The organism is Pseudoxanthomonas sp. JC1303 (genome assembly GCF_058448525.1).
The window spans coordinates 3,914,889-3,972,559 of sequence record NZ_CP185958.1 but is presented as its reverse complement, the minus strand read 5'-3'; the positions used below and the strand labels follow the sequence as shown (position 1 = coordinate 3,972,559).

General features: G+C 65.1%; 41 protein-coding genes, 4 tRNA genes and 1 pseudogene (1 of these 46 only partly in view). 32 read left to right on the top strand and 14 right to left on the bottom strand.

Going from position 1 to position 57,671, the window contains the following annotated elements:
• Nucleotides 1-208: the 5' end (the start) of a histidine phosphatase family protein gene (locus ACORQU_RS17705; RefSeq protein WP_491642364.1), read on the bottom strand. It extends 422 nt beyond the left edge of the window; only the first 208 of its 630 coding nucleotides appear in the window; it begins with the start codon at nt 206-208; the stop codon falls past the left edge of the window.
• 147 nt (nt 209-355) lie between these two features.
• On the opposite strand from ACORQU_RS17705, the gene pyrC reads away from it, so the two are divergent.
• The 3 genes from pyrC to ACORQU_RS17690 all read left to right on the top strand — a co-directional run bounded on the left by pyrC (nt 356) and on the right by ACORQU_RS17690 (nt 3,285).
• The gene (pyrC, locus tag ACORQU_RS17700) at nt 356-1,396 is read left to right on the top strand and encodes a dihydroorotase (RefSeq protein ID WP_491642362.1); all 1,041 of its coding nucleotides are present in this window, start codon (nt 356-358) and stop codon (nt 1,394-1,396) included.
• Between the two features lie 624 nt (nt 1,397-2,020).
• Nucleotides 2,021-2,473 (top strand): MarR family winged helix-turn-helix transcriptional regulator, encoded by a 453-nt coding sequence (locus ACORQU_RS17695; protein WP_491642360.1) that lies wholly within the window; start codon nt 2,021-2,023, stop codon nt 2,471-2,473.
• Complete coding sequence (locus ACORQU_RS17690; RefSeq protein ID WP_491642359.1) at nt 2,470-3,285, top strand: NAD-dependent epimerase/dehydratase family protein; 816 nt, start codon at nt 2,470-2,472, stop codon at nt 3,283-3,285. The genes ACORQU_RS17695 and ACORQU_RS17690 overlap by 4 nt, the downstream gene beginning before the upstream one ends.
• A gap of 156 nt (nt 3,286-3,441) precedes the next feature.
• Here ACORQU_RS17690 and ACORQU_RS17685 read toward each other — a convergent pair whose 3' ends face one another.
• Nucleotides 3,442-4,053: a TetR/AcrR family transcriptional regulator gene (locus ACORQU_RS17685; RefSeq protein WP_271645833.1), complete on the bottom strand. Its 612-nt coding sequence runs from the start codon at nt 4,051-4,053 to the stop codon at nt 3,442-3,444.
• Between the two features lie 104 nt (nt 4,054-4,157).
• Here ACORQU_RS17685 and ACORQU_RS17680 point away from each other — a divergent pair, with 104 nt between their 5' ends.
• From ACORQU_RS17680 to ACORQU_RS17665, 4 genes are all read left to right on the top strand, one after another.
• Nucleotides 4,158-5,087, top strand: a complete 930-nt coding sequence (locus ACORQU_RS17680; RefSeq protein WP_491642358.1) for an SDR family oxidoreductase — start codon at nt 4,158-4,160, stop codon at nt 5,085-5,087.
• 334 nt (nt 5,088-5,421) lie between these two features.
• A complete protein-coding gene (locus tag ACORQU_RS17675) occupies nt 5,422-13,830 on the top strand; it encodes a glycoside hydrolase family 94 protein (RefSeq protein ID WP_491642357.1) in 8,409 nt (2,802 codons plus the stop codon).
• A complete protein-coding gene (locus tag ACORQU_RS17670; RefSeq protein WP_491642356.1) occupies nt 13,831-14,088 on the top strand; it encodes a hypothetical protein in 258 nt (85 codons plus the stop codon).
• An 825-nt stretch (nt 14,089-14,913) separates the two neighbouring features.
• Nucleotides 14,914-15,168 (top strand): hypothetical protein, encoded by a 255-nt coding sequence (locus tag ACORQU_RS17665; protein WP_491642355.1) that lies wholly within the window; start codon nt 14,914-14,916, stop codon nt 15,166-15,168.
• A gap of 280 nt (nt 15,169-15,448) precedes the next feature.
• On the opposite strand, the gene ACORQU_RS17660 is transcribed toward ACORQU_RS17665, so the two are convergent.
• The 5 genes from ACORQU_RS17660 to ACORQU_RS17640 all read right to left on the bottom strand — a co-directional run bounded on the left by ACORQU_RS17660 (nt 15,449) and on the right by ACORQU_RS17640 (nt 19,851).
• Nucleotides 15,449-15,568 carry a DUF2474 family protein gene (locus ACORQU_RS17660; protein ID WP_491642354.1) on the bottom strand — a complete coding sequence of 40 codons (120 nt, stop codon included), beginning with the start codon at nt 15,566-15,568 and terminating at the stop codon, nt 15,449-15,451.
• Entirely contained in the window at nt 15,568-16,572 is a 1,005-nt protein-coding gene (gene cydB / locus ACORQU_RS17655; RefSeq protein ID WP_271648688.1) for a cytochrome d ubiquinol oxidase subunit II, read from the bottom strand. The genes ACORQU_RS17660 and cydB overlap by 1 nt, the downstream gene beginning before the upstream one ends.
• Nucleotide 16,573: 1 nt before the next feature.
• A complete protein-coding gene (locus tag ACORQU_RS17650; protein ID WP_491642352.1) occupies nt 16,574-17,971 on the bottom strand; it encodes a cytochrome ubiquinol oxidase subunit I in 1,398 nt (465 codons plus the stop codon).
• A complete protein-coding gene (locus ACORQU_RS17645) occupies nt 17,971-18,555 on the bottom strand; it encodes a GbsR/MarR family transcriptional regulator (protein ID WP_491645165.1) in 585 nt (194 codons plus the stop codon). Before ACORQU_RS17645 ends, ACORQU_RS17650 begins: the two co-directional genes overlap by 1 nt.
• A gap of 471 nt (nt 18,556-19,026) precedes the next feature.
• Nucleotides 19,027-19,851, bottom strand: a complete 825-nt coding sequence (locus ACORQU_RS17640; protein ID WP_491642351.1) for an alpha/beta fold hydrolase — start codon at nt 19,849-19,851, stop codon at nt 19,027-19,029.
• A gap of 219 nt (nt 19,852-20,070) precedes the next feature.
• Between ACORQU_RS17640 and ACORQU_RS17635 the strand changes: the two genes are divergently transcribed.
• The 9 genes from ACORQU_RS17635 (at nt 20,071) to ACORQU_RS17595 (ending at nt 33,049) form a co-directional block, all read left to right on the top strand.
• Nucleotides 20,071-21,792, top strand: a complete 1,722-nt coding sequence (locus ACORQU_RS17635; RefSeq protein WP_491642350.1) for a thiamine pyrophosphate-requiring protein — start codon at nt 20,071-20,073, stop codon at nt 21,790-21,792.
• A gap of 13 nt (nt 21,793-21,805) precedes the next feature.
• The gene (locus ACORQU_RS17630; RefSeq protein WP_491642349.1) at nt 21,806-23,029 is read left to right on the top strand and encodes an alpha-hydroxy acid oxidase; all 1,224 of its coding nucleotides are present in this window, start codon (nt 21,806-21,808) and stop codon (nt 23,027-23,029) included.
• A 139-nt stretch (nt 23,030-23,168) separates the two neighbouring features.
• Nucleotides 23,169-24,581, top strand: coding sequence for a sodium:solute symporter family protein (locus tag ACORQU_RS17625; protein ID WP_491642348.1), 1,413 nt, complete (start codon nt 23,169-23,171; stop codon nt 24,579-24,581).
• Nucleotides 24,578-27,574: a xanthine dehydrogenase family protein molybdopterin-binding subunit gene (locus ACORQU_RS17620; RefSeq protein WP_491642347.1), complete on the top strand. Its 2,997-nt coding sequence runs from the start codon at nt 24,578-24,580 to the stop codon at nt 27,572-27,574. Before ACORQU_RS17625 ends, ACORQU_RS17620 begins: the two co-directional genes overlap by 4 nt.
• On the top strand, nt 27,571-28,398 hold the full coding sequence (locus ACORQU_RS17615; protein WP_491642346.1) for an FAD binding domain-containing protein: 828 nt from the start codon (nt 27,571-27,573) through the stop codon (nt 28,396-28,398). Before ACORQU_RS17620 ends, ACORQU_RS17615 begins: the two co-directional genes overlap by 4 nt.
• On the top strand, nt 28,386-28,898 hold the full coding sequence (locus tag ACORQU_RS17610) for a (2Fe-2S)-binding protein (protein WP_491642345.1): 513 nt from the start codon (nt 28,386-28,388) through the stop codon (nt 28,896-28,898). Before ACORQU_RS17615 ends, ACORQU_RS17610 begins: the two co-directional genes overlap by 13 nt.
• Nucleotides 28,891-30,414, top strand: coding sequence for an AMP-binding protein (locus tag ACORQU_RS17605; protein WP_491642344.1), 1,524 nt, complete (start codon nt 28,891-28,893; stop codon nt 30,412-30,414). Before ACORQU_RS17610 ends, ACORQU_RS17605 begins: the two co-directional genes overlap by 8 nt.
• A gap of 36 nt (nt 30,415-30,450) precedes the next feature.
• Nucleotides 30,451-31,236 carry an enoyl-CoA hydratase/isomerase family protein gene (locus tag ACORQU_RS17600; RefSeq protein WP_271645849.1) on the top strand — a complete coding sequence of 262 codons (786 nt, stop codon included), beginning with the start codon at nt 30,451-30,453 and terminating at the stop codon, nt 31,234-31,236.
• A 121-nt stretch (nt 31,237-31,357) separates the two neighbouring features.
• Nucleotides 31,358-33,049 (top strand): GMC family oxidoreductase, encoded by a 1,692-nt coding sequence (locus tag ACORQU_RS17595; RefSeq protein WP_491642343.1) that lies wholly within the window; start codon nt 31,358-31,360, stop codon nt 33,047-33,049.
• A 1,270-nt stretch (nt 33,050-34,319) separates the two neighbouring features.
• Here ACORQU_RS17595 and ACORQU_RS17590 read toward each other — a convergent pair.
• The 3 genes from ACORQU_RS17590 to ACORQU_RS17580 form a co-directional block, all read right to left on the bottom strand.
• A complete protein-coding gene (locus tag ACORQU_RS17590) occupies nt 34,320-34,928 on the bottom strand; it encodes a UbiX family flavin prenyltransferase (RefSeq protein ID WP_491642342.1) in 609 nt (202 codons plus the stop codon).
• Between the two features lie 23 nt (nt 34,929-34,951).
• On the bottom strand, nt 34,952-36,409 hold the full coding sequence (locus tag ACORQU_RS17585) for an aldehyde dehydrogenase family protein (protein ID WP_491642341.1): 1,458 nt from the start codon (nt 36,407-36,409) through the stop codon (nt 34,952-34,954).
• Between the two features lie 224 nt (nt 36,410-36,633).
• The gene (locus tag ACORQU_RS17580) at nt 36,634-37,572 is read right to left on the bottom strand and encodes a LysR family transcriptional regulator (RefSeq protein ID WP_271645853.1); all 939 of its coding nucleotides are present in this window, start codon (nt 37,570-37,572) and stop codon (nt 36,634-36,636) included.
• A 213-nt stretch (nt 37,573-37,785) separates the two neighbouring features.
• Here ACORQU_RS17580 and ACORQU_RS17575 point away from each other — a divergent pair, with 213 nt between their 5' ends.
• The 13 genes and pseudogenes from ACORQU_RS17575 to ACORQU_RS17515 all read left to right on the top strand — a co-directional run bounded on the left by ACORQU_RS17575 (nt 37,786) and on the right by ACORQU_RS17515 (nt 50,035).
• Nucleotides 37,786-39,135 carry an MFS transporter gene (locus tag ACORQU_RS17575; RefSeq protein WP_491642340.1) on the top strand — a complete coding sequence of 450 codons (1,350 nt, stop codon included), beginning with the start codon at nt 37,786-37,788 and terminating at the stop codon, nt 39,133-39,135.
• A gap of 129 nt (nt 39,136-39,264) precedes the next feature.
• A complete protein-coding gene (locus ACORQU_RS17570) occupies nt 39,265-40,680 on the top strand; it encodes a UbiD family decarboxylase (protein WP_271645857.1) in 1,416 nt (471 codons plus the stop codon).
• Between the two features lie 23 nt (nt 40,681-40,703).
• Nucleotides 40,704-42,143, top strand: coding sequence for an alginate export family protein (locus tag ACORQU_RS17565; protein WP_491642339.1), 1,440 nt, complete (start codon nt 40,704-40,706; stop codon nt 42,141-42,143).
• Between the two features lie 442 nt (nt 42,144-42,585).
• Complete coding sequence (locus ACORQU_RS17560) at nt 42,586-44,442, top strand: copper resistance system multicopper oxidase (protein ID WP_491642338.1); 1,857 nt, start codon at nt 42,586-42,588, stop codon at nt 44,440-44,442.
• A 242-nt stretch (nt 44,443-44,684) separates the two neighbouring features.
• Nucleotides 44,685-45,449 carry a copper resistance protein B gene (locus ACORQU_RS17555; protein WP_491642337.1) on the top strand — a complete coding sequence of 255 codons (765 nt, stop codon included), beginning with the start codon at nt 44,685-44,687 and terminating at the stop codon, nt 45,447-45,449.
• Nucleotides 45,450-45,674: 225 nt separating this feature from the next.
• Nucleotides 45,675-46,067, top strand: a complete 393-nt coding sequence (locus ACORQU_RS17550; protein ID WP_271645915.1) for a MerR family transcriptional regulator — start codon at nt 45,675-45,677, stop codon at nt 46,065-46,067.
• 1 nt (nt 46,068) lies between these two features.
• Nucleotides 46,069-46,206, top strand: a pseudogene (locus ACORQU_RS17545) (hypothetical protein); the annotation flags it as partial.
• 165 nt (nt 46,207-46,371) lie between these two features.
• On the top strand, nt 46,372-48,867 hold the full coding sequence (locus ACORQU_RS17540; protein ID WP_491645164.1) for a heavy metal translocating P-type ATPase: 2,496 nt from the start codon (nt 46,372-46,374) through the stop codon (nt 48,865-48,867).
• A gap of 70 nt (nt 48,868-48,937) precedes the next feature.
• Nucleotides 48,938-49,013, top strand: a tRNA-Ala gene (locus ACORQU_RS17535).
• A gap of 58 nt (nt 49,014-49,071) precedes the next feature.
• Nucleotides 49,072-49,147 (top strand) — tRNA-Glu (locus tag ACORQU_RS17530).
• 53 nt (nt 49,148-49,200) lie between these two features.
• Nucleotides 49,201-49,276: transfer RNA gene (locus ACORQU_RS17525), tRNA-Ala, on the top strand.
• 48 nt (nt 49,277-49,324) lie between these two features.
• A tRNA-Glu gene (locus tag ACORQU_RS17520) sits at nt 49,325-49,399 on the top strand.
• Nucleotides 49,400-49,558: 159 nt separating this feature from the next.
• The gene (locus ACORQU_RS17515) at nt 49,559-50,035 is read left to right on the top strand and encodes a hypothetical protein (RefSeq protein WP_491642336.1); all 477 of its coding nucleotides are present in this window, start codon (nt 49,559-49,561) and stop codon (nt 50,033-50,035) included.
• A 33-nt stretch (nt 50,036-50,068) separates the two neighbouring features.
• On the opposite strand, the gene ACORQU_RS17510 is transcribed toward ACORQU_RS17515, so the two are convergent.
• Both ACORQU_RS17510 and ppsR read right to left on the bottom strand, forming a co-directional pair.
• A complete protein-coding gene (locus ACORQU_RS17510) occupies nt 50,069-50,566 on the bottom strand; it encodes a DUF1249 domain-containing protein (protein ID WP_491642334.1) in 498 nt (165 codons plus the stop codon).
• 95 nt (nt 50,567-50,661) lie between these two features.
• Complete coding sequence (gene ppsR / locus ACORQU_RS17505; protein WP_271645919.1) at nt 50,662-51,483, bottom strand: posphoenolpyruvate synthetase regulatory kinase/phosphorylase PpsR; 822 nt, start codon at nt 51,481-51,483, stop codon at nt 50,662-50,664.
• 165 nt (nt 51,484-51,648) lie between these two features.
• Here ppsR and ppsA point away from each other — a divergent pair, with 165 nt between their 5' ends.
• Together ppsA and ACORQU_RS17495 are read left to right on the top strand one after the other, a co-directional pair.
• The gene (gene ppsA, locus ACORQU_RS17500; RefSeq protein ID WP_491642333.1) at nt 51,649-54,024 is read left to right on the top strand and encodes a phosphoenolpyruvate synthase; all 2,376 of its coding nucleotides are present in this window, start codon (nt 51,649-51,651) and stop codon (nt 54,022-54,024) included.
• 101 nt (nt 54,025-54,125) lie between these two features.
• Nucleotides 54,126-55,049 carry a mechanosensitive ion channel family protein gene (locus ACORQU_RS17495; RefSeq protein ID WP_491642332.1) on the top strand — a complete coding sequence of 308 codons (924 nt, stop codon included), beginning with the start codon at nt 54,126-54,128 and terminating at the stop codon, nt 55,047-55,049.
• 89 nt (nt 55,050-55,138) lie between these two features.
• Here ACORQU_RS17495 and orn read toward each other — a convergent pair whose 3' ends face one another.
• Entirely contained in the window at nt 55,139-55,708 is a 570-nt protein-coding gene (gene orn / locus ACORQU_RS17490; protein ID WP_491642331.1) for an oligoribonuclease, read from the bottom strand.
• 17 nt (nt 55,709-55,725) lie between these two features.
• On the opposite strand from orn, the gene ACORQU_RS17485 reads away from it, so the two are divergent.
• Nucleotides 55,726-56,988 carry an acyltransferase family protein gene (locus ACORQU_RS17485; protein WP_491642330.1) on the top strand — a complete coding sequence of 421 codons (1,263 nt, stop codon included), beginning with the start codon at nt 55,726-55,728 and terminating at the stop codon, nt 56,986-56,988.
• A gap of 10 nt (nt 56,989-56,998) precedes the next feature.
• Here ACORQU_RS17485 and tadA read toward each other — a convergent pair whose 3' ends face one another.
• Nucleotides 56,999-57,523, bottom strand: a complete 525-nt coding sequence (tadA, locus tag ACORQU_RS17480; RefSeq protein ID WP_491642329.1) for a tRNA adenosine(34) deaminase TadA — start codon at nt 57,521-57,523, stop codon at nt 56,999-57,001.
• Between the last annotated feature and the right edge of the window lie 148 nt (nt 57,524-57,671).

The window sequence follows — 57,671 nt, the reverse complement described above, 5'->3', positions numbered from 1 at the left end:
GGCTGGTCAGGACGGTGGAAAACGCGGTGGCGCCCAACAGCGGGACCAGGGCGCGTGCCATCTGCTCGCCCCGCGCGGTCAGGGGGATCTCGCTGCGGCCGGTGTGCCGACCTGTCCGCGACCATTCGGTTTCGCCATGCCGCATGAGGTGCAGGCGGGGAGGGTGGGCGATCGGCGGCGTGGCGGCGTCATGGTCGGGAACGGACATCGGAAAGCTCGACGGAGTAGGGCGGGGGAGCATCGCATGACCTCCATGAATAGGTGTCCGGCGCGAGTGCCCGTGGAGCAAAAGATGCCTTGGGATACCATGAGCGGCTGCTCGACTCCTGATTCCAACGCCCCCGTGACTGACTCCATGCGTCTTGACATCACCCGCCCCGACGATTGGCACCTGCACCTGCGCGACGGCGAGACGCTCGCCTCCGTCATCGGGCACACCGCCGCGCGCTTCGCCCGCGCCATCGTGATGCCCAATCTCAAGCCGCCGGTGGCGACCGTGGCCCAGGCCGAGGCCTATCGGGAGCGCATCCTGTCCAGCTTGCCGGCCGGGTCGGACTTCCAGCCGCTGATGACCCTGTACCTCACCGAGGACACCGCACCGGAGGAGATCGCCCGGGCCAAGGCCAGCGATGCGGTGTTCGCGGTCAAGTACTACCCGGCCGGAGCTACAACCAATTCGCAGTCCGGCGTACGCGATCTGGCGCGCGTCAATGCCGTGCTCGAGGCAATGGAAGAACACGAGCTGCCGTTGCTGCTGCATGGCGAGGTGACCGATGCGGACATCGACATCTTCGATCGCGAACGGGTGTTCATCGAGCGCCATCTGCTGCCGCTGCAGGCGCGCTTCCCGGGGCTGCGCATGGTCCTCGAACACATCACCACCAAGGACGCGGTGGAGTTCGTGACCGCTGCGCCGTCCAATGTGGCCGCCACCCTGACTGCGCACCACCTGCTGCTCAACCGCAACGCGCTGTTCGAAGGCGGCATCCGTCCGCACAACTACTGCGCGCCCATCCTCAAGCGCGAGACCCATCGCCAGGCGCTGCTGCAGGCCGCGACCAGCGGCGATACGCATTTCTTCCTCGGTACCGACAGCGCGCCGCACGCGCGCGAAGGCAAGGAAACTGCCTGCGGCTGCGCCGGCCTGTACACCGCGCACGCGGCCATCGAGCTGTACGCCGAAGCTTTCGAGCAAGCCGGCAAGCTGGAGAACCTGGAGGCGTTTGCCAGCTTCAATGGCCCGGACTTCTACCGCCTGCCGCGCAACACGGGCCGCATCGTACTGGAGCGCAAGTCCTGGACCGTGCCGGAGCGTTATCCGCTGGCTGGTTCGGCCGTGGTGCCGATGCGCGCGGGCGGGACGGTGGGCTGGTCGCTGGTCGACACGGACGTTTGACGCGTCGGGCTATGTCCATGGCGGGGAGGGCGGTTCGAGCCCACTCCGAGCCCCGTTCCGATGCCTTTGGACATATGGCATCCAGAGCACGGTGACGGCTGTGCGATAGCGGAAGACCGTGATGCCGTTAGAGAACATGGCGCGCGCCAAGTCGCGCGTTCTTGCATCCTGCCGCTACGGGTACCCTCCTTCTCCAGACCGCTGAAACAAGATTCGGATACGGCATCTTTCCAGCAGCGGCAACGCCGATCCATGCCGGGTACCGGGAAGGCTGGGGCACAAGGTCTTTTGCCACTGCGCACTGCCGCAGCGTGTGCCTTGGCACGGCTGCGCGACCTCGCGAGATTCCTGTGAATCGACGCGGCCGCAATCGTGGCCGAGGCGGGGAGGCGGGCGCGCTCGACCATTCGCCGAACGGCAAGCCGCTAGAACGCGGCGTTGAAACGCGGTTGCCCATCCGCCGGCTTCAATGCGCGAGTCATGGGCCACGCCTGCTGGGTCCATTGAAATGGAACGATTTCAGCGTGCTTGGTTAACAGACGGAAGCCGAGGCGACTGCCGCCTTGTACGGCGGCCGACGATGAGTGGCCTTGACATTTGTTTGCCGGCAAACATAATTGTTTGATGGCAAACAAAGTGAACAGTGCACAGCACGATTCGGTCGCCGCATGGGCCAAGCGCTGCTATCTCGCAGGCCGCTCCGTGATGGACGCAGCGCTTCGTCCGTACGGCATTGGCTCCACGCAGTGGTACGTGCTGCATCAGCTGGCGCACGAAGGGCCGACCATGCAGCGCGAGCTGATGCGGCTCCTTCAGATCGAGCGTGCGACGTTGAGCATCGTGGTGGGCGCTCTGGTGCGCAAAGGGCTGGTCGAGCAGGTTGCGGACAGCATCGACCAACGACAGAAGTTGCTGCGGATGACCAAGGCCGGCACCAAGCTGTGGAAAGCGCTCCCAGATCTCAACTTCATCCGCGCCGTGGCCTTCGACGGCCTCGACCCGGCCGAGGTCGCAACGGCCATCAAGGTGCTCAAGACCGCGACCGAACGCCTTCTAGAACATGGGACCAACACATGACGCTCCTGATCACTGGCGCCACCGGACTGGTGGGCGCGCGTCTGCTGCCGCGCCTCGTCCTCAATGGAGAAACCTGCCGGGCACTCGTTCGGGCCGGAAAGGAAGTCCCTGCCGGCGCGACGGCCGTCGAAGGCGACTTGCTCGATCCGGCTTCGCTTGCGCGAGCGGTGGAGGGCGTCTCGGCGATCATCCATCTCGCCGCGGTATTTCGCACGCAAGACACCGACCTGATCTGGAAAATCAATCTGGAGGGAACGCGCAACCTGATTTGCGCGGCGAAAGCGCATGCGCCCGAGGCGCGATTCATCATGGCCAGTACCACCCATGTCTATGACCAGGACAATGCCCATCCCGGCCGTGAGGATGACGCCACCGCTCCCACGCTGGCGTATCCGGCCAGCAAGCTGGCTGCGGAAACGGAACTGCGCGAAAGCGGTCTTGGTTGGTCGATTCTGCGGTTTGGCTTCGTCTATGGCGACAAGGATGGGCATCTTGAATCGCTGCCCAGGCACGCCGCCCACGCCAGGTCTCACCCGGCCAAGACAATGAGCCTGATTCATCATCGCGATATCGCCGTTGCCATGCAGCTTGCGCTGTCCGGCGTGATGGATGGCCACATCGTCAACCTCACCGATGAGGCACCGACTTCGCTTTACGAGTTGGCCTCGCTGGTCGGCGAGCCGATGGCATCCTCGTCCGAGCCATTGACCAATCCCTGGCATCTGCACGTGGACGGATCGCTGGCGCGCCAACTCGGCTTCCAACCCAGCGTGAGAACTGTCCACCAGGCCGTGGCAGAGCAGCTGCTGTGACGCGGGAGCGAGCGGCCTGCAAGATTGGCCGTTCGCGCCTCGCCAAGCGGGGCAGGGTGGGCAGCCTGGGATTCAGAGCCGGGGCCAAGGCGGGGCCGCGATGAAGGGACGGCTTCGGGCTGATGCCGTCGAACCCTGCCTCGAAATCCAGTCAGGTCAAAGCGCAGTTTTCAAGCTGTCGAAGGCGTCCCGGAGGAATTTGGCGGCAGGCTTCCGTGGCCCGGTCTGCTCTCTCCACGCCTGAAGCGCGATTTTCATGGCACCGATGGAGACCATCGCCACCATCCGCAGCGCAGGACGGCGTTCGGGCTGGCGCCAGACCTCGCACAGCGCGTTGAAAAGCGCCTGCTCCTGCACCGCGTAGTGGGCCTGCTTGCGTGCGATCAGCGACGCGCTCGACAGCATGAGATTGTCCACGGCCATCATCTGTTCGCTCGTGTAGTGCGCGATGTGCTTCACCATCACATCGCGCACCGCGGCGAGCGGCGGCACGTCAGGCGATGTCGTGAGCAGGCTGGCGATCAGGTTGGCCCCGTCGGCTTCCAGCCAGAAAAAGATGATGTCGTCCTTGGACTTGAAGTAGGAGAAGAAGGCGCGGCGAGAGATGCCTGCTTCGGCCGCGATGGCGTCCAGTGTCGTGGCTTCGTAGCCGTTCGTGAGGAAAAGCCGCTGACCAACCTCGGCAATGCGCTGACGTGTTGCGCGGCGCTTGCGCTCACGCGGGCCTTCCGCGGCCGTCGCGCCTGCTGACTGGAGGATTTCTGACATGTGCGTAGCCTATTGCATGCGCGGACCAAGTGCAATAATGTCTGCACTCGGTGCATATTTATTGGCATCAGGTGCAACATCACTCTTTCAGGCAGGCAAGGCTCATGACCCACTGGACAGCATCGAACATTCCTCCGCAGCAAGGCCGCTCGGCCATCGTCACAGGCACCGGCGGTCTTGGATACGAGACCGCCCTGGCGCTGGCACGGGCTGGCGGCGAGGTCATCATTGCGGGGCGCAACCGCCAGAAAGGCGAGCAGGCGATCTCAAGCATCCTCACCGCAATTCCGTCCGCGTCCGTTCGGTTCGAGCAGGTCGATCTTGCCAGCCTCAAGTCCATCGTCGCGTTCAGCGAGCGGCTACGGAGCCAGAGAGATCACCTCGATCTGCTGATCAACAACGCCGGCGTCATGGCGCCCCCGCAGCGTCGGGAGACCAGCGATGGCTTCGAGTTGCAGTTCGGCACCAACTATCTCGGCCACTTTGCCCTCACCGCGGGACTCCTCCCCCTGCTGCGAAAGGGCAAGGAGCCGCGCGTTGTCACCTTGTCGAGCATCGCCGCGCGTTCGGGCACGATCGATTTCGACGATCTCAACGCGCGGAAAAGCTACCGCCCGCTTCCGGTCTATAGTCAGTCCAAGCTCGCCTGTCTGATGTTTGCCTTCGAGCTGCAGCGACGCAGTGTGGCCGGTGGATGGGGCCTGGCCAGTCTCGGCGCACATCCAGGCGTGAGTCGCACCGAACTGATCGTCAATGGCGCCGGCGCGCGGAGCATGAGCGGGTGGGTTCGGCGCTATTTGCCTTTCCTCTTTTCTCCCGTATGGCAGGGCGCCTTGCCGACGCTCTACGCCGCAACGTCACCGGAGGCTAAGCCCGGCGCCTATTACGGGCCGAATCAGCTGAGCGAGACGCGTGGCTATCCCGTTGTGGCCAAGGCCCCCAAGGCGTCGCTGGATAGGCAGGTTGCGGCACGGCTATGGGATGAGTCCGAACAGTTGACGGGTGTGGTCTTTCCCACCGGCGAGGAATCGTAGCCGCCAGTCACGGCGCATCCGATACGCCCCTGCGTGAATGAAGCGGCAAGTCTGATAGTGCTGGAGGCCAGCGCCGGACGCCGTCGTGCGCGCCGGGTCTACACGCAGGCGCAACGATGGCGGCAGGGACCGCTGGCTTCGCGGCCCGGGCCTCATGTGATGCGTCTGCTGGGTGTGACCGCGATCAATTGAGCCAGCGCGAGAAGGTTGGCCTGCCCGACTACCGAGGTTCGCGACCAATGACGGTGGCGCGTCGAACTCTTCACGCCTCACCGTTTCAAAGCGCGCATGATCCGGGCCTTGGCAGCGCTCACGCTGCAGGGAAGTATCCAACATGCTTCCACCTTGGAGGACGTTCCTCTCGGCGTTTTCGAATTGGCGCCCGGAGGCACGCAAGTCGCGGGAAGCGACGCCGAGCCAGGTCCCGCTTTCACTTGCCTCGATACGGGATGCGCTCTTTGGCGACGAGCAGATGGAGGCCCTGGGCGAACAGCTAGGCCAAAGGCATGTCCTGCATCGCGAGCAGGGCAGGGAACTCCTACTCGCGCGCCTGAAGTCCAACGAGCGCGCCCTGTTTCTGTCTGCCGCGAGCCTGACCAGGGCGGCGACCGATGGACGGCGAATCCAGCCCGCCGGTGAATGGCTACTCGACAACTTCTATCTGGTCGAAGAGCAGGTGCGGGTGGCTGGCCTCCATCTTCCTGTCGGATATAGCCGCAAGCTGCCCAGGTTGAAGGCGGGGTCCGAGATTGGCGTGCCACGCGTCTACGAGCTTGCCAGGTTGGTCGTGGCGCATGGCCACGGGCGCGTGGACGCGATCACGCTGAGCCGCTTCATTGCCGCCTATCAACGTCGATCGCCGTTGATGCTGGGGGAATTGTGGGCCATTCCCATCATGCTGCGGTTGGCCTTGATCGAGGACATCCGCCGCGCCTCCGATATCGTCATGCGCGACGGCGAGCAGCAGCGTCTCGCGCAAACATGGACTTCCCTGCTCAATGAGACCGCCGCGCGCACACCGGAACACGTGGTGCTCGTGGTGGCGGACCTGGCCCGGTCGGATCCGCCCAAGACGGGAGCTTTCGTTTCCGAATTGACGCGCGGCATCCAGGGGCGCGGTCCCTTGCTCAATGTGGTGAGCACATGGGTCGAACAATGGCTTGCCACTGACGGCCAGCGACTGGACCAGCTGATTCACGCGGAGAGCCAGCGACAGGCGGCCGATCAGGTTTCGATCAGCAACAGCATTGGCAGCTTTCGCTTCCTCAACAACATGGATTGGCGTGAGTTCGTCGAGACCATGAGTGTTGTCGACCAGCGATTGCGCGAGGATCCGGCAAATGTCTATGCGCGCATGGATTTTCAGACGCGCGATGCTTATCGACGCGTCGTCGAACGCCTGGCGCAGCGCGCCGGGATGGCCGAGCTCGAGGTGGCCCAGGTCGCCATCGGGCTTGCACGCGACGCAAAGGGCGCTCCGGAGATCGCCGGGCACGTCGGCTACTACCTGCTGGATGCAGGGCTGGCAGGGCTTCGGACAGCCATCGGCAGCAAGCCCGACATCGGCGGCAGACAACTTTCCTCCTCCAGAGCGCCGTTAGCGCTTTATTTGCTTCCTATCGCGTTGATCGCAGGGGTCTTGAGCATTGTCCTGATGCGCTGGGCGCCTGGGTCGGAGAACGGAGCCCTGTGGTGGACATGCGTGTGCCTGGCCGTGCTGTGCGCGAGCGAGCTGGGGGTCGCCATCGTCAACTGGATCGCGTCGCTGGTGTTCGTGCCGGTCCCCCTTGCGCGCATGGACCTACGCAGCGGGATTCCGGCGGACTGCCGGACCTTGGTGGTCATGCCCAGCATGCTCGCCAGCCTGGCGGCGATCGATGAACTGATCTCGGCGCTGGAAGTCCATCACCTCGCCAATCGGGACGATCAGCTGCGGTTTGCGCTTCTCACCGACTTTCTTGACGCAGGCCAGAAGCTGCAACCTGACGATCAGGCGCTGCTGGAGCACGCCGCTGAACAGATCGGCATGCTCAATGCGCGCTACGCGCCGGAACGCGGGGGGCTCTTCTTCCTGTTGCACAGGGATCGCAGCTGGAATGCCGCTGAAGGCTGTTGGATGGGGCACGAGCGCAAGCGCGGAAAGCTGGAGGCGCTCAACCGGCTGCTGAGCGCTGAGGACCTCGAGGCGCAATCGCTGATCGAGTTCGCGCGTGCCTGCGGCGATCTGATCGGTCTGGCCCATGTGCGCTACGTGATCACGCTCGATAGCGATACCCAGCTCCCACGCGATGCTGCACGGATCCTGGTGGGCGCCATGTCGCATCCGTTGAATGCGCCGCGACTCGACGCGTCCGGCCGGGTCATCGAGGCCGGTTACGGAATCCTGCAACCCGGGCTTGGCACCGGAATGCGTGGCAGCGCCGAGTCCCGCTTCGCGCGCATGTTCGGCGTGGAACCCGGAATCGATCCCTATACGCGCATGGTGTCCGATGTCTACCAGGACCTGTTTGGGGAGGGCTCGTTCATCGGCAAGGGAATCTACGAAGTCGCCACGTTCGAGCGGGTCGTCGCCGGAAGGTTTCCGGAGAACCAGGTGCTCAGCCACGACCTGTTGGAGGGCTGCTATGCGCGGGCCGGGCTGATCAGCGATGTCCGGCTTTACGAAGCCCACGCACAGCGCTATGCGACGGATATCCAGCGCCGCATCCGTTGGGTGCGGGGCGATTGGCAACTGCTGCCGTGGCTTCTTCCCTGGGTGCCGACCGCGACGCGCGGCTACGCACGCAATCCGCTGTCCTGGCTGTCGCGAGGCAAGTTGCTGGACAACCTGCGCCGCAGCCTGGTGTCGCCTGCGGCCATCGTGCTACTGCTGATCGGCTGGGGATGGTCTTCCGCGCCGGTTCGATGGACCTGCTGGTGGCTGCTGCTCTGGGTGCTACCGAGTGTGCTTTCGGCGCTATACGCGTTGCTGCGATTGCCTGCTGGAACGTCCATGCGTTTCCATGCCGTGCAGGTATTTGGGTCGTTGCGCAGGCAGCTGCTACGGGCCGGGGTGCTCATCGCTTGCCTCCCTTACGAGTCGGGCGTGCAGCTGTTGGCGATCGCGCGGACGCTGTTCCGCCTGCTGGTCTCGCGGCGTCACTTGCTGCAGTGGAATCCCTCCAGCGAAGTGGAACGTCAGCGGAGCGGGTCGCAGCCAGAGTTGCGGCAGATGGCGGTTGTGGGCCTGTGTGCCGCAGTGGTCGGCGTGGCCATCGCCGTTTGGACGCCTGGCGCCCTGTGGGCCGCCCTGCCGTTGGCGGCTGCATGGCTGGCGGCACCTTGGCTGATGCGCTGGTTGGGCCTACCGCCAAGCCCGCCCAGTGCCAAGCTTTCTTGCGAGCAGCGGGCCTTCCTTGGGCGGCTCTCGTGCCGGACCTGGGATTTCTTTGAAGTGCATTGCAACGCCCAGCATCACTGGCTGCCGCCGGACAACGTGCAGGAACATCCGGTTGCCGTCGTGGCCAACCGGACTTCACCTACCAATATCGGCTTGGCATTGCTCGCCAACCTGGCCGCCTACGATCTGGGATATCTGAGTCTCTCGGGCGTGCTCGATCGCACATCCAACAGCTTGGCAACCCTTGAGAAGTTGCCGCGCTACCGCGGCCACTTCTTCAATTGGTACGACACGCAGTCCCTGATTCCATTGCCACCCCGGTACGTCTCCAGCGTGGACAGCGGCAATCTGGCGGGCCATCTACTCACGCTGCGGCAAGGCCTGCTCGCGATGGTGGATGCACCGGTGGTGTCCAAGGCCGTCTTCAGTGGCCTCGCAGACACTCTGTCCCTGTTGCGCGACTCGCACGCTTCGCATTGCGAGGCCGTCGAACGTGGTATTGCCTTGTTCGGCCATGCCCTGAACTCGGTGAGCGCGTTGCCGGAGCCGAGCCTGCGCCAGATGGGCGAGGCGTTCGCTACTATGCTCTCGCAAAGCGAACACATCGTGGCCGCACAGCGGTCAGCGCCGATGGAACATGAGGGCCAATGGGCGGTGAGACTTGTCGAGCGGTGTCGCGCCGCGCGTGATGATCTCTTCCATTGCGCGCCCTGGCTGGCTGGAACGCTCCCGCTGGCGGAAGACGTCGTTTCACGCGGGATTCCCAGCCTACGGGAACTGCATCGCGCCAGCGGCATAGTCGGCGTCAGGTCCTGGGCAGGCGAGCGCATCCATCAGCTGGAGCGGTTGGCACATGTGGCCGGACAGCTGTCGCTGATGGACTACGGCTTGGTTTATAGCCGTTCCAGGCACCTGATGTCGATCGGCTACAACGTCGACGAGCGACGGCTGGACGAGGGCCACTACGACCTGCTGGCGTCCGAAGCCAGGCTGGGGAATTTCGTGGCGATTGCCCAGGGGCAGCTGCCGCAGGACAGCTGGTTCGCACTCGCCCGCACCCTGACCCACACCGATACCGAGCCCACGCTGCTGTCATGGAGCGGCTCGATGTTCGAGTATCTGATGCCCCAACTGGTCATGCCCAGCTACCCGCAGACCCTGCTCGCACGCACGTCCACCGGCGCGGTACGTGCTCAAATCGCATATGGCGACTTGCGCGGGGTTCCCTGGGGGATCTCCGAGTCCGGCTACAACACCGTCGATACGCGCAGGAACTATCAGTATCGCGCCTTTGGCGTCCCCGGCCTGGGCCTGAAGCGGGGGCTCGGCCGCGATCTGGTGATTGCGCCCTATGCCAGCGCGATGGCCCTGATGGTCGCACCCGATGCGGCCTGCAAGAACCTGCAGCGCCTGGATGCACTGGGTTTCGGTGGCCGCTTTGGTCTGTACGAGGCCATTGATTACACACCGTCACGTGTGCCGCGAGGTGAATCCTGCGCCGTGGTCCGTTCGTTCATGTCGCACCACCAGGGCATGAGCTTGCTTGCATTGGACTACGTCTTGCGCGATGCGCCCATGCAAAAGCGTTTCGTGGCAGATCCCGAGTTCCAGGCGACCCTCCTGCTGTTGCAGGAGCGTGCGCCCAAACTCAGCGGGGTCTATGCCAAGGGCTTGGCCCGGGTCACCGAAAGCGCGAAGCCGGAAGATCTCGGAATACCGCTGCGTATCTTCCGGGATCCCGGGCAAGTGCGGCCGGTCGTGCAACTCTTATCCAACGGCCGCTATCACGGGATGCTGACAAGCGCCGGGGGCGGCTACAGTAAATCTCGTGACATGGCCGTGACCCGGTGGCGCGAGGACGGCGTGCAGGACCACTGGGGCACGTTCTGCTATCTGCGTGACATCGACAGCGGTGCGTATTGGTCGGCGACCCATCAGCCCACCTGCGTCGAGGTAGAGCGATATGAGGCGATCTTCTCGGATGCCAAGGCCGAGTTCAAAGGCAGTCACCTCGGCTACGACACGCACCTGGAGATCGCAATCTCGGCTGAGGATGACGTCGAACTGAGAAGGCTGACGCTGCGCAACCGCTCGCGGGTCACCCGGGTCATCGAGATCACCACGTACGCTGAGGTCGTATTGGCGCCTGGATTGGCCGATGAAATGCATCCGGCCTTCAGCAACCTCTTCATTCAGACCGAGTTGCTGGCAGAAAAGCAGTCGCTTCTGTGTACCCGGCGTCCGCGTGCCCAAGACGAAGCGCAACCGTGGATGTTTCACCTGGTCGCCGTGCACGATGCCGACGTGGCCTCCATTTCCTATGAGACCGATCGATCGGCCTTTGTGGGCCGGGGACGCACGACACGCCGGCCCGCGGCGCTGGTGGGTCCGCATGAACTGTCCGGCACGGTCGGCTCGGTGCTGGACCCGATCCTGGCAATCAGATGCAGGATCGCGCTTGCGCCAGGCCAGCGAGCGCAGGTGGACATGGTGTATGGCATCGGCGAGCAGCGAGCGATCTGCCAGGGTTTGATTGACAAGTATCGCGATCGCCGACTCGCCGATCGGGTCTTCGATCTGGCGTTGACGCAGAGCCAGGTGATCCGGCGGCAGATCGATGCGTCGCTTGAAGACGCCCTGCTTTACGAGCGCCTGGCTGCGGCCGTGCTGTTCGTTGATCCGCAGATGCGCGCGGACGCAGACGTGCTGCTGCAGAACCGTCGAGGTCAGTCCGCGCTTTGGAGTCATGCGATTTCAGGAGATTTGCCGATCGTGCTGCTGAGGGTTGCGGACACCGACAGCACGCATCTCGCGCGGCAGATGGTGCAGGCGCATGCGTACTGGCGGCTCAAGGGGCTACGGGTGGACCTGGTGATCTGGAACGAAAGCCAGGCCGGATATCGCCAGGCGCTGCAAGACAACCTTGTCGCGTTGATTTCTTCTGATCCCGAGGCGAACGTGCTCGACCGTCCGGGGGGCATTTTTGTCCGCTCGATCGAGCACATCGCCCAAGAAGACCGCGTGTTGCTACAGACGGTCGCGCGGGTGATCCTCAATGACGCGCACGGCACGCTTGCGGCCCAGCTTGAGCAACTGACGGCGGCCCTGCAGCTTCCACCCGTCCTGCAGCCCAGCTCGGCGAACTCCACTCCACGGCTTGAACAGCGAGATGCGTCCCATGCCGACCGCCCATCCTTGGACGCGGCCCCAGGCGAAGTGGTCCAGTTCGATAATGGATTGGGCGCGTTTGTCCAGGATGGCAGCGAGTACCGCATCGTGTTGGAAGAAGGCGTTTGCACGCCTGCGCCTTGGTGCAATGTGATAGCCAATGCCCAGTTCGGGACCGTGGTCAGCGAGAGCAACACGGGCTACACCTGGGCCGAAAACGCGCACGAGTTTCGCCTGACGCCTTGGCACAATGATCCCGTCAGTGATGCAAGTGGCGAGGCCTTCTACCTTCGCGACGAGGAGAACGGACAGGTCTGGTCGCCCACGCCCCTGCCGTGCAGAGGTCGCGGACGCTACGAGGTGCGGCACGGCTTCGGCTATAGCGTCTATCGGCATGTGGAGCAGGGCATCTCGAGCGAACTATGGGTCTTCGTCGACCTCGAGCGCGCCGTCAAGTACAGCCTGCTACGACTCGAGAACCTGTCCGGGCAGCCGCGTCGCCTGAGCGCAACCGGATACGTCGAGTGGGTGCTGGCGGACATCCGTGCGCGCTCGCAGCTTCATGTGGCGACCGAGCTGGACCTGGCTGGCGGGGTACTCATCGCCTGGAATGCATTCAACACCGCGTTCGATGGACGTGTGGCGTTCTTCGACGTCGATGCGCCATCCCGCAGTGTGACCGGCGACCGCAGCGAATTCGTGGGCCGCAACGGCTCTCTGGCCGATCCGGCGGCGCTGCGGCGTCAACGGCTTTCGGGGCAGGTCGGCGCGGGGCTGGACTCGTGCGCGGCCCTGCAGATTCCGGTCGATCTGGCCGCCGGTCAGGTCTTCGAAACGGTCTTTCGCCTCGGTGCAGCGAGCGGGCGCGATGCAGCGCTTTCCCTGGCCTCGCAAGTCCGCGGAGTGCCTGCCGCGCAGGCGGCATTGGAAGCGGTGAGGCAGCACTGGCGCCAGGTGCTTGGCGTGGTGCAGGTTTCCACGCCGGACCCGGCCGTGAACCTCCTGGCTAATGGTTGGCTTCTGTACCAGACCATCGCATGCCGCTACCTGGCGCGCAGCGGCTATTACCAGTCCGGAGGTGCGTTCGGCTTCCGCGACCAGTTGCAGGACAGCATGGCCATGGTCCACGCGCGGCCGGCGTTGGCACGCGCGCATCTGCTTCGGTGTGCTGCCCAGCAGTTCGTGCAGGGCGACGTGCAGCATTGGTGGCATCCGCCGCAAGGCCACGGCGTGCGCACCCATTGCTCCGATGATTTCCTCTGGCTGCCGCAGGCGCTATGCCGATACCTGGACAGCACTGCCGATGTGGCGGTGCTCGAAGAACAAGTCGGCTTCATTGAAGGCCGTGCGCTCAATGCCGACGAAGAGTCCTACTACGACTCGCCGCGACCCATCGGTCCGCCTCAGACGCTGTACCAGCACTGCAAACTGGCGCTGCAACATGGCTTGCGGCGTATGGGGACGCACGGGCTCCCGTTGATCGGGAGCGGAGACTGGAACGATGGCTTGAACCGTGTTGGCAAGGAAGGGAAGGGCGAGAGTGTCTGGCTGGCCTTCTTCCTCCACGACACCCTGAAGCGCTTCGCGCCGGTCGCCGCTCGTCAGAGCGATCAAGCCTTCTCTGATCTCTGCCTGCACGAAGCCTCAAGATTGCGCGAAGCGGTCGAGACGCACGGTTGGGACGGGCAGTGGTACAGAAGGGCCTGGTATGACGACGGCACGCCGTTGGGATCCACAGCCTCGGTCGAATGCCAGATTGACTCGCTCTCGCAGAGTTGGGCTGTGTTGTCCGGCGCAGGCCGTCGATCGCGCACCCAGCAAGGGATGGACGCCGTACAAGCGCAGCTTGTGGATCTGGATGCGGGCCTCATCAAGCTGCTGACGCCCGCCTTCGATCGGACGACCGATGATCCTGGCTATATCCGCGGGTACGTGCCGGGTGTGCGGGAGAACGGAGGACAGTACACGCACGCAGCGGTGTGGGTCTCCATGGCGTTTGCGGCGTTGGGCGACAGTCGCCGGGCCTGGGAGATGGTCGACCTGATCAACCCGATCCATCACGCCCATGATGCCGCCTCCCTCCAGCGCTATAAGGTCGAGCCCTACGTCATGGCGGCCGACGTGTATGCGGTCGTTCCTCATCAAGGGCGTGGTGGATGGAGCTGGTATACCGGTGCGGCTGGCTGGATGTATTGATTGCTGACCGAGTCCTTGCTTGGCCTTGGCCGGGAGGGTGACCGCATGCGGATTACTCCATGCATGCCCGAGCATTGGGATCGCTATGAGATGACCTACCGGGTGGGTGCCAGCGCCTACCGGATCGTCGTGCAAAGGCGCGCTGGGGACGCGACCTCAATGTCGTTGAACGGTGTTGTGATGAGCGATTCAAGTTTTGCCCTGGTGGACGATGGCGCCCGCCACGAGGTGTTGGTGGAAATTCCGGAAGCGGGCTGATGCACAGTAGCCGCCCGCAGCTGGAGACGAGGCTTGATCAACTCCGCCAGATGCTTCCCATCTGGTTGGAGAAACTTCGGCATCCGGCCGGATTCTGGCCTCAGTTTGACGCCTTGGCACAGCAGATCATTGATGACACGCCGGCCGAACTGCTCTGGTGCGTGAGGCTGCGACTCGCCGACATGCTTGCCGAGCATGGTCTGGAACACCCCCTGGATACCCGAGCATCGCCAGGCCGACCAGGCCGTCAAGGAACGGTGGGGTCTTGGTGTACGAGTGCCAGCGGCCAAGGACCCCGCCGCCCATCCGAATTCCCAGGGGTCACTTGGAAATCAGTGTAAGGTCGAGGCCATGGATCGAGCGTTGCAATTCATCTCGGAGTATTCGTCGTGTCCCCGGCCTTGAAGCCCGACGTGTACGCGTCAGCAAGAAGGCCATGCTAAGGCACGTGCATATGCATCGCTTTGTTCTGCGTCTAGGGCGGCAACAATCGATAGGGCCAGCCCGGCTGGGCACGATCTGGCGGGATGTGTGCGGCTCACGCCTGGGGAACGTCTGCAGGTTGGGAGATGCCGATACCAAGAGCGGTGTCTCCTATCTGTTGATGATGCCTTCCGACACGCTGGTGCCTGAGATCGAGCAGCGCATGTGCCTGGCACTCGTTGCTGAAGGACTCTCCGTTCGCATAAGTCGCACGAGTTGATGCATTTAGCGATATGGAGTTCGGCGCCTGGCTGGCTTGCCGCTTAGCTGCGCCGTTCGTCCGAATTCATCGATCGATCGACTGCATGCACATGACCAGGCGTACTGTGAATCATGCGAAGCATGACGTGCCGCCAGCATTTTTTCTTCCGACACAGCAGTGGTGATGGCATTCAACTACTCGACCAACTCCGCGCGATGTTGAAGGAGATGGTAGAAGACGGCATTGACATTGCGCTCGTAAGCCTTTTGGGGGAGCCAACCGTCGATCATGATGGCGCCTTTCTGGTTGCGATCATCGATGCGCCGCTCGGATGGGAAATTGTTGAGACTTCCGCCCTTCTGAGGCACGGGCTTATCTGTCGTTTTTACATGTAGGCCTCCAGCTGAGGACGCCGTCGCGTTCGCGGTGGCGAGTATCTTGTTGCCCGACTCAACCGAGGACGTGTCGAGTACATGATCTTGCGCATTCGCGGCAGGTCGGAACGCGCTCGTCAATTTTCTCGTCAAGCAAACAGTTCAGAAGGAGAACTTCGAGCGTGTCCTTGCGGTCACGGACGGCTGGGCGTGCCACGACCTCGCCAGCGTCCGCGACCTAGCACGGGCCGCGGGCCGAGCAGGCGATGCCCGCTCCCATCCGGCCGCAAACCGATGCAATTCAAGGCAACAGCCACAAGCGCAGCACGCCGGCAACCGCGCTGAGCACCACGACACTGGCTAACCAGATGCCTGCCAACCAGGCGAGGCGCTTCCATAGGGGGGAGTGGATCCGTTGCATCAGTGGTATCCCTCCGTGCCGACCTTGCCCCTGAAGATCCAGTAGGACCAACTGGTGTACGCAATGATCACGGGAATGATGGTCGCCGCGCCGAACAGCATGAACCTCTGGCTCCCGAGCGGCGCGGCGGCCTCCCAGATGCTGATCGATCCTGGCACCACATACGGGAAAACGCTGATCAACAGCCCGATGAAGCCCAGCAGGAACAATGCCAGCGCCATGAGGAAGGGCACACGTTCGCGGCCGCGTCGCAGGCTGCGAAACAATACGAACGCGGCGATCAGCGTGAGCAGCGGCACCTGCGCGGTGAGCAGGACGTTGGGCATGGCCATCCAGCGACGCGCATATTCAAGATCCAGGAACGGTGTGGCGACACTGACCGCGGCAATGGCAAGCAGCACCACCACGAGCAGCCAGGAAGCCAGTCGCCTGGCATGAGATTGGGCGCTGCCTTCGGTCTTGCCCACCAGCCAGGTCGAGCCCAGCAGTGCGTAACCGGCCAACAAGGCGAAGCCGGTCATCAGGGAGAACGGACTGAGCCAGTCGAGCCAGCCACCAGCATAAGCGAGGTTTTCGACGTCAATGCCCTGCAGGATGGCGCCCAGCATGACGCCCTGGGCAAAGGTGGCCGTGATCGAGCCCAGGCAGAACGCCCAGTCCCAGAACGCGCGGTGTCGCGGATCACGCCAGCGGAACTCGAAGGCCACCCCACGGAACACCAGGCCCAGCAGCATGGCAATCACCAATGGATAGGTGGCTGGCAGGATGATCGCGTAGGCCACCGGAAAGGCGGCCATCAGCCCGCCGCCGCCCATGATCAGCCAGGTCTCGTTGCCATCCCAGACAGGGGCGATGGAGTTCATCGCCTGGTCACGCTCCTCGCCGACGGCAAAACTGGGGAACAGAATGCCGATGCCCAGGTCGAAACCGTCCATCACGACGTAGGCGAATACCGCAAGGGCGATGATGCCCGCCCAGACCACCGTCAGATCGATGCCCTCCATCTCAGTGCTCTCCCGGAAGCCGTTGGACCCCGGCCGCCGGGGTGATACCGGCTGCGTGCTGGGGGACCCGATCCGGCTCGCTCTCATGCGGCCGCGGTGGTTTGGACATCAGGCGCAGCAGGTAGTAAGTCCCGGCGCCGAAGGCAAAGAAATACACGATCACAAAAGCCAGCAGCGATGCCGCCAGTGCGGGTGCATGCAGCGGCGAGGCCGAGTCGGCCGTCCGCAGTAGGGCGTAGACGGTGAAGGGCTGACGGCCCACCTCGGTGGTCACCCAGCCGGCGATGACAGCCACGAATCCGGCCGGCCCCATGGCCACCGCCGCACGATGCAGCCAGGGCCAGGCATACAGGCGCTTGCGCGCACGCGCCAGCAGACTGAACAGCCCAAGCCCCAGCATGGCCATTCCCAGCCCGACCATGATCCGGAACGACCAGAACACCACCGGCGTTGGCGGCCACAGTTCGCGTGGATAGTCGGTCAGCCCGGGCAGGGGCGCATTCGGGTCGTGCTTGAGGATCAACGAGCCAAGCTTGGGAATGGCCACTTCTGCGTGGACCTTGGCTGCATCGTTGTCTGGCAGCCCGAACAGGATCAATGGCGCGCCTTGCGGGCTGGGGTGGTAGTCACCCTCCATGGCCAGGACCTTCATCGGCTGGTGCTCCAGCGTGTTCAAGCCATGCGCATCGCCCACCAGGATCTGGATGGGCGCGGCAATGGCCACCATCCACATCGCCATCGAGAACATCTTGCGTGCGCCGGCGTTGCCGCGGTCCTTCAGCAGATGCCAGGCGCCCACGCCGCCCACGACCAGGGAGGTGGTCAAGAACGCGGCAATGACGGTGTGGACAAGGCGATAAGGGAAGCTCGGGTTGAAGATGATCGGCAGCCACGATCCGGCCGGCACGAACTGCCCGGCAGCATTGATGGCATAGCCGGTCGGTGTCTGCATCCAGCTGTTGGCGCTGATGATCCAGGTCGCCGAGATCAGGGTGCCTAGCGCCACCATGCAGGTGGCGAAGAAATGCAGCTTCGGGCCCACCTTGGAGATGCCGAACAGCATCACTCCCAGAAATCCCGCCTCCAGGAAGAACGCCGTCATCACCTCGTAGGCCATCAGCGGCCCGATGATCGGACCGGCCTTGGCGGAGAACACCGACCAGTTGGTGCCGAACTGGTAGGACATCACGATGCCAGAGACCACGCCCATTCCGAACACCACCGCGAAGATCTTCAGCCAGTAGCGGTAGAGGTTGGCGTAGACCCCGCTACCGGTGCGCAGCCACAGCGCTTCGAGCACCATCAGAAAGCTGGCCAGACCGATGGAAAACGCCGGGAAGATGAAATGGAACGAAATGGTGAACGCGAACTGCGCGCGTGCGAGTAACAGGGCGTCCATCAAGTCTTCCCCGTCCCGTCGCGTTCCGGCGCAGCCTTGCGCAGGACACTGACCTTGTTCTTGAGCTCAAGGATCCGCGAGACGCCACGACCCAGGGTCAAGAGCTGGCGCAAGCTTTGGTCATCCAGCTTGCGCACGTCGTCCAGCCAGAACGTCAGCAGCTCGATGAACTCGTGCATTTCCCGCATCTTGGCCTGTGCGTGCCGCTCCGCGGTGGAGGCAGGCTTCTCCAGCAGCACGTCCCGCAACAGCGTCAGGGTCGGGTCGATCTCGCGACGGCGGCGTTCTTCGGCCAGCGTGCGTACGATCTGCCAGATGTCGTCGGGCGCCTCGAGGTAGTCGCGTCGGTCGCCGGGGAGATGACGCTTGCGCACCAGATTCCACGCATCCAGCTCCTTCAGCCCCATGCTCACATTCGAGCGCGACATCCCCAGGGTCTCGGTGATCTCATCGGCCGTCAGCGGCCGATTCGAGAGGAACAGCAGCGCATAGATCTGGCCGACCGTGCGGTTGATGCCCCAACGGCTCCCCATTTCACCGAAGTGAAGGATGAAGCGCTGGATCGAGGGAGGGAGGTCGTGCATCACGGAATCCTGTTATTTCAGAAATTACTGAAATGATTGTACCTTAGTTGCGGCGCCGCCGTTGCCGGCGTGGCCTAGGAGCAGTCCGGGGCACCAGATTCCGCCGCATTGTGATTGCCGCAATCGCAAACGACAGCGCGCATGGCCGCGGGCCGTGCATGCTTGAGCGAGCCGGGCACGCGTTCGCGCGAGCGGGAACCTCGAAATCAGCTCAGGACTGAAGTGCCGGGTATGCGCGACTCGCTCTGCCGCTAAGGCTTACCTTCGCCCCCGGTCAATCTGCTCACTGACCACGCCGCCTCCTACGGGATACGACCAAGCAGGCGAGGGTGTCCGCTTGAGAGCGCGCTTTGGGGTCAGCGGATGGCGTGCACTGCGGATCGTGGCGAGAGCGCGCTCGGCGCTCCCGTTGTCAGGGGCCTTGAGGCGATGAGGAAGAGCAATCTCGAAGCTTTGCGATGGAGATTGACCTCACGACTGGAAACGCAATTGATCGACGAAATGCGTTGAATGGGAGGTTGTGCCGGCCGGATCCTCCAGATGGGGCGTATGCCCGCAATCGTGCATCGAGACGACAGTCGTTGGGCCGTTTGCTAAGGCCGACACATGATGCGCCTGATCGATCGTTCCATAAGGATCTTTCGACCCGTGAAGCAGCAGGATCGGGCAGGCGATCTGCGTCAGAAGTTGGTCAAGGTTCCAGTCGTCGAACCAGGGAGAAAGCCAGGTTTCGATCCAAGTGTCGAGCACCCAACGTGCCCGGCAGCCGTGGTGGCGCTCGAGTCGTCCAAACTGCGCAGGGTCCTGGAAACGCAGGCGCGCAGCCTCGACGCCACGGCGCGTGCAGTTCTCGACGAAAGCATGGCCTGACTCGGACACGACGCCGACGCAGCGCTCACCCAACTGGGCGGCAGCAGCCAGCGCCATCGACCCGCCGGTGCTGTGGCCGAAGCCGATGAATCGGTCGACCTGCAGTGCTTCCAACAGTGGCGCCACGGTGCCCTCCGCCTCATCGGTGATGAAGCTCCGTTTCGGGGGACGCCTGGATGGAGTCGACTGCCCGTAGCCGATGCGGTCGTAGGCGATCACAGCGCGCCCTGTCGCCGCACACAGCTGGGAGGGAAAGTCCCGCCACATCGTCGTGCAGCCCAGCGATTCATGGAACAGCAGGAAGGGTGCCTGCGCGGAGCCGGATTCGACTGCCTGCCAGCGCCGGACGAAGACCGAATGCGAGCCGAGGGCGACGCGTTGGTCGCAAAAGGAAATGGGGTCCATCGGTTGGACAAGGTAACGCATGGCTGCCTTGGTGATATGGCGCCGTGGACGCCCCGCGGGGGTCTGTCACGGCCGATATCGTGGATCATCCAATCTGATGTTGTGGATAATTAATCATTACTTGTTCTGATCGGACCCCTCTTTGTAGAGTCGATCCGTCAACTCTCTGCTGCCAGGTGTGGCGGAGTGATGAGAACGCCAACAGACGCACGCCACGTGCGTCGACACCGGGAGGGTGTGATGTCCGATGGGACCGCGAAAGCGGGCATATCGTCGTGCGCGGATAGCGCCGCCGATCTGTTCGTCAGCAGCCTGGCGCGCGCCGGCGTGCGCTATTTCTTTGCCAATGGCGGCACCGATTTTCCGCCGATCGCGGAGGCTTTCGCCAGGGCGGCCGGCGCCGGCACGCCGATGCCCCGGCCGATGGTCATTCCGCACGAGAACGTCGCGGTGGCCATGGCCCACGGCAGCTATATGATCGACGGCCAGCCGCAGGCGGTGATGGTCCACGTCAACGTCGGCACGGCCAACACCATCAACGCCGTGCTGGATGCCAGCCGCGACCTGACGCCTGTGCTGCTGTTCGCCGGGCGATCGCCATATTCCGAGCGCAGCCGCCACGGCACGCGGACGCGGTACATCCACTGGGCGCAGGAAATGTTCGACCAGGCCGGCATGATCCGCGAAGCGGTCAAGTGGGACTACGAACTGCACCTGCCTGAGCAGGCGGGCGATATCGTGCAGCGGGCATTGCAAGTCGCGATGACTTCGCCGCGCGGGCCGACCTACGTCACGCTGCCGCGCGACGTGCTGGCCGAGTCGGTGGGCGAGCACCTGTCGACACCGCAGCCGCTGAAAGCGCCGTCGCCGCCGCTTCCGGATCCCCAGGACATCGCGACGCTGGCCGGCTGGATCCGTCAGGCCGAGCGACCGGTGCTCGTCACCGCCAGCGCCGGTCGCACCACCGCGGGTTTCGAGGCGCTCGCCACTTTTGCCGAGCGCTTCGGCATTCCAGTCGCGGTGTTCCACCCGCGTTTCCAGAACATCTCCACCGACCACCCGCTGTTTGCCGGCTATGACCCGGCGCCGCTGGTGGCCACAGCCGACCTGATCATCGCGCTGGACTGCGACGTGCCATGGGTGCCGGCGGTGCAGGCGCCGCCGGCCGATTGCCGTGTCGCCCATCTAGGCGAAGACCCGGCGTACGTTCGCTACCCAATGCGCAGCTTCCGCACCGATCTTGCGTTATCCGGCATGACCGAGGTGCTGCTGCGCTCGCTTACCCATGCCATCGACGCCATGGGCGGTATCGCAGGGGAAATCGTGCAGTCGCGCACCGAACGGTGCAGCAAGAAGACCGCCGAACTGCGCAGCCAGTGGCGACTGGCTGCCGCACAACCGTCCGGGGCGATCACTCCAGAATGGATCAGCGCCTGCCTTCGCGAGGCGGTTGGCGATGAAGCGATCATCGTCAACGAATATCCGCTGCGCCAGCAGCAGTTCCCACAGACCCAGCCGAACACTTACTTCGGGCTAAGCCCGGCCGGTGGCCTGGGCTGGGGCCTGGGCGCGGCACTTGGCGCAAAACTGGCTGCGCCAGACAAGCTGGTGGTGGCCACGCTTGGCGATGGCGCCTACATCTTCGCCAATCCGACAGCCTGTCATTGGGTGAGCGAGGCGCACGCCCTTCCGGTGTTGACGGTGATCTTCAACAACGCCCTCTACGGCGCGGTGCGCAATTCAACCAAGGCGATGTACCGCGATGGTCATGCCTCGCAGGAGGCGCATCGCATGCTGGCCGACTTGTCGCCATCACCGCGCTTTGAACATGCGGTGGAAGCCAGCGGCGGGCTGGGCATTCGCGTCGAACGCGCCGACGAACTCCCCGCCGCGCTTGCGCGCGCGGTGGAGGCAGTCCGCGGGGGGCGCCAGGCGCTGGTCAACGTCCTCTGTGAGTACTGAGCAGGCCCTGGGCATGACGACGCCTGCAGCCCCTCATGCGGCGCGCGGGTGGGGCACTGGTGGCCTGAGTGGCGCCGCGGCCTCGCTTCGCCGCCGCTATCCAGCCATTGATGATCTGGAGCGCGGGGCACGTCGGCGTGCCCCGCGATTCGCCTACGATTTCGTCGCTGGCGGACTCGGCGACGACGTCTGCCTGCTGCGTAACCGTGCGGCGCTGGACGCGGTCCAGATCACCCCGCGCTATGGCTTGGACGTGGCGGGCGTGGATACCGGTGTGGACCTGTTCGGTCGTCATTACGCCATGCCGATCGGTATCGCGCCGATGGGCTTGGCCGGGCTGCTGCGCAGCGGCGCAGATGAATCCCTGGCCGCCGCGGCGCAAGCGGCGAACATTCCCTATACCTATTCGTCGGTCGGCAATTCCACGATCGAGCGCATCGGCCAACTCGCGCCGGATGTGTTCTGGTACCAGCTCTATGGTGTTCCGGCCAATCAGCACCGCGTATCCCTGGACCTGATCCGCCGCGCCGACCATGCCGGCGCACGCGTGCTGGTGGTGACGCTGGACGTGCCGGTGCGGGCCAAGCGTGCGGGTGATGTACGCAACGGGTTGGTCGTGCCATTCAAACCGCGCGTGCGGACCGTGCTGGATGTCGTGCGCGCGCCCCGCTGGGCGCTGGACATGCTGCGACACGGCCAGCCTCGCTTCGGCAATTTCGAGCCCTACGTTGGTCCCAAGCCGAGTACGCAGGATCTGGCGACCTATGTGTTCCAGCAGATGGCCGGGCCGATGACCTGGGACGCACTGGCTCGCCTACGCCAGGCCTGGCCACGCGCAATGGTGGTCAAAGGCGTCCTCCATCCCGATGACGCGGAGCGCGCAGTTCAGCTGGGCATGGATGGCGTGCTGGTTTCAAACCATGGCGGACGTCAGTTCGATGCCTCGCCAGCTGCGGTGGATGCGCTGCCGGCCATCGTCCAGCGCATCGGTGACCGCGCGACGGTGCTGGTCGATGGTGGCATGCGCCACGGCGTGGACGTGTTGCGGGCGCTGCACTGCGGCGCCCATGCGGCGCTGTCCGGCCGTGCGTTCCTGTGGGGCCATGGTGCAGCCGGTGCGGCGGGCGCTGCCCACGTCGCGGCATTGTTCAACGAAGAATATCGGATCGCGCTGGCTCAGTCCGGTGCGCGCGGCACGCAGGAAGCTCGCGCAGGAGGCGCCGCAACACCGCACTGAATCAGCCCGCGGTCAAGCGACCGCGGTCCACCGCATATTGATGCGCGTCATGACGCTTTCCTGGGAGGGGAGGAAATGAAACCGAAGCAAACGATAGACGCAGGACTTGTCCGATACGTACTGGCGGAGGGTCGCGCACATGCATGAGGCCCGATGGTTCGTTCTCGCCGGCGTGGCGGCCTATATGGTGGCGCTCAGCCTGGTCAGCTTCTGGTCGCTGCGCTATTCGCGTAACGCCGGTTCGTACACCTCCGGTACCGGGCATGGTCAGCGCACCATACCAGCGGCATTGATCGGCCTGCTGTTGATGTCCGAGTTCATCGGCACCACAGCCAGCGTCGGCACCGCGCAGTACGCCTACCAGTACGGCATCTCCGCCGGTTGGAACATCGCGGTGCTCGGTATCGGCTTCCTGATTTTTTCCTTCCTGTTAGCGCGCAAGTACAAGGAGCTGGGCGAGAACACGATCTCGGGCGTGCTCGACAGAACCTATGGTCCGCGGGTGAAGGTTGCCACGTCGATCATCATGATTTTCGCGCTGCAGATCGTGGCGGTGTCGACCTATGCCAGCGGCGGCGCGGTCCTGGCACCGCTGTTGGGCGTCGATCGAAAGCTAGGGATTATCGTGATGGGCGCGCTGGCGGCGATCTATGTCGGCGTGGGTGGCATGCGCTCGGTGATCTATACCAACGTCATCCATGGCGTGGTGATCTTTACCGGCATCTTCTTCGCCTTGTGGTTTGGCGTGGACCAGGTCGGTGGCTGGCAGGCGCTACAGGCCAAGGTGCCGCCGGAGTTCTGGTCGTTGACCAAGGTCGGTTGGCCGCAGATCATCGCTTGGCTGGTGGCCGGCGCTGGCGCGACCTTCGCCACCCAATATGTGATCCAGGCCATCGCCACGGTCAATGATGGCGGCAAGGCACGGGTGGCGTCGGTCTTCGCCTCGCTGTACCTGATCCCGTTCGGCTTTGCAGCGGCACTGTGCGGCATGTGCGCGCTGGTGTTGTATCCGGATGTCGCGCCGCTGCAGGCATTTCCGTCACTGGTGTCCGGCATGGATCGCCTGCTTGCGACCTTCGTGGTGGCCGGCCTGACAGCGGCCGTGTTTGGCACGATCTCCGCGCTCAACATCGGCACGGCTACGCTGCTGCTCAAGGACTTCTACCTGCCGATCACCAAACGCGACGCCGAGCATCCACGCTCGCTGCTGTTCGTGCGTGCGGCCACGGTGCTGGTCGGCGTCCTTCCTCTACTGCTGGCGCTGTTCGCGGCCGACGTGGTCAAGGTGACCTTCTTGGCCAAAGCGCTGAGGGCCTCGCTGGCGGTGCTGGTGTTCATGGCGTTCTACTCACCGCGTTTCGGCACCCGTACCGGCGCCATCATCAGCATCGCGCTGTCACTGATCGGCACGATCGGCTGGTTCTTGGCCGGTAACCCTTTCGGGATCGATAACGCCTATGTCGCTCTGGCCATCCCGTTGGTAGTGATGACGTTGAGCCACCTGTTCGGCGGCAAGCCGGTCGCAGACCCGTTAAGCGCAAAGGCAAGATGAACCCGCTTGACACGCTCGAGCACGATGCGTCGGTGACGCCCGGTCAATGGACTGGGCGCTCGCTGCCTCGCGTGGAAGACGCCGCCCTCCTGACCGGGCGTGGCCGCTATTTCGATGATGTCGGCGTGCCGCCGCGCACGCAGCACGCGGCCATCCTTCGCTCGCCCCACGGCCACGCGCGCTTGGTCAGCATCAATGTGGATAACGCCCGTGCGCTGGACGGCGTGTCGGCTGTGCTGACCGGCGCGGACATTCAGGCGCTCACCACCAGCCTCGTGGTCGGGGTCAAGGCGCCGATTGAATGCTGGCCCATCGCGACCGACCGCGTGCGCTATGTCGGCGAGCCGGTGGCGATCGTGGTTGCACGAGATCGCTATCTGGCTGAAGACGCCATGGATCTGATCGAGGTCGAGTACGAAGCGCTGGACGCGGTGGTCGATCCACAGCGGGCCGTCGCCACCGACGCGCCGGTGCTGCACGAAGGGCTGGGCAGCAACATCGCCAGCGAGCGGTCGTTCCGCTATGGCGATCCGGAAACAGCCTTTGCGCAGGCGCCGCACCGCGTGTCGGTGGACGTGCGCTATCCGCGCAACAGCTGCACGCCGATCGAGTGCTATGGCGTGCTGGCCGAGTACGACCCTGGCATCGACGGCTACGACGTGCTGGCCAACTTCCAGGGCCCTTTCAGCATCCACGCAGTGATCTCGCGGGCGCTGAAGGTACCTGGCAACCGCCTGCGCCTGCGCACGCCACCCGAGTCCGGTGGCAGCTACGGCATCAAGCAGGGCATCTTCCCCTACATCGTGCTGATCGCCGCCGCCGCGCGTGTGGCGCGGTGCCCGGTGAAGTGGGTCGAGGACCGGCTGGAGCACCTGTCCGCCTCGGTCTGCGCGACCAACCGCGACACCACCTTGGAGGCCGCGGTCGATGCCGAAGGCCGCGTACGTGCCCTTGCTTGGGACCAGCTGGAGGATTGCGGCGCGCACCTGCGCGCGCCCGAACCGGCCACGCTATACCGCATGCACGGCAACATGACCGGCGCATACGCGATCGAGCACGTGTCGATCCGCAACCGCGTGGTCCTGACCAACAAGATGCCGACGGGCCTGAACCGCGGCTTTGGCGGTCCGCAGGTGTACTTCGCGCTGGAACGGCTGATGCAGCGTATCGCCGTCGAACTCGACCTCGATCCGCTCGAGGTGATCCGTCGCAACCTGGTGCCGGCCGAGGCGTTTCCATATCGCACCGCGACCGGCGCGCTGCTGGATTCCGGCGACTACCTCACCGCGGTGGATCGCGCGGTGGAAGCGGGGGGGCTGGCCGAGCTGATCGCGCGCCGTGACGCCGCGCGCGCCGAGGGGCGGCACTACGGCATCGGCTTCACCGCCGCGGTCGAGCCCAGCGTGTCCAACATGGGCTACATCACCGCGGTGCTCACGCCCGAGCAGCGCGCCAAGGCCGGTCCGAAGAATGGCGCGCAGGCCACCGCGACGATTCAGATCGACGCGGTCGGTTCGGTCAGCGTGCACGTGGCCTCGGTGCCGCAGGGCCAGGGCCATCGCACCGTGATCTCGCAGGTGGTCGCCGATGTCTTCGGCTTGACCCCGCGCGAGATCCGCGTGGTCACCGAGATGGACACCGCGCGCGATGCCTGGTCGATCGCCTCGGGCAACTATTCCAGCCGTTTCGCCGCCGCCGTAGCGGGCGCCGCGCATATCGCCGCCACGCGCTTGCGCGAGAAGCTGGCGAAGATCGCCGCCGCGCAGCTCAAGTGCGAGTGGGACGAGATCGAGTTTGTCGACGGCACGCTGCGGCGGAAGGACAGCGAAGCCAATCCGCTGCCCTTCGCGCGCGTGGCATCAAGCAGCCACTGGGCACCGGGCACGCTGCCGGACGACGTCGATCATGCGATCCGCGAGACCGCATTCTGGACGCCGCCGCAACTCACCGCGCCGGATGCGCAGGACGGCGTCAACAGCTCGCTGTGCCACGGCTTCATCTTCGACTTCTGCGGCATCGAGATCGACCGCGACACCGCCGAAGTTCGCATCGACAAGTACGTGACCATGCACGACTGCGGCCGGATCCTGCATCCGGGCATGGTCGAGGGGCAGGTCAACGGCGGCTACGCGCATGCGCTGGGCGCGGCGCTGTACGAAGAACACAGCTACGGTGCCGACGGCAGCTTCCTTTCCGGCACCTTCGCCGACTACCTGGTGCCGACCACCATGGAAGTGGTCTCGCCGCTGATCCTGCATCACGAGACGCCGTCGCCGTTTACGCCGCTGGGCGCCAAAGGCGTGGGCGAGGGCAACTGCATGTCCACGCCGGTGTGCCTGGCCAATGCGGTCGCCGATGCGCTGTCCATCAGTGACGTCGAGCTGCCGTTGCTGCCCTCGCGCCTGGCGTTGCACCTGCACGGTGAGGAAGCACCGCCCAAGCGGCCGTTGGCCAAGAAAGCCGCGCCGCCGGCCAAGCCCGGCGAGCGCAAGCTCACCGGAGAAGGCATCGCCAAGGTGTCCGCCCCGCGCCAGCAGGTGTGGGAGATGCTGCTTGACCCGGATACGCTGGCCTCGGTGATTCCCGGCGCGCACGGCATCGAGAAGCCGTCACCGACCGAGTTCACTGCCGACGTCACCCTCGGCATCGGTCCGGTCAAGGGGCGCTACAAGGCCAAGGTTGGCCTGTACGACTTGAACGAGCCCGAGTCGCTCACGCTTAAGGGCACCACCACCGGCGCGCTGGGCTTCGGCAACGGCAGCGGTGCGGTGACCCTGAAGGAACCGACGCCCGGCCAGACCGAAATCCATTACCAGTACGAGGTCGTCATCGGTGGCAAGGTCGCGTCCATCGGCGGGCGCCTGCTGGACGGCGCGGCCAAGGTGGTGATCGGCCAGTTGTTCGACGGGCTTGCGTCCAAGGCCGGCGGCGGCAGCGGTGGCCTTGTCGGCTGGTTCAAGCGCGTGCTGCGCAAGTTCGGAGTCAACCTGTGAAGCCCGCGCCGTTCGACTATCTCCGCGCCGAATCGCGCGAGGACGTGCTGGCGCAGCTGCACGAGCACGGCGACCAGGCGCGCATCATCGCCGGTGGCCAGTCGCTGGTGCCGATGCTGAGCATGCGCCTGGCCAAGCCGGCGCTGCTGGTGGACGTGATGCACGTCGAATCGCTCTCGAAGATCGAAGCGACTGACGCCGGTATCCGTGTGGGCGCCGGCGTGCGCCAGGCCAGGCTGCTGGACTGGGCCACGCGCGATCCGCGCTTGCCCCTGCTGGCCAAGGCGTTGCCGTGGGTCGGCCACGCGCAGACCCGCAACCGCGGCACCGTGGTCGGTTCGGTTGCTCATGCCGATCCCAGTGCCGAGCAGCCGCTGTGCCTGCTGACCCTGGGCGGCACGCTGCAGCTACGCCATCGTAAGAAAGCGCGTTCGATCCCGGCCTCGGAGTTCTTCGTCGGCATGATGGCCACCGCGCGTGGCGACACCGAGCTGATCGAGTCGGTAACGTTCCCCGCCGCACAGCCGGGCACCGGTTATGCGTTCCGTGAGGTCGGCCGTCGCCACGGCGATTTCGCCATCGTCGCCTGCGCCGCAGTTGCCACCGATACCGGCGTGCGCCTGGGCGTCGGCGGCGTCGCCGACATCCCCAACGTGCGTGAGCTGCCGCTGCCTGGCGCATCGGATTTCGACGACGCCCTCAACCAGTACGCCTGGGACCTGGAAGCCCGCGACGACCTGCACGCCACCGCGCGCTATCGCCGCGAGCTGGTGCGCCGCCTGGGCCGCGAGACCATCGAGGAGGCACTGCGATGCCGAAACTGATTGCCAGCATGCGCCACGCGGTCAGCCTCACCCTCAACGGCCGCAAGGTCGAAGGGCAGGCCGAACCGCGGATGCTGTTGTCCGACTTCCTGCGCCACGAGCTAGGCGCCACCGGCACCCACGTGGGCTGCGAGCACGGTGTCTGCGGTGCCTGCACCGTGCTGATCGATGGTCTGCCGGCACGCTCGTGCCTGGCGCTGGCTGTGCAGAGCGACGGCGCTGACGTGAAGACCATCGAAGGCCTCTCGCCGGACGGGGGGCACACGCTGGGTGTGCTGCAGGAGGCCTTCCGCGAACACCACGGTCTGCAGTGCGGCTTCTGCACGCCAGGCATCCTGATGTCGCTGGATGGCTTCCTACGCGCGCAGCCCGACGCGAGCGAGCGTGAACTCAAAGAAATGTTGTCCGGGCATCTGTGCCGGTGCACGGGTTACGCCACCATTATCAAGGCCGCCTTGCATGCGCAGCAGCGGTTGAAGGAGGAACGCGCACATGCTTGATCTCGGCACCAGTTTCCTTGCCAGCGTCGAACGCAATCCCAAGGCCCTCGCCATCGTCGACGGCGATACCCGCCTGAGCTACGAGGCGTGGTACCACGCCATCTCGTCCATCGTGGCCGGGCTGGATGCGGCGGGCGTCAAGCACGGCGATCACGTGGTCAGCGTGCTGCGCAACCGCTGGGAAGCGGCGACGCTGCACTGGGCCTGCCAGTTCGCCGGTGTGATTCTCACCCCGCTCAACTGGCGCGCAACGGCCGAGGACGTGGGTTTCTGTGTGCACGACGCCGAGGCGCGCGTCATCGTCTATGAAGACGCGCCTTCAAAGTCGATTGCCGCCGCCGGCCTGGACGAATCGGTGCTGCATGTGACCCTGGACATCGATCGGCCGGGCGCGCAGCGCTTCGCCGATTGGCTGGAGCTGGATGCGCCCCCGGCCACTCCACTTGCCAGTGCCGACGATTGGTCGCTGATGCTCTACACCTCGGGCACCACGTCCAAGCCCAAGGGCGTGCCGCGCCGGCACCGCGCCGAGCGCGCTGCGGCGATCGCCCATGTCGCACAGAACCTCTATGGCAACGGCGAGCGCACGCTGGGCGTGATGCCGCTGTATCACACGATGGGCGTGCGCTCGCTGCTGGCCAGCTCGATCATCAATGGCGTCTTTGTGTGCCTGCCCAAGTTCGACGCGGCCGGTGCGCTGAAGCTGATCGCCAAGGAAAAGATCGACAACCTGTACCTGGTGCCGACGCTGTATCACGATCTTGTGCACCATCCGAGTTTTGCGGACACCGACGTAGCCTCGGTCCGCAAGCTGGGTTATGCAGGTGCCTCGATGACCGATGGCTTGCTGCGGAAGCTGGACCAGGCCTTCAGGCCCGACCTGTTCGTCAATCACTATGGTTCCTCGGAGGTCTATACCTTCACCATCGAGGACGACGCGGCCGGCAAGCCGGGCAGCGCCGGACGCTCAGGCATCAACCAGATGATCCGGGTGGTCAAGCTGGAGGCGACCTCGGGCGACGAGCGCGCCGCGGTCAACGAGGAAGGCCAGATCGTCGCGCTGCTGGCCGGCGACGAGGCCTTCGAGGGCTACTGGCGCCGCCCGGATGCCGATGCAAAATCGCTGCGCGACGGCTGGTATTTCACCGGCGACACCGGCTATGTCGACGAGGAGGGCGATTTGTTCGTCACCGGCCGCGTCGACGACATGATCATCTCTGGTGGCGAAAACGTCTCGCCGGTGGAGATCGAGAGCCATCTCTCGCTGCATCCCAAGGTCGACGAGGTGGCCGTGGTCGGTCTACCCGACGAGCGCTGGGGGAGTGTGGTCACCGCCTTCATCAAGGCCAGCGCTCCGGTCACCCAGGAAGAGCTCGATGCCTGGTGCCGCGACTCAAAACTGGCCAACTTCAAGCGTCCGCGCCGCTTCGTGTTCGTACAGGACATCCCCAAATCGCCGGTCGGCAAGCTGCTGCGCCGCAAGCTCACCGCGGGCGAATACGCTCCGGCCCCTTGAGCCGTTACCTTTCACGTTCCCACAAGGCAGAACCCCATGTCCAAGACCACCGAAACCCACGACGGCTTCCGCATCGAAGTCGACGCCGACGCTCAGCGCGGCGACATCGTGCTGGAACGCGCGCCGTTCAACACGATCAGCATGGAGCAGCGCGACGCGCTGCGCCTGGCATTCGAGCAGCTCGATGCCGATGACCGTGTGCGCGTGATCGTGCTACGCGCCGAAGGCGAGCACTTCTCCTCCGGCGGCTACATCATGGGTTTCCTTGAAGCTTCGCCCGAACACGTCTCGCATCTGGCCTGGAACATTGCCGCCCCCGCACGCGCCAAGAAGCCGGTGATCGCGGCCAACCGCGGCTACACCTTCGGCGTGGGCTTTGAGATCTCGCTGGCCTGCGATTTCCGCATCGTCTCCGAGACGGTCGAATACGCGCTGCCCGAGCAGAAGCTCGGCCAGATCCCGGGGTCGGGCGGTTCGGCGCGCTTGCAGAAGATCGTCGGCATCACCCGCACCAAGGACATCGTCATGCGCTCCAAGCGCATCAAGGCGCAACAGGCCTATGACTGGGGCATCGCCACTGAACTGGTCGCCGATAGCGAGCTGGAGGCTGCCACCGACGCGCTGGTCAAGGAGTTGGTCGGCTTCTCGCCGCTGGCCCAGCGCACCGCCAAAAAGCTACTCAACGATACCGAAGATTCCTCGCTGTCCATCGCCATCGAGTTGGAAGGTCACTGCTATAGCCGCCTGCGCAGCTCGGACGATTTCCGCGAAGGCGTCGAGGCGTTCCACGCCAAGCGCAAGCCGAATTTCCAGGGTAGCTGATCGCTTCGCCCGCCAGGCGCGACCGCGCATGCGCGCCGCGCCGGCGTCCCACGCGCGTGCGGCGCGCGTGGATTTTTTTCCAGGCCTGCGCCGCGTGGCGCGGGCCGCGGAGGGGAGTGCGATGACGCAGGTGTTCGATGAGGTGATCGTCGGCGGTGGTTCGGCTGGCTGCGTGCTTGCCAACCGGCTTTCTGCCGACCCCTCCCGACGTGTGCTACTGGTCGAGGCCGGCGTCGACACCCCGCCGGGCAACGTGCCGGCGGCGCTGCTCGACAGCTATCCGATGGCGCTGTTTCACGGAGCGCGTTATATCTGGCCGGGCCTGTCGGCCTCGACCACGCGTACCTCCGATGGTCGCGCCTTGTCGCGCGCCTATGAACAGGCCCGGGTGATGGGCGGCGGCTCGTCCATCAACGTGCAGGCGGCCAACCGCGGTCTGCCGCGCGATTACGACACCTGGGCCGCGCTGGGCGCCAAGGGTTGGGACTGGAGTGGCGTGCTGCCTTACTTCCGCCGGCTCGAACGCGATCTCGACTGCAACGGCCCGTTGCATGGCGCTGAAGGCCCCATCCCGATCCGGCGGATCAAGCCTCAGGACTTCCCGCCCTATGCCGTGGCGGTGACCCAGGCGCTGTCGGCCAGCGGACTGTCGATGCGCCTGGACCAGAACGGCGACTTCGACGACGGCCTGTTCCCGCCAGCGTTTTCCAACGAACACGACCGGCGCGTCTCCAGCGCGATGGGGTACCTCGACGCAGGTGTACGCGCGCGCCACAACCTGGAGATCCGCGCCAACGCACGCGTGGTCGGCCTGAGGTTCGAAGGCCGTCGCGTGGTCGGCGTCGAGCTGGAGCGCGCCGGCGCGCGCGAGGTGGTGCGGGCAGGGCGGGTCAGCCTCACCGCCGGCGCGCTTCAGTCGCCCGCGCTGCTGATGCGTGCCGGCATCGGGGAAGGCAGGGGGCTAGCCGCGCTGGGAATCGACGTTGTTGCCGATCGCCCAGGCGTCGGCCGCAATCTGCGTGATCATCCCGCGTTGACGCTGTGCCAGTACCTGCCGCGTGCGCTGCGGCTGCCGGCCAGCTACCGCCGCGCCAGCTTCGTCGCCATGCGCTACAGCTCCGGCATTGAGGGCGGAACCGCATCTGACATGTATCTGACCGCATCGGCCCGCGCCGGTTGGCATGCGCTGGGCCAGCGCCTGAGCTTGTTGTTCCTGTGGTGCAACCAGCCGCAGTCGCAGGGCAGCGTGCAGCTGGTGTCGGCTTCGCCCGATGACTATCCCAGGGTCGATTTGAACCTGCTGTCCGCGCCGGCCGATCTGCAACGGATGATGCACGGCGTGCGCCAGCTGGTACGCCTGGCGGTGTGCGAGGCGCTCAATCCCAGCCTCGACGACCTGTTCCCGGCCGGCTTCACGCCCGCCATCAAGAAGCTCAGTGCGGTCACGCGTCGCAATGCGCTGCTGACGCAGGTGCTGGGGGCGATGTTGGATGTACCGGCGGGGCTGCGTGGGCCGGTGTTGCGGCGCTTCATGAACGGTGGGCGGTCGATGGCGGCGGTGCTGGCCGATGATGCGCACTTAGAGGCGTTCGTGCGCGCCAACGTGTTCGGCGTGTGGCACGCCAGTGGGACCTGCCGGATGGGGCAGGCGGGCGACCCGGAGGCGGTGGTGGATCCTGCTGGCCGGGTGATCGGAATGGAGAACCTCTATGTGGCCGATGCATCGGTGATGCCGCGACTGCCATCGGCCAATACCAATATTCCGACGATCATGATTGCGGAGAAGATCGCGGAGGGGATGCTGCGGGCTTGATGCTTGTCACGTGTAGCTCGGCATGGCATTTGGGTGTTGGCTGGTCGTTTGCTTCGCCTTCTTCTGAGCGTTACGTGCGATGCAGGCGCAGGTCAAAGGCAAGATCAAGGGCTTTCGTGCGGCTTCGCCGCCCGACCTACTTTCTTTGCTCGTGCAAAGAAAGGTAAGCAAAGAGGCGCTCTTCAACAGACGCATGTCTGGTCAACACGCCCCGGGCGGCACGCCCGCTTCGCGGGTCCGCTACGGGCCGAGGGATTGTTCTAAGGGACATCCATGTCCCTTAGAAAAACGCCGTGCATCCATGCACGGCGCCCTCCGGGTCTTGTCCTCGTCCCTCCGCCGTGCCTCACGGGGATTGGAAGTCCAGAGCCAGAGCCAAAGCCAGGGTTAAGACGAGAGCTGAGGCGAGAGCACAGGCTTTCGTGCCGCTGCGCGGCTCGACTTACTTTCTTTGTTTGTGTAAGGAAATCTAGGCAAAGAGGCGCTTCTCAACAGCCGAATGACGGGACAACACGCCCTTGGGGATTGGCTTTTCGCTGCGCGAAAAGTCCGCGGCGGGTGACGGGAATTTTTGGAAGGACATCCATGTCCCTTCCAAGAACGACACGCGTCCTGCGCGTCGCCCTGACGGGTTTTGCCCACCAACCTCCGCCCAACCTCGAGGGGATGGAAAAGCCAGAAACAAGTGCATACGAACCGCAACTGCAATTGCAACTGAAAATTGCAAATGCAATAGTCAATGGTGGCCGCTGGCGTAAGACATTAGCGAGATGAGCGGAAAGGAATGGCCGCTGGGGGTTTTGGAATTCAACACAACGTGTGCAGAAAAGGCATGACTAGGGACATGCTTCCTCGTTCCTCGTTCCTCGTTCCTCGTTCCTCGTTCCTCGCTTTCGGCTTTCGGCTCTCCGGGCCCACGTTGAGGCACGGCGGAGGGACGAGGACAGACCCGCAGGGCGTCGTGCATGGATGCACGACGTTTTTGTAAGGGACATGGATGTCCCTTACAAAAATCCCTCGGCCCGCAGCGGACCTGCGCGAAGCGCAGGCGTGCCGTCCGGGGCGTTTCTTTGCCTACCTTTCTTTGCACGAGCAAAGAAAGTAGGTCGCGCGGCGAAGCCGTGCGAAAGCCTTTGCTCCAGCTTCAACGTTCGAAGGGAGCCATCATCTTCGCGGGGATGTCGGGAAATCAGTCTGCAAAGCAATACGAAAGCCTTTGCTTTCGGTCGGGCAGCATCGATGCCAACGCAGGAACAGCGTAGACCTGCCGCTACTTCTCTTCGCCCACCGCCGCGTTCGACTCCTGCCGCCACCGCCTTACCGTCCCGGTCTCGATGTCGAACAGATCCAATACCCGGCCGACGGTGTGGTCGACCATCTCATCGATCGACGACGGCCGCGCGTAGAACGCCGGCACCGGCGGGGCGATGATCGCGCCCATCTCCGACAGCTGGGTCATGCTGCGCAGGTGGCCGGTGTGCAGCGGCGTCTCGCGCACCATCAGGACCAGGCGGCGGCGCTCCTTGAGCACCACGTCGGCGGCGCGGGTCAGCAGGCTGGAGGTCACGCCGGTGGCGATCTCGGACATCGAACGCATCGAGCACGGGGCGATGATCATGCCGCGCGTGCGGAACGAGCCCGACGAGATGCCCGCGGCGATGTCGTGATGCGCGTGGACCTGCGTGGCCAGCGCCTTGACGTCGGCGATCTTCAGGTCGGTCTCGTGGGCGATGGTGATCTCGGCGGACTTGGACATCACCAGGTGCGAGGGAATCTGCAGGGCCTTGAGCATTTCCAGCAGGCGCACGCCGTAAATCACGCCACTGGCGCCGGAGATGCCGACAATCATCGGCGGATTCTGGGGCGGGTCTGCACGCATCGGGCTTTCTCCTGAGTCGGCCATTACAGGCCGGTGCCGGCCACGCCCGGCGCCTGGTAGATGTGCTTGAGTTCGGTGAAGTCGGTCAGCGCGTCGTAGCCATGCAGGCGGCCCAGGCCGCTCTGTCGATAGCCGCCGGTTTCCACCTCGGCCAGCAGCTTGTTGTGCTCGTTGATCCACACCGTACCGTTGCGCAGCGCACGCGCCACGCGCAGGGCACGCGCGCCGTCGTGGGTCCACACGCTGGCCGACAAGCCGAACACGGTATGGTTGGCCCGCGCAATCGCCTCGGCTTCGTCCTCAAAGGATTCCAGCACCAGGAAGGGTCCGAAGATCTCCTCCTGAACGAAATCCGCGCTGCTGTCGCGGTGATACACCAGCGAGGGCTTGAAGAACGCACCGGTGGCCAGCGCGCCGTCGGGCACGCCGCCGCGCAGCAGCACTTCGTCGGCGTGCTCGCAGGCCTTGGCGACCTGTGCGGCGACGGTGTCGCGCGAGCGGCGATCGATCAACGGGCCCACCTGCGTGGCCGGATCGATGCCCGGGCCCAGGCGCAGGGCGTCGAGCGCGCCGGCCAGGGCCTGCTTCATTTCCGCCAGCTTGCTTGCATGCACCAGCACGCGACGCGCGGCGGTGCACTGCTGGCCGGAGATGATGGTGGCGGCCGCGGCGAGCCTGGGCGCGACTGCGTTCAAGTCCGCGTCGGGGAACACCAGGCAGGCCGAGTTGCCGCCCAGTTCCAGCGAGAGTTTCTTCATGCTGTCGGCCGCGTTGCGCATGATGGTCTTGCCCACCGCGGTCGAGCCGGTGAAGCAGATCACGTCGACGTTGTGCGAGGTCGCCAGCAGCGAGGCGCCGGCATTGCCGGCCTCGCTGAAGACGTTGACCACCCCGGCCGGCAGCTGCGGATGCTGCAGCAGCGGGGCGAGGATCGCGGCATTGAACAGCGTGGTCTGCGCGGCCGGCTTGACCACCACCGTGCAGCCGGCGGCCAGCGCCGGGCCAAGTGCGCGAACCAGCAGCACCGCCGGCGCATTCCACGGCACGATGATGCCGGCCACGCCGGCCGGCTCGCGTAGCACCGTGGAGAGCACGCCGGGCTCGGGCTCCAGCACGTGGCCGGGGATGTGACGGGCCAGGCCGCCGTAGTACTCCACTTCTGAGATCGCCCCGGCCACTTCGCCGCGCGACTGGGCGATGACCTTGCCGTTCTCATGGGTCAGCAATTCGGCGAGTTCACCGGCACGCGCCTGCAGCGCAGCGGCCCAGTCCAGCAGCACGCGCTGGCGCAGACGCGGCGAGGCGGCCCAGGCGCTGTGGTCGAACGCGCGCCGCGCCGCGTTGATCGCGGCCTGCGCTTCGGCGGTGCCTCCATCGGCGTACTGGCCGAGGACCGCGCCGTTGGCCGGGTCTTCGCTGGGGAGGGAGACGGTGCCGACGGCGGTGCCGTCGATCCAGTGCTTGGCGGGAAAACGGGTCACGGAGGCGGTCCTGTGTGCGTGGCGCACGACGATCCGGACGCGTCGGTGGCAGGACGCCTGGTGCGTAACGGCAACGGCCCGCGGCCGCGTCGATGCACGCTGCATCCCACCGCGCCTCCCGACCGCCGCGCCCCGAGGAATCGAAGTTCGGCGGCGGCACGCCCGCGGATGGCGCGCCACTCCCAGAGGCGACGCTAGCGCGGCATTATCATCAAGTCTAATAATCAGTCCTTATCTTTTTTATCAGATGATCTGATGAGAATCGGCTCCAGCGATGCGCGAGTGTCGTGCAGGGCATCGCGCAGGCGCTCGACCAGCAGCGTGGCTGCCGGACCCAACGGATGACGCGCTTGGTGGATAACCACCAAGTGGCGGGTGATGCGGGAGCGACCGATCGAGTAACCGACCAGGGAGCCGTCCAGCAGCTGCCGGTGCACGGCGATGCTGGGCAGTACGGTGAACCAGTCGCTGCGTGCGACCAGGTCGGCGATCGAGTCGGTCGAGTCGATCTCCAGTTGCGGTTCCAGTTCGACCGTGAGACCGGCCATGTGGCGCTCCAGTTCGGCGCGCAGGCCGTGGCGCTTGGACGGCAGCACCAGCTTCAGCGCGGTCACGTCGCCGAGCGAGCGGATCGGCGGCGGCACGTTGCCGCGCGCGCCGACCAGGACCATCTCTTCTTCCAGCAACGGAATCATCTCCAGGCCCAGGCGCCGCGCCGGCCGGTTGATCACCGCCAGGTCCAGGCGCCCCGTGTTGACCCACTCGATGAAAGTCTGCGAATAACCATCGGCGATGGAGATGCGCACCTCGGGATAGTCGGCCGAGTAGGCCATCAGCACCGCGGGGATCACGCTACGCGTGACCGAGGACAGCACGCCGATGGACACCTCGCCCGAGACCGTGCCGGACAGGTTGGCCATATGCGTCATCGCAGCGGCCAGGTCGCGCTGGATCGGCGTCACCAGCCGGTGCAGGGTGCGGCCGGCCGCGGTCGGCACCATGCGTTTGGGCGTGCGCTCGAACAGTTTCTGTTCCAGCTCACGCTCCAGCTTGGCGATCTGCATCGACAGCGCAGGCTGGACCACGTTCATGCGCTGGGCCGCGCGCGTGACGCTGCCTTCTTCGTACAGCGCCAGGAAGTAATTGATCTGTCGCAGGTCCATCGCCCCCTCCGGGGATGAAGTCAGAAAATTTGATGGATCATATCTAAATTCATTATTTGGAATTATCGACTGCCTGGGCGAGGCTGCGGCCATTGCCCCTTCCGGGGTGCGCCCGTCGGGCAGGCCAACGCCGCAAGGCGCGATGCCCATGCGGCCTTGGCCGCGCACGGCTACAACTTGAGCAACGTTCATCCATTTCCGAGGAGGGGAAACATGAGCGGAACCATGACCTCGCCAGGCGGGGCGGAGGAGGCGGCTGCGCCTATTCCACCGCGCAAAGTGCTGCTCGCAGCATTTGCTTCCACCTTCGGGTGGGCGCTCGACCTGTTCGACCTGTTTCTGCTGCTGTATGTCGCCCCGATCGTGGGCCGGCTGTTCTTCCCCTCGCATACGCCCACGCTGTCGCTGGCGGCGGTCTACGCCTCGTTCGCGGTGGCGCTGCTGGTGCGTCCGCTGGGCTCGGCCGTGTTCGGTGCCTATGCCGACCGCAAGGGCCGCAAGATCGCGCTGATGGTGGCGATGGTCGGCGTCGGCCTGGCCACCGCCGCCTTCGGCGTGCTACCGACCATCGAGCAAGTCGGATACCTGGCACCGGTGCTGTTCCTGGCCCTGCGCGTGGTGCAGGGCCTGTTTGTCGGCGGCATCGTGGCTTCCACCCACACCATCGGCACCGAATCGATCCCACCGCAGTACCGCGGCCTGGTGTCCGGCCTGGTCGGCGGAGCTGGCGCGGGAATCGGCGCGCTGATGGCCTCGGTCGCGTACTTCGTGCTGTCGGGCATCTTTCCCGATGCGCAGTTCGATCAGTGGGGCTGGCGCTTCATGTTCTTCACCGGCCTGATCAGCACGGCCTTCGGCCTGATCATGTTCAAGTTTCTGGAGGAATCTCCGGTCTGGAAGCAGCTGCAGGAGGCCAAGGTCAGCGGCAAGATCGCGGCGGCACCCCAGATCTCACCGGTGCGCCGCGTGTTCGGCCGTGAATACCGCAAGATCATGCTGGTCAACCTGCTGATCACCTTCGGCGGCGGCGCCACCTACTACCTGACCTCCGGCTATCTGCCGACGCTGCTCAACCTGGTCGCCAAGGTGCCGCACGGGCAGAGCTCGCACATCCTGATGTGGGGCTCGGTGGCAGTGATCGTCAGCTCGCTGTGCTTCGGTTGGCTCAGCGACAAGGTCGGCCGTAAGCCGAGCTTCCTGGTCGCCGGCCTGGCCGCGATGGTCGGCCTGCCGCTGCTGTTCCATGGCGTCAGCGGCGTAGCCGGATCGGCCGACAGGGTGCTGCTGTACGCGGTGGCGATCTCGCTGATCGGCGGTGCGGCGATCGCGCCGATCATGATCTTCCTCAACGAGCGCTTCTCCACCGATCTGCGTGCCAGCGGCACCGGCTTGAGCTGGAACATCGGTTTCGCGCTGGGCGGCACCATGCCGACCTTCGTCTCCCTGGCCAGCGCCACGCCCGAGCAGATCCCGACTGTGCTGGCGGTATTCACCGGCGTGATCGGGCTGATCTACCTGATCGGCGCAGTGGTCATTCCCGAAACGCGCGGCAAGACGCTCTGACGCCGCAAGATCGCGCGGCGCATGGCGTCCGGGCGATCCCCCTGCAATTTCCCGCCGGCACAGGGGCGTGCCGGTGTTCACACACCACGTGCGCAGTCCCTGGCGCGCGGCAGAACGATGGAGTCAACCATGGCTGATTCGAATTCCCAAACCGTGCGTACGAGTGGTGCGCTGTCACTGCGCGAATGGCTGGACCGCCTATCCGAGCGTGGCGCACTGGCCGTGGCGCGAGACGGGCTCAAGCTGCGTCACCAGATCGCCGCGGTCGCGCACAAGCTGGATGGCCGCCAGGCCACGTATTTCCCCAATCCCGATGGCGCGCATGCGATCCCGGTCATCTCCGGCATCGTCTCCGACCGTGGATGGATGGCCGAGGCCCTGGGCGTGGCGCAGGAGGATCTGTTGGCCCGCTTCCAGCACGCCGCATCCAACCCGATCCCGTTCAAGGAAGTCACCGACGCGCCGGCGCAAGAGGTCGTGCACACCGACGTCGACCTGCTCAAGCAGCTGCCGATCCCGACCCACAACGAACACGACAGCGGCGCCTACATCACCGCCGGCCTGCTGATTTCGCGCAGCCCGGAAACCGGCATCCAGAACGTCGCCATCCACCGCTGCCAGATCAGCGGCAAGAACCGCATCGGCGTGCTGCTGCTTCCGCGCCATACCGACCACTACTACCGCATGGCCGAAAAGGACGGCAAGCCGCTGCAGATGGCAATCGCCATCGGCGTGGACCCGGCCACGTTGCTTTCCTCGCAGGCAATCGTGCCGGTTGATCACGACGAATTGGAGATCGCCGGTGCGCTGCATGGCCAGCCGCTGGAGGTGGTCAAGTGCACCACCAACGAAGTGCGCGTGCCGGCGCATGCCGAGATCATCATCGAAGGCCGCCTGCTGGCCGACGAACGCGAGGAAGAAGGCCCGTTCGGCGAGTTTCCCCAGTATTACGGCGAGCGCGCGCGCCGCCATGTGATCGAGGTCGATGCGATCACCCATCGCCGCGACGCGATGTTCCACACCATCGTCGGCGGTGGCCTGGAGCATTTGCTGCTGGGTGCGATCCCGCGCGAGGCCACCATCCTCAACGAACTGCAGCGCAGCTTTCCCGGCGTGCAGGACGTACATCTGGCGCTGGGCGGCGTCGGCCGTTACCACCTGTACGTCAAGCTGGCCAAGCGCCAGAACGGCGAGGGCAAGAACGTCATCCTCGGTGCGTTCGCCGCGCACTACGACATCAAGCATGTCGTGGTGGTGGATACCGATGTGGACATCCACAACCCGCAGGAAGTCGAGTGGGCGGTGTCCACGCGCTTCCAGGCCGACCGCGACCTGGTCGTGATCGGCAACTCGCAGGGTTCCAAGCTCGATCCGTCTACCGACGATGGCGTGGGCGCAAAGATGGGCCTGGACGCCACGATTCCGGTCGATGCTCCGGAGATGAAATACAAGCGCATCCGCATCCCCGGCGAAGACACGCTGGACCTGGATGCGGTGATCACCAACAACCACGACTGGCGCGGAGCATCCAACCGCGTCGCATGAAGACCTTCGGGAGGGGGAGCGCCATGCACAAGCGCAAGATCACACTATTCATCACCATTGCCATGGCGGCGGGCGCGCCCACCGCGCAGGCGCAGGTCGCCAGCAAGGATGCGGGGTATCCGCTGGCCGCGCAGGGCTGGGGCGGCAAGACCGGTGCCGACACCTGGTTGTCGCGCTACGTCGAGGACTGGTCCGTGCTGCGCGATCCAGCCAAGCGCACCGGGATGTTCGACGGGCTCAAGTACATCCCGTTCAACGACAGCGGTAGCGCCTATCTCAGCCTGAGCATGGAGCAGCGCTTCCGTGGCAACTACTACAGCGCCATCGGCCTGCGCGACGGCGCGGCCTCGCAGTCGCCTTGGCTGTATCGCGCCTTCCTCGGCGCGGACCTGCACGTGGGCGAGCATTTCCGTGCATTTACAGAATTGGCGCACGGCAGCTACGACGGCCGAAACGTCACCAGCAAGCCGGTCTCACAACAGGACGACGCCACGCTGCAGCAGGCCTTCGTCGACCTGACCGGCAAGTGGGGCGATGCCGATGTCGGTATGCGCGTGGGACGCCAGGACTTCCAGGATGGTCCGCAGTGGCTGGTAACCACGCGCGAGAATGCCAACACCCGCATCACGTTCGACGGCGTGCGTGCCTGGGCGATCGGCACGGACAAGCGACTGGACGTGTTCGACTACCGCTACGTGGACCAACAGAGCGGTTACTTCGACGATGGCACGCTGTCGAGCAAACGTTTCAGCGGAGTGCTGGCCGGCTTTCGGCTGGCGGGCACTGGCCTGTACCTGGACCCGTTCTGGTTCCACGCCAGCGATGACAACAAGGCCTGGGGCGGCAAGGTCGCCAAGGAGACGCGCGACTACTTCGGCGTGCACTTCTACGGCACGCACGGTGCGCTGACGTTCGACACCGCGGCGATCTACCAGACCGGCGACTTCGGCGACCGCGACCTGCGCGCCTATTCGGCGTACTCGACCTTCAACTGGAAGCTGTCCACGCAGGGCTGGTCACCGCAACTCGGCTTCCACGCCGACCTCAGCTCCGGCGGCGGCGCCTATGGCACCGGCACGCTGCACAACAGTTCGATCCTGTTCGGCAGTGGCCCGTATCACAGTTGGGGAACCTGGTTCGGCGCATCGAACTACATGGCGTTTGCGCCGATCTTCCAGTTCGCGCCGACCAAAACCACTAGCGTGCAGCTGCAGTACCAGCGGGTTTGGCGGGAGGACACCAGCGATGCCGTCTACACCAGCACCGGCGCGCCGTACGCCGGTACTCAGCTGATCGGTGGCAAGCACACCGGTGACCTGTTACGCCTCAACACGACCTGGAAGGTCAACCGCTACGTATCTTTCACCGCGCGTGCCGAGCGGTTCCTCGCTTCGTCATCGATGGAGGATGCCGGGTTCGGCGATGCCACGTTCTTCGGCGGCTGGATGACCTTCAGATTCTGACGTCCAAGCAGCGATAAAGCGCTTGACGTGCCTGCAATCACTTATCAAAGGCGCCCGGTAATGCGGGCGTCTTTTTTTATCACATCTAACTCGGCCGTTTACTTCTCTAGCAGGAGATCAATTGAGTTTGAAGGCAAGGCCGGCATGGCCTAGATGTTTTTATAACGCTCGCGGAGTCACCGAGGAGCCGCAGGTGCTGTACGTGGCAAGCGGGGCAGGGCTGACACCAATGGCGATCAAAGCGAGAGCGGTTGCCGCTGCGGACAAGGGGTTAGCGGCAGTTTGAGTGCCTGAGCCGGAGGGCTTAAACTTCGCATAATGTATATTATGTAAATACGAGGTGTCGTGATCGTCAGGGTTTTCGGGGGTTCGTCGGATTGACTGGACCAGCCTCCAGACTTCGCATACTCGATGTCCTTCCTTGCCCGCGTGTGCTGTGCCCATGGATGCTCCGCGCCATCCCGTCTCTCTTGGTCGACGACGCTTTGTCACGGGCGCTGGTGGGTTGCTCGCCGTCGGTCCGTCCTTGCTTCCCGGGCTGGCGCAGGCCAAGGCGCCAGTGGCGGCGTCCGCGCCGGAAGTTCCGGTCCTGTCCGGCACCGAGTTCAAGCTGTCCATCGGTGCATTACCGGTCAACATCACCGGCAAGCCTGCCCATGCTGTGGCCATCAATGGCTCCTTGCCCGGCCCGACGCTGCGCTGGCGCGAAGGCGACCAGGTCACCTTGCAGGTCTCCAACCAGCTTGGGGTCGAAACCTCGCTGCATTGGCACGGCATCATCCTGCCGGCGGCGATGGATGGCGTCCCGGGCCTGAGCTTCCTCGGAATATCCCCTTCAGAATCATATCTTTATCGATTCAACTTGAACCAATCTGGGACGTACTGGTACCACGCCCATTCCAGCCTGCAGGAGGCCAAGGGCGCCTACGGCGCGATCGTGGTCAAGCCTGATGGTCCGGACCCGGATGGGGCCACGCGGGACCACGTACTGCTCCTGTCGGACTGGAGCGACGAGGATCCGCACGCCATCGTGCGCAAGCTCAAGCTGCAGGCCGATTACTACAGCCGCCACAAGCGCACGGTCGGTGATTTCATCCACGACGCGCGCGCCGAGGGCCTCAAGGCGGCGCTGGATGACCGTCTGATGTGGGGCTCGATGCGCATGAGCCCGACTGATCTGGCCGACGTCACCGGCCTGACCTATACCTACCTGGTCAACGGGGCCAGCCCGGATGCGAACTGGAGCGGTCTGTTCCAGCGGGGCGAGCGGGTCCGCCTGCGCTTCATCAATGGCGCGGCGATGACCTTCTTCGATGTGCGCATTCCCGGCTTGAAGATGACGGTGGTCGCCGCCGATGGGCAGCCCGTGCACCCGGTGAGCGTGGACGAGTTCCGCATCGCGGTCGCACAAACCGTCGATGTGATCGTCCAGCCGGACCAGGACCAGCCCTACACGGTCTTCTGCCAGTCGATGGACCGCAGTGGCTATGCACGCGCCACGCTCACGCCCCGCCCTGGCCTGCAGGCGCCGATCCCGCCCATGGATCCGCGTCCGATCCTGACCATGGCCGACATGGGCATGGGCGGAATGGCCCACATGGGCATGGGCGGCATGTCGATGCCTGCCACGTCTGCGCCCTCCCCGTCCGCAAGCCCGCACCAGATGGCGATGGGACATGGCCAGATGGGGCACCACGACATGGCGAGGATGGACCACGGCAACATGCAACACGGCGCCATGGCCGGGATGGATCACGGCAACATGCAGCACGACGGAATGATCCAGCACCCGGCCAGCGAGTCCAACAATCCGGCGGTGGACATGCAGACCATGACCCCGACGCGGGCCCTGGACCAACCCGGCATCGGCCTGCGCGACAACGGCCGCCGGGTGTTGACCGATGCCGACCTGCACAGCCGCTTCGACGATCCCGATCCGCGCGAACCGGGCCGCGAGATCCAGTTGCACCTGACCGGCAACATGGAGCGCTACGTGTGGGGTTTCGACGGCATCCCGTTCTCCAAGGCCGCCCCGATCCGGCTGAACTACGGCGAACGCGTGCGCATCGTGCTGGTGAACGACACGATGATGGAACATCCCATCCACCTGCACGGGATGTGGAGCGACCAGGAAAGTGCCGATGGCCAGTTCCAGGTCCGCCGGCACACCGTCAGCGTGCCGCCTGGCAGCATCCGCAGCTATCGGCTCAGTGCCGACGCGCTCGGGCGCTGGGCGTATCACTGTCATATGCTTCTGCACATGGAACTGGGCATGTTCCGCGAGGTGCACGTCGCATGAGCCGCCTCCCGACTCGTTCCTTGCTCGCCGCTACGTTGGCGCTTTTCGCAGGTGAAGCCCTGGCGCAGCAGCACGATCATGCCGCCATGCACATGCAGGATGTGACGCCGCAGGATGACGCATCCACGGCATCGGTCGATGCCGATCAGGCGTCATCCACCTCCGCCCATTCGCATCACGCTGGCATGCCGATGCCGATGCAGCATGATGACCAGCCGCAGGCAGCACAGACACCGCCGCCCATGCCGGCAGAACACGCCATGCACGAGGGCATGGACATGCACGACATGCATGCCGTTCCCGCCGCCCTGCCCCGGCCCACACCTGAGGAACTGGCCGCGGCGTTCCCGGATGTGGGCGACGCCCACATGGCCACGCATATGGATGACGACCCCACCGTGGCCGTGTTCCGGGGCGATCGCCTGGAGCGAATGGACGGCGGCATCGCGGCCTGGGACGCACGCGTCGGCATTGGCGGCAGCTTCGACAGGTTCTGGCTGCGCACCGAAGGCGAGCGCCCGCGCGTCGGCCCTGGCGAGGGCGATGTCGAATTGCAATGGACCCATGCCACCGGCCCGTGGTGGGACCGCGCGGTGTCGCTGCGCCACGATTTCGGTCCCGGCCCTTCACGGCAATGGCTGGGCGTGGGCGTGATCGGGCTGGCGCCGTACAAGTTCGAGCTCGAGGCACACGTCTATGTCGGCAGCCATGGGCTGGCTGCGCGCACCGAAGCCGAGTACGAGGTGCTGCTGACCAACCGGCTCGTCCTGACCCCGCGCGTGGAACTCAACGCCTTCAGTCGCGACGACCGGCCCAATGGCATCGGCAAGGGCCTGAGCAACGGTGAAGCGGGTCTGCGCCTGCGCTACGAATTCACCCGTGAATTCGCGCCCTACGTGGGTTACAGCTGGACGCGCAAGGTCGGCAACACGGCCGATCTTGCGCGCGAGACCGGCGAGCCGGTGCTCGACCATGGCTGGGTCGCGGGCGTGCGTCTCTGGTTCTAGCGCGGCATCGCCGGCGGCAAAACCCGCCTGTTCCTTGAAGTTCGTTCGCTGCCATCGCGCTGCCGCGGCGGAGTTGCGCCGCGGCCCTGCCACAGGGCGTGCAGGCGCCAGCCATCCCCTGCGGCGCCCGCCTCACGTTCGACGCTGAACGCGCGAAGGCCAAACCCTTGACTCTTGACCAGACTCAAGGGTGAGACTGCGTGTCTACCCTTGTAGGAGCCGCGCATGAACATCGGCCAGCTTTCGCGCCAGACCCAGGTGCCAATCGACACGATCCGCTACTACGAGCGCCAGCGCCTGCTGCCCGAACCACCGCGCTCGCCCGGCGGCTACCGTCGCTATGCCGACGACGACGTCGCCCGCCTGAACTTCATCCGCCGCGCCAAGACCTTGGGCTTCACCCTGGAGGAAATCGGCGAGCTGCTGGCCATCAGCCACGGGCGCGGTGACGTGGCGGCGATCAAGCAGGCGGCCAGCCGCAAACTGGAGCAGGTCCAGCAGCGCATGGATGAACTGGCCCGCGTGCGCGATGCGCTGGAGGTCATGGTCGAGGCCTGTCCGGGCCATGGCGCACTGCGCGACTGCCCGATCGTCTCCGCACTGACCCGGGACAGCTGAGATGGCGCATTCAAACGACCACGGCTGCGGTTGTGGCACGCCCCAACCAACGCACGAGCGCGCCATCGATCCGGTCTGCGGCATGACGGTCGATCCGGGGACAGCCCGGCATCAGGCGGATCTGGATGGGGAGCGTTATTTCTTTTGCTCGGCCGGCTGCCGCAAGGCGTTCCTGGGCGACCCGCCGCGATATCTGAAACCCGGAGGCGGCGATGCCGCAGCAGGGGGCGGATGCTGCGGCCCCGCCCGGGAGCGGCCCGGAAATGGCGCAGCAGATGCCGCCGCCACCGACCCCGTCTGCGGCATGGTGGTCGATCCGAAGACCGCAAAACACCGGGCCGACATCGATGGCACCGAGTTCTTCTTCTGCTCTGCCGGCTGCCGTCAGAAGTTCCTGGATGATCCACAGCGCGACCTTTCGTCCGCCCATGCCGCAGCGTCCGCTGCGTCTGGTGGATGCTGCGACGGGCGCGCGGGCGTGGGCCAGGAGGAGGCACGGCACACGCAGACGAAGGACCCGGTCTGCGGCATGACGGTCGATCCGGCCACGGCCAAGCACCGCGCCGCAGTCGACGGCACCACCTATTTTTTCTGTTCGGATGGATGCCGGAAGAAATTCGAAGCGCATCCGCAGCGCTACCTGCATCCGGAACAGCATCCCGCCCCGCCCGCTCCGCCTGGCAGCCAGTACACCTGCCCGATGCATCCGGAGATCGTGCAGGACGCCCCGGGCACGTGTCCGCTGTGCGGCATGGCACTGGAGCCGATGACGCCCTCGCTGGAGGATGGCGAGAACCCGGAGCTAACCGATTTCCGCCGGCGCTTCTGGTGGACGCTGCCGCTGAGTGTGGTCACCGTCGCCCTGGGCATGGCCGGCCACTGGCTGCCCGGCGTATCGCCCGGCGTCCTGGGCTGGGCGCAGGCCGTGCTGGCCACCCCGGTCGTGTTGTGGGCAGGCTGGCCATTCCTGCAGCGCTGGGTGCAATCGATCGCCAACCGCAGCCCCAACATGTGGACGCTGATCGGGACCGGCGTGAGTGCCGCCTACCTCTACAGCTGGGTGGCCTTGCTGGCGCCGCAGGTGTTCCCGCCATCGTTCCAGGTGGACGGACGCGTCGAGGTCTACTTCGAGGCCGCTGCTTCGATCATCAGCCTGACCCTGCTGGGGCAGTTGCTGGAGCTCAAGGCCCGCGAGCAGACCTCCTCGGCCATCCGTGCCCTGCTCGGCCTGGCGCCACGCACCGCCCGGCGCATCGAGGCCGATGGCGAGGAACACGATGTGCCGCTGGACGCGCTGCACCCGGGCGATCGCCTGCGTGTACGCCCGGGCGAAAAAGTCCCGGTGGACGGTGTGGTCCGCGAGGGCCGCTCGCATCTGGACGAATCCATGCTCACCGGCGAGCCGGTGCCGGTGGCCCGTGGACCGGGCGAGCCGGTGATCGGCGCCACCCTCAACGGCAATGGCGCGCTGGTGATCGAAGCCACGCGCACCGGCGCGGACAGCACGCTGTCGCAGATCGTGCAGCTCGTCGCCCAGGCGCAGCGCACGCGCGCGCCGATGCAGGCCATGGCCGACCGGGTGTCGTACTGGTTCGTGCTCGGCGTGGTCGGCGCGGCGCTGCTGAGCCTGCTGGCCTGGGGATTGTTCGGCCCGCAGCCAGCGTGGACGCATGGGTTGCTGCATGCGGTCGCCGTGCTGATCGTGGCCTGCCCCTGCGCGCTGGGCCTGGCCACGCCGATGTCGATCATGGTCGCCAGCGGACGGGCCGCGCAGGCGGGCGTGCTGTTCCGCGATGCCCAGGCGATCGAGCGCCTGGGCACGGTCGACACCCTGGTGGTCGACAAGACCGGCACCCTGACCCGCGGGCAGCCCACCTTCGACAGCACCCAGGCCGTTGCGCCCTTCGATGACGCTGAAGTGCTGCGTCTGGCGGCTAGCCTGGATGCCGGCAGTGAACACCCGCTGGCGCAGGCCATCGTGGCCGAGGCACGCCGCCGTCAGATGTCCTTGCCGCCCGCGCAGAACATGACCTCCGATACCGGCCTGGGCGTGCGCGGCCAGGTCGAAGGCCGTCGCCTGGCGCTGGGCAGTCAGGCGCTGATGCAGGCCGAGGGCGTGGATGTGCAGCCACTCGCCGAAGGCGCCGAAACCCTGCGCCAGGGTGGCGCCAGCGTCGTGTTCCTCGCGGTCGATGGCGCCCTGGCCGGTGCCTTGGCGGTCTCCGACCCGATCAAGGACGGCGTGGCCGAGGTGGTCGCCGCCCTGCGCACGCAAGGCGTGCGCGTGGTCATGGCCAGTGGGGATGCCGACAGCACCGCGCAGGCTGTGGCCACCCGGGTCGGGATCGATGAAGCACGCGGCCAGACCAGCCCGCAGGACAAGGCCGCGCTGGTCGAGCGCTTGCGCGGCGAGGGCCGTGTGGTCGGCATGGCAGGCGATGGCATCAACGACGCCCCGGCACTGGCCTCGGCCGATGTCGGCATCGCCATGGGCACAGGCACCGACGTGGCCATGTCCAGCGCCCAGGTCACCCTGGTCAAGGGCGATCTGGCCGGCATCCTGCGGGCTCGCACCATCTCGCGTCAGACCGTGCGCAACATGCGCCAGAACCTGGGCTTCGCCCTGCTCTACAACGGCCTGGGCGTGCCGCTGGCTGCGGGCGTGCTCACCCCTTGGCTGGGCTGGAGTCTGTCGCCCATGTTTGCCGCGCTGGCGATGAGCCTGAGTTCGGCTTCTGTGGTCGGAAATGCATTGCGGCTGCGGTCCAAGGGCACCGCTGCCGGCACCGCGGATCATTGAAGCGCAAGGCCGCGCAAAATGCTTGCGGAACCACATTCCGGTCATTAGAATGCCGGGCTCCCAAGACACCGGGGCCATAGCTCAGCTGGGAGAGCGCCTGCATGGCATGCAGGAGGTCGGCGGTTCGATCCCGCCTGGCTCCACCACGTTTCAAAGGGTTGCAAGCACTAGGCCTGTTTGCAATTGCTGCATCGGTTAGACAGCGTCCCCATCGTCTAGAGGCCTAGGACACCACCCTTTCACGGTGGCGACCGGGGTTCGAATCCCCGTGGGGACGCCAGCTTCAAACAAGAAGCGCAGCGCGCAACCGCTGCGTTTTTTCTTGGCAACATCGGGGCCATAGCTCAGCTGGGAGAGCGCCTGCATGGCATGCAGGAGGTCGGCGGTTCGATCCCGCCTGGCTCCACCAATCCAAGGTCCAGCGCCACGCGCGGACCATGCGACGGATACCAGATCCGTCCCCATCGTCTAGCGGTTAGGACACCACCCTTTCACGGTGGCGACCGGGGTTCGATCCCCCGTGGGGACGCCAACTTGCATCATGCAGACGCAGCGGATCTCCGCTGCGTTTTTTTTCGCCTCGAAATCGGTGTGGCATGAAGACCGCGTGCACAGACCTTCATCGGATCAACATCGCTGCTTCAGGAAAATAAACAGGCCCGCCCATCTATCGCCTGCCTGAGGAGCATTGATGTCCAGATCGTCCCGGAACCCGGCTTCACGCCATGAGTCCGCTTTCGCAAGTTGGATCCGCCGCAACGGGTATTCGCCCAGCGAGGCGATCGAACACTTCCTGGAGCGGTCCGACTATTTTCGCAGTGAACTCCAGCAACTCGGCGACGAGGCGCGCAGGTCCTTGACCGAAGAAGCCCGCGAGTTCCTGCGCCAGCGCAGTGAGGAAGACAGCTTCGCGATGCAGTTCCCCACCGTCTACATGTGCAAGGACAAGCACGGCAGGCAGCTGCGCTACACCGTCACGATCACCATCGGCGAAGACCACGCCGAGTGGATCGGGCGAGTCTGGGCGGACAATGACTACCTCGGTGAGGTGACCGGCTCGGGCGGAGGCCCGAAGGCCAACTATCTGGCCCTGGCGCGCATGCACATCGAATCCCAGGTGGACTGCCACGACGCCATCGTCAAGCGACCGCTGCCCGATTCCTGGTAAATCTTGGGCGCAAGCCGCCCGCCAAAGCTCCGCTCAAACCAGCGGCGTGACCGGTTGCAGTGCCGATTCGGCGACACGATGCAAGGTCGCCACGCCGTGGCCGCGTTCGGCCAGGTATTCCAGCCACTTGCCCAGGAAGGTGTTCATCCGCATGCGGTGGCTGATGAGCTCGGCCGGTGGAGGGAACATGCCGATGACATCCTGCCAGCGGCGCCCGACGTAGCAATGTGTTGCCTCCGCCTGGCGGGCATCGCGATACACGCGTACGAACGCCGAAGGATCAGGCTCGCCGCTGACCGGGTCGATGATGCCGTAGGTCAGTCGCAGCTCGACGGTGTAGCGATGGGTTTCGATGACGTCCACGCGCAGGTCCAGCCCGTCGCCGATGCTGGAGACATAGTGCCCCGGCTCCAGATCGGTCGGCACGAACAACCGGTCCAGCCGCGCGTAGTTCTCCGCATACAGCGCCATCAGCCAGCCGAAGCGGCCAAGCTTGGGTAAGTGCGCGGTGCGGGTGGCGGTCGTGTGCATGACCCGATGCTACACGTCTTCCAGCGCTGACGTCAGCATTGACGGGGAGCCGCACAAGCCTCTAATTTGGGGATCGGCCTGCCCCGCCCCGCGGCTCAGAACATCTCCCGCTGCAGGCCCAGGGTGGACATCACCTTGCTGGCGATCTCTTCGATCGAAGTATGGGTGGTGCTCAACGTCGGCAGGCGCTCGTGGGCGAACATGCCTTCTGCGGCGACCACCTCGCGCCGGCACGTCTCGGGCTTGGCGTAGCGGGAGTTGGGCCTGCGTTCCTGCCGGATCTGGCACAGACGCTCGGGATCGATGGTCAGGCCGAACAGCTTCTTGCGGTACGGACGCAGGCGTGGCGGCAGCCGGTCAGTCTCCAGATCTTCGTCGGTTAGCGGGTAGTTCGCCGCCTTGACCCCGTAATGCAGCGCCAGATAGACGCATGTTGGCGTCTTGCCCGCGCGCGAGACCGCGACCAGAATCAGGTCGGCCTCGTCGTAATTGATCGCGATGCCGTCGTCGTGGCTCAGCGCGAAGTTCATCGCGTTGATGCGCCGGTGGTAGGCCTCGAAATTGACGATGCCATGGGCCTGCCCCACTCGCGACTGTCGGACCGCCCCCAACTCCAGCTCCATCGGATTGATGAACGGAGCGAAGACATCGAGCATCAATGCGCCGCTCGAGGCCAGCAGCTCGGCGATCGCCGGGTCCACGATCGAATGAATGACGATGGGCCGCGCATCGTGGCGGACGCCCGATTCGCGGATCCGCTCGGCCGCCTCGACCGCCTTGTCCAGCTCGTCCACGAACGGAATGCGGTCGGTGATGAAGGAAAAGCCCGAGAACTGGGTCAGCAGGCTGTGCCCGATGGTTTCAACCGTGATCCCGGTTCCATCCGAAACGTAGAAGACCGGCCGGACACTCGACATCGTTTTCATCCTTTTGGGGTGACACTGACAAGACCAATATCGCACCATTGCTTGTGAAGCGCGATATGGCCCTGCATCATAAGTACAACCTCCCCCCTCTTTGCGGACGGCGATCGACGGCCTCCGCGAGCGAAAAAAACCCACGTCCTTCAAGGAGCACAGCGCTTGAACCAGAACATCCTGTGGCTGCATGAGCTTGGCCTGTCCGACCTTGCCCGCGTCGGCGGCAAGAATTCCTCCCTTGGCGAGATGATCGGCAATCTGGCCCAGCTCGGCGTCTCGGTGCCCGGCGGCTATGCGACCACGGCGGAGGCCTTCAAGGACTTCATCGCCCACAATGATCTGTCCAAGCGCATCTTCGACAAGCTTGCGACGCTGGACGTGGACAACGTGGCGGCACTGACCGCAGCCGGCAAGGAAATCCGTGGCTGGGTCATCGATGCGCCGCTGCAGCCGTCGCTGGACCAGGACATCCGCTCGGCCTACGCCAAGCTGTGCGAGGAGAACGGCGGAGGCGAGGTCGCCGTGGCCGTGCGCTCCTCGGCCACCGCCGAGGACCTGCCCGACGCGTCCTTCGCCGGGCAGCAGGAGACCTTCCTCAACGTGACCGGTGCCGACGATGTCGTCCTGAAGGTCAAGGAAGTCTTCGCCTCGCTCTATAACGATCGCGCCATCGCCTATCGCGTGCATCACGGCTTCAAGCACGAGGACGTGTTCCTGTCCTCGGGCGTGCAGCTGATGGTCCGCTCGGATGTGGGCGCCTCCGGCGTGCTGTTCACCCTGGACACCGAATCGGGCTTCCGCGACGTCGTGTTCGTGACCTCCTCCTTCGGCCTGGGCGAGATGGTCGTGCAGGGTGCGGTCAACCCGGACGAGTTCTACGTCTACAAGCCCACGCTGCGGGCCGGCAAGCCGGCGATCCTGCGCCGCTCGCTGGGCAGCAAGCAGTTGCGCATGGTGTATTCGGACGTGCCGGGCGAACGGGTCAGGACCGAGGACACGCCGGCCGAGCTGCGCAACACCTTCTCGATCAGCGACGAGGACGTGCAGGAGCTGTCCAAGCAGGCGCTCATCATCGAAAAGCATTACGGCCGCCCGATGGATATCGAGTGGGCCAAGGACGGGGTCAGCGGCAAGCTGTTCATCGTCCAGGCACGGCCGGAGACGGTGAAGTCGCGCAGCCACGCCACCCAGATCGAGCGCTTCGCGCTTTCGGCCACCGGTGCCAAGGTCCTGGCCGAGGGCCGCGCCGTGGGCGCCAAGATCGGCGCCGGTGTCGCGCGCGTGGTGCGCTCGCTGGAGGACATGGACCGCGTGCAGCCCGGCGACGTGCTGTTCGCCGACATGACCGATCCGGACTGGGAGCCGGTGATGAAGCGTGCCAGCGCCATCGTCACCAATCGCGGCGGCCGCACCTGCCATGCCGCGATCATCGCGCGCGAGCTCGGCGTGCCGGCCGTGGTGGGTTCGGGCAACGCCACCGAACTGGTCAAGGACGGCCAGGAAGTCACGGTCAGCTGCGCCGAAGGCGATACCGGCTTTATCTACGATGGCCTCCTGGAGTTCGAGCGCACCACGACCGACCTGGGCAACATGCCGCCGGCGCCGCTGAAGATCATGATGAACGTGGCCAACCCGGAGCGCGCGTTCGACTTCGGCCAGCTGCCCAACGCCGGCATCGGCCTGGCGCGTCTGGAAATGATCATCGCCAGCCACATCGGCATCCACCCCAAGGCGCTGCTGGAATACGACCAGCAGGATGCGTCGACCAAGAAGAAAATCGACGCCAAGATCGCCGGCTACGGCAAGCCGGTGGACTTCTACATCAACCGCCTGGCCGAGGGCATCGCCACGCTGACCGCCTCGGTCGCGCCCAACCCGGTGATCGTGCGCCTGTCGGACTTCAAGTCCAACGAGTACGCCAACCTGATCGGCGGCACGCGCTACGAGCCGGAGGAAGAGAACCCGATGATCGGCTTCCGCGGTGCCAGCCGTTACGTCGATCCTTCCTTCACCGACGCCTTCGCCCTGGAATGCAAGGCGGTATTGAAGGTGCGCAACGAGATGGGCCTGGAGAACCTCTGGGTGATGATTCCCTTCGTGCGCACCCTGGAGGAAGGCCGCAAGGTGGTCGAGGTGCTGGAAGCCAACGGGCTCAAGCAGGGCGAAAACGGCCTGAAGATCATCATGATGTGCGAGCTGCCGTCCAACGCGCTGCTGGCCGATGAGTTCCTGGAGATCTTCGACGGCTTCTCGATCGGCTCCAACGACCTGACCCAGCTGACCCTGGGCCTGGACCGCGATTCGTCGATCGTGGCCCATCTGTTCGACGAGCGGAATCCGGCGGTCAAGAAGCTGCTGTCGATGGCCATCAAGGCCGCCCGCGCCAAGGGCAAGTACGTGGGGATCTGTGGCCAGGGCCCGTCCGACCATCCCGACCTGGCCGAATGGCTGATGCAGGAAGGCATCGAATCGGTGTCGCTGAACCCCGATACGGTCGTCGATACCTGGCTGGCGCTGGCCAAGACCAAGGCGGCTTGATCTCCGCCACACGCGGGGACGGCTAACGTCTCCGGGTGCCCGGGCCCCGCTTCGGCGGGGTTCGGCGTTTTTGAAGACATCACATGAGAGGAGATCACGCCGTGGAATGGTTTTCTGCCGCCAGGCAAGCAGGTTGGGAAGCGCTGGCGATTGCCGTCGGCATCCGCGTCGGATTGGCGCTGATCGGACTGTGGATCGGTCTACGGCTTTCCAGATGGCTCACCAACGTCGCATCGCGTGGCCTGCTGCGCGCCGACATCGAGGCCACGGCCGTGGATTTCCTGCGCCGCGTGATCTATGTCGCGCTGGTGGTCATGGTGCTGCTGACCATCCTGCAGTCCTGCTTTGGGGTCAATCCCACCGCGTTCATGGCGCTGCTGGGCGCCGCCGGCCTGGCGATCGGCCTGGCGCTGAAGGACTCGCTGTCCAACGTGGCGTCGGGCGTCATGCTGATCACGCTCAAGCCCTTCCGCGTGGGCGACATCGTCACCTTGAACGGGCAGACCGGCAAATGCGAATCGGTGAGCATCTTCCAGACCCGGCTGCGTGGCGCGGACAACCAGACCATCGTGCTGCCCAACAGCACGATCACCAACAGCGAGATCATCAATCTCACGCCCGACGTGCGTCGTCGCGTCGAGCTGGTGATCGGGATCGGCTACAACGACGACATCGACAAGGCCAAGAGCCTGATCACCGCGCTGTTCGATGACGAACGCATTCTCAAGGATCCGGCGCCGGACGTGGTGGTGTATTCGCTGGGCGACAACAGCGTCAACCTCGGCGTGCGCGTGCACGTGGCCAACAACGACTGGTTTGGGGTGAAGTGCGATCTGACCGAGAGGATCAAGAAGAGCTTCGACGCTAACGGCGTGAGCATTCCCTTCCCGCAGCGCGATGTGCATGTCTATCACCATCTGAGCGCGGATGGTCAGGCCATTCCGGCCGCAGCGCTGACGACGGTTCCCGTGGAGGCGTTGCAGCCGCCGGGGAAAGATGATCAGGCGCTAAGCAAAGGCCCCTGATCGGAATCGAAGACACTGTCAGGCGCACGCCACACGCCGGTCCAGCGCCCGGCGTGTTTCATGGAGCCGGCCACGCCGGCCCCATGCGCTTAGGCGGGCTGATCCAGCCCCAGGGCCGCCATATGCTGCCGGTAGTGGCGCAGCTCGTTGATGGAGTCATGCACGTCGCTCAGCGCGGTGTGCGAAGCCTGCTTCTTCAGCCCATCGAGCACCTGGGGCGCCCAGCGCCTGGCCAGTTCCTTGAGCGTGCTGACGTCCAGGTTGCGATAGTGGAAGTAGCGCTCCAGGCGCGGCATCAGGCGGTGCATGAAGCGCCGATCCTGGCAGATCGAGTTGCCGCACATCGGCGAGGCATTGGCGGGCACCCAGTCCATCAGGAACGCGACCGTGGCCGACTCGGCCTGACCCATTGTGGTGGTGCTGGCGACCACGCGATCCCACAGGCCGGAACGACGATGCTGGGTGCGATTCCACTCGTCCATCGCCTCGAGTGCGTCGACCGGATGGCCGATAGCGAACTCCGGACCCTCGGCCAGGATGTTCAACTGCGAGTCGGTCACCACCGTGGCGATCTCAAGAATCGAATCACTGTCGGTATCCAATCCGGTCATCTCCAGGTCGATCCAGATAAGATGGCTGGGATGCGCGGCTGCAGTCATGAGGTCAGGCTTCCTGAATGGCCTTGCATGATATCGCAGGAGTCCGCCGTCCTCGCCTGATAAAATTCTCGCCGGTCGCGCTTGCGCGCGACCGGCTATCAACGCCACCCCTGGAGCCAGGCATGCAGCCCTCCCCCACTCTGCAGGCTGCGGCCGGACTCGCCGCGGCTCAAGCGGACGTCTCGCGCGTCGCCCATGTTCCACCAAGCGCTGTCTCCAAGAAGCAACACATGCTAGCGTTGGACGGCCTTCGCGGCTTGGCCGCCATTTCGGTGGTGATCTCGCACCTGCCCACCAAGACCCCTTTCTGGGGCACGGTCAATTTCGGCGAGTGCGGCGTCTTCCTGTTCTTTGTGCTGAGCGGCTTCCTGATGGCGCATCTGCACCTGCAGCAGCCCTTCACGGGACCGATGCTGCGACGCTTCTGCGTAGCCCGGATCGCGCGCATCGTGCCGCTCTACTACACGGTGGTGCTCATCTCGTTCCTGGTCACGCAGGTGTGGAATCCCGAATTCCACTACACGATGAGCGTGACCCAGTTGATCCGGCAGCTGGCGTTCGTCGGATCGGTCGGGGTGTTCTGGTCGGTGGGCCCGGAATTCCAGTTCTACGGATTCTTCCTGCTGCTGTGGGCGATTCCACAACTCCAGGGAGGGATGCGCACGCTGGCGCTCATCCTGCTGGCCCTGTTCGCGCTCGCTTGCTACGCAACTTCACCCTATCTGCCTGGCGTGTTGTTCGTTTCCAAGCTGCATATCTTCCTGGGCGGTGTCGCCGTGGCGATGACGCGCTGGTGGCTCGCCAATCGCGCTGGACCCAACACCACGATGGTCCGCGCGCTGCAACTGGCCGCATGCGCGGCTGTCGTGGGCCTGCTGATGCCCTACCCGCACATGATGCTGCCCGTCTTCCCGGCCGCGGACGTGAGCGAGATCAGCAAGTGGTACTACACCGACCTGCCCCGGGTCGCGCTGGCCGGCGTGGTCGTCCTGGGATTTTCCTATCGCACCGCCATGTCCGACGCGCTGCTCGGCAATCGGCTGGTCAGCGAACTGGGGCGATCGAGCTTTTCGATCTATCTGCTGCATATGCCGGTCATGGACGTCATGCACCACTTCGGGCTGTTCGAGCGACTGGGCCCGTGGGGCTCCAGTCTGTGCTGTATCGCCGCGGTCGTCCTGCTGTCTTCGCTGGTCAACCGGATGTTCGAATCCCCGGCGCGACGCTGGGTCACCGAGCGCCTTGGTCCTGCCCGTCAGAGACAGCCCGCGACGACCTGACGCATAGGCCTCACGGCAGGAGCGCGCGACCTCGCTTGGCGCGGAAGTAATTGGTCAGCCGGCGGCTGGCCTCCTCGGCCAGGACACCGCCGGTCACCTCGACCCGATGGTTGTGCCGAGGATCGGCGAGCAGGTCGAAGACGCTGCCGGCTGCCCCGGTCTTGGGGTCGGCCGCGCCATAGACCACACGCGCGAGCCGCGCATGGATCATCGCCATCGCGCACATCGCGCAAGGCTCCAGGGTGACGTACAGGGTGCAGCCGACCAGGCGATGGTTTCCCAGGCGCGTGCCGCCCTGGCGCAGGGCCACGATCTCGGCGTGCGCCGTGGGGTCATGATCGCAGCGGTTGCGGTTGCCGCCTTCGCCGATCACCTGGCCATCAGGGTCCAGCAGCACGGCACCGACGGGGATCTCGTCCAGGTCACGCTGCGCCGCCTCCGCGATGCCGAAGGCGTGGCGCATCCACTGCGCATCGAGCTGAGCCCGATGCGCCTCAAGCGCGTCGATGGAATCGTACTGGCGCGGCTCACTCATCGGGGCACGCAGACCAAGGACCTAGCACCGCTCGATCATCAATAGGGCACGTAACCCTGGTTGATAAAGTGGCTGTGATCGACATGGGCCTTTCCCGTTGCGCTTACACCATGCACGCGGGCATGCCGCCTGCGATGAACATGGAACG

Coding starts and splice junctions, on each gene's coding strand:
- ACORQU_RS17630 (WP_491642349.1), top strand. CDS start 21,806: ATGACGACGCCTGCAGCCCCTCATGCGGCGCGCGGGTGGGGCACTGGT.
- ACORQU_RS17620 (WP_491642347.1), top strand. CDS start 24,578: ATGAACCCGCTTGACACGCTCGAGCACGATGCGTCGGTGACGCCCGGT.
- ACORQU_RS17485 (WP_491642330.1), top strand. CDS start 55,726: ATGGCCTTGCATGATATCGCAGGAGTCCGCCGTCCTCGCCTGATAAAA.
- ACORQU_RS17605 (WP_491642344.1), top strand. CDS start 28,891: ATGCTTGATCTCGGCACCAGTTTCCTTGCCAGCGTCGAACGCAATCCC.
- ACORQU_RS17675 (WP_491642357.1), top strand. CDS start 5,422: ATGCTTCCACCTTGGAGGACGTTCCTCTCGGCGTTTTCGAATTGGCGC.
- ACORQU_RS17680 (WP_491642358.1), top strand. CDS start 4,158: ATGACCCACTGGACAGCATCGAACATTCCTCCGCAGCAAGGCCGCTCG.
- ACORQU_RS17685 (WP_271645833.1), bottom strand. CDS start 4,053: ATGTCAGAAATCCTCCAGTCAGCAGGCGCGACGGCCGCGGAAGGCCCG.
- ACORQU_RS17515 (WP_491642336.1), top strand. CDS start 49,559: ATGTCCAGATCGTCCCGGAACCCGGCTTCACGCCATGAGTCCGCTTTC.
- cydB (WP_271648688.1), bottom strand. CDS start 16,572: ATGGAGGGCATCGATCTGACGGTGGTCTGGGCGGGCATCATCGCCCTT.
- ACORQU_RS17695 (WP_491642360.1), top strand. CDS start 2,021: ATGGCAAACAAAGTGAACAGTGCACAGCACGATTCGGTCGCCGCATGG.
- ACORQU_RS17610 (WP_491642345.1), top strand. CDS start 28,386: ATGCCGAAACTGATTGCCAGCATGCGCCACGCGGTCAGCCTCACCCTC.
- ACORQU_RS17625 (WP_491642348.1), top strand. CDS start 23,169: ATGCATGAGGCCCGATGGTTCGTTCTCGCCGGCGTGGCGGCCTATATG.
- tadA (WP_491642329.1), bottom strand. CDS start 57,523: ATGAGTGAGCCGCGCCAGTACGATTCCATCGACGCGCTTGAGGCGCAT.
- ACORQU_RS17645 (WP_491645165.1), bottom strand. CDS start 18,555: ATGCACGACCTCCCTCCCTCGATCCAGCGCTTCATCCTTCACTTCGGT.
- pyrC (WP_491642362.1), top strand. CDS start 356: ATGCGTCTTGACATCACCCGCCCCGACGATTGGCACCTGCACCTGCGC.
- ACORQU_RS17570 (WP_271645857.1), top strand. CDS start 39,265: ATGGCTGATTCGAATTCCCAAACCGTGCGTACGAGTGGTGCGCTGTCA.
- ACORQU_RS17595 (WP_491642343.1), top strand. CDS start 31,358: ATGACGCAGGTGTTCGATGAGGTGATCGTCGGCGGTGGTTCGGCTGGC.
- ACORQU_RS17600 (WP_271645849.1), top strand. CDS start 30,451: ATGTCCAAGACCACCGAAACCCACGACGGCTTCCGCATCGAAGTCGAC.
- ACORQU_RS17635 (WP_491642350.1), top strand. CDS start 20,071: ATGTCCGATGGGACCGCGAAAGCGGGCATATCGTCGTGCGCGGATAGC.
- orn (WP_491642331.1), bottom strand. CDS start 55,708: ATGACTGCAGCCGCGCATCCCAGCCATCTTATCTGGATCGACCTGGAG.
- ACORQU_RS17565 (WP_491642339.1), top strand. CDS start 40,704: ATGCACAAGCGCAAGATCACACTATTCATCACCATTGCCATGGCGGCG.
- ACORQU_RS17640 (WP_491642351.1), bottom strand. CDS start 19,851: ATGCGTTACCTTGTCCAACCGATGGACCCCATTTCCTTTTGCGACCAA.
- ACORQU_RS17550 (WP_271645915.1), top strand. CDS start 45,675: ATGAACATCGGCCAGCTTTCGCGCCAGACCCAGGTGCCAATCGACACG.
- ACORQU_RS17555 (WP_491642337.1), top strand. CDS start 44,685: ATGCCGGCAGAACACGCCATGCACGAGGGCATGGACATGCACGACATG.
- ACORQU_RS17690 (WP_491642359.1), top strand. CDS start 2,470: ATGACGCTCCTGATCACTGGCGCCACCGGACTGGTGGGCGCGCGTCTG.
- ACORQU_RS17510 (WP_491642334.1), bottom strand. CDS start 50,566: ATGCACACGACCGCCACCCGCACCGCGCACTTACCCAAGCTTGGCCGC.
- ACORQU_RS17580 (WP_271645853.1), bottom strand. CDS start 37,572: ATGGACCTGCGACAGATCAATTACTTCCTGGCGCTGTACGAAGAAGGC.
- ACORQU_RS17540 (WP_491645164.1), top strand. CDS start 46,372: ATGGTGGTCGATCCGAAGACCGCAAAACACCGGGCCGACATCGATGGC.
- ppsR (WP_271645919.1), bottom strand. CDS start 51,483: ATGTCGAGTGTCCGGCCGGTCTTCTACGTTTCGGATGGAACCGGGATC.
- ACORQU_RS17590 (WP_491642342.1), bottom strand. CDS start 34,928: ATGCGTGCAGACCCGCCCCAGAATCCGCCGATGATTGTCGGCATCTCC.
- ACORQU_RS17560 (WP_491642338.1), top strand. CDS start 42,586: ATGGATGCTCCGCGCCATCCCGTCTCTCTTGGTCGACGACGCTTTGTC.
- ACORQU_RS17650 (WP_491642352.1), bottom strand. CDS start 17,971: ATGGACGCCCTGTTACTCGCACGCGCGCAGTTCGCGTTCACCATTTCG.
- ACORQU_RS17665 (WP_491642355.1), top strand. CDS start 14,914: ATGACGTGCCGCCAGCATTTTTTCTTCCGACACAGCAGTGGTGATGGC.
- ACORQU_RS17575 (WP_491642340.1), top strand. CDS start 37,786: ATGAGCGGAACCATGACCTCGCCAGGCGGGGCGGAGGAGGCGGCTGCG.
- ACORQU_RS17660 (WP_491642354.1), bottom strand. CDS start 15,568: ATGCAACGGATCCACTCCCCCCTATGGAAGCGCCTCGCCTGGTTGGCA.